The sequence below is a fragment of the Nonomuraea sp. NPDC050328 genome, assembly GCF_044459405.1.
Taxonomy (GTDB): domain Bacteria; phylum Actinomycetota; class Actinomycetes; order Streptosporangiales; family Streptosporangiaceae; genus Nonomuraea.
In genome coordinates this window covers 789,718-845,081 of record NZ_JBITIW010000001.1, presented here as the reverse complement: position 1 = coordinate 845,081, position 55,364 = coordinate 789,718, and the positions used below count along the sequence as shown (strand labels likewise).

General features: G+C 71.7%; 53 protein-coding genes (2 of these 53 only partly in view). 24 read left to right on the top strand and 29 right to left on the bottom strand.

Annotated elements, in window-relative coordinates; all coding sequences use genetic code 11:
- On the top strand, positions 1-306 hold the 3' end of the coding sequence (locus ACIBG7_RS03810; RefSeq protein WP_397335084.1) for a VanZ family protein. It extends 792 nt beyond the left edge of the window; 306 of the gene's 1,098 nt are visible here — the last part of the coding sequence; its start codon lies off the left edge, out of view; the stop codon is at positions 304-306.
- Positions 294-1,229, top strand: a complete 936-nt coding sequence (locus tag ACIBG7_RS03805) for a YihY/virulence factor BrkB family protein (RefSeq protein WP_397335082.1) — start codon at positions 294-296, stop codon at positions 1,227-1,229. Before ACIBG7_RS03810 ends, ACIBG7_RS03805 begins: the two co-directional genes overlap by 13 nt.
- A 20-nt stretch (positions 1,230-1,249) precedes the next feature.
- Here the strand turns inward: ACIBG7_RS03805 and ACIBG7_RS03800 are convergent, their stop codons facing one another.
- The gene (locus ACIBG7_RS03800) at positions 1,250-2,362 is read right to left on the bottom strand and encodes a D-alanyl-D-alanine carboxypeptidase (protein WP_357916254.1); all 1,113 of its coding nucleotides are present in this window, start codon (positions 2,360-2,362) and stop codon (positions 1,250-1,252) included.
- Positions 2,363-2,439: 77 nt separating this feature from the next.
- Here ACIBG7_RS03800 and ACIBG7_RS03795 point away from each other — a divergent pair, with 77 nt between their 5' ends.
- Positions 2,440-2,655 (top strand): SCO4848 family membrane protein, encoded by a 216-nt coding sequence (locus tag ACIBG7_RS03795; RefSeq protein WP_397335080.1) that lies wholly within the window; start codon positions 2,440-2,442, stop codon positions 2,653-2,655.
- Here the strand turns inward: ACIBG7_RS03795 and ACIBG7_RS03790 are convergent.
- Positions 2,609-4,009 carry a peptide ligase PGM1-related protein gene (locus tag ACIBG7_RS03790; protein WP_397335078.1) on the bottom strand — a complete coding sequence of 467 codons (1,401 nt, stop codon included), beginning with the start codon at positions 4,007-4,009 and terminating at the stop codon, positions 2,609-2,611. The genes ACIBG7_RS03795 and ACIBG7_RS03790 overlap by 47 nt on opposite strands.
- Before the next feature lie 392 nt (positions 4,010-4,401).
- Between ACIBG7_RS03790 and ACIBG7_RS03785 the strand changes: the two genes are divergently transcribed.
- The gene (locus ACIBG7_RS03785; protein ID WP_397335077.1) at positions 4,402-5,643 is read left to right on the top strand and encodes an amidohydrolase; all 1,242 of its coding nucleotides are present in this window, start codon (positions 4,402-4,404) and stop codon (positions 5,641-5,643) included.
- Positions 5,644-5,741: 98 nt separating this feature from the next.
- Here the strand turns inward: ACIBG7_RS03785 and ACIBG7_RS03780 are convergent, their stop codons facing one another.
- Entirely contained in the window at positions 5,742-7,613 is a 1,872-nt protein-coding gene (locus tag ACIBG7_RS03780; protein WP_397335076.1) for a Xaa-Pro dipeptidyl-peptidase, read from the bottom strand.
- A gap of 42 nt (positions 7,614-7,655) precedes the next feature.
- Positions 7,656-9,551: a Xaa-Pro dipeptidyl-peptidase gene (locus ACIBG7_RS03775; protein WP_397335075.1), complete on the bottom strand. Its 1,896-nt coding sequence runs from the start codon at positions 9,549-9,551 to the stop codon at positions 7,656-7,658.
- A 141-nt stretch (positions 9,552-9,692) separates the two neighbouring features.
- On the opposite strand from ACIBG7_RS03775, the gene ACIBG7_RS03770 reads away from it, so the two are divergent.
- From ACIBG7_RS03770 to ACIBG7_RS03735, 8 genes are all read left to right on the top strand, one after another.
- A complete protein-coding gene (locus ACIBG7_RS03770) occupies positions 9,693-10,760 on the top strand; it encodes a BMP family ABC transporter substrate-binding protein (protein ID WP_357916271.1) in 1,068 nt (355 codons plus the stop codon).
- A gap of 163 nt (positions 10,761-10,923) precedes the next feature.
- Entirely contained in the window at positions 10,924-11,988 is a 1,065-nt protein-coding gene (locus ACIBG7_RS03765; RefSeq protein ID WP_357916274.1) for a BMP family ABC transporter substrate-binding protein, read from the top strand.
- Between the two features lie 84 nt (positions 11,989-12,072).
- Positions 12,073-13,608: an ABC transporter ATP-binding protein gene (locus ACIBG7_RS03760; RefSeq protein ID WP_357916277.1), complete on the top strand. Its 1,536-nt coding sequence runs from the start codon at positions 12,073-12,075 to the stop codon at positions 13,606-13,608.
- Entirely contained in the window at positions 13,605-14,765 is a 1,161-nt protein-coding gene (locus ACIBG7_RS03755; protein WP_397335074.1) for an ABC transporter permease, read from the top strand. The genes ACIBG7_RS03760 and ACIBG7_RS03755 overlap by 4 nt, the downstream gene beginning before the upstream one ends.
- The gene (locus ACIBG7_RS03750; RefSeq protein WP_397335339.1) at positions 14,756-16,021 is read left to right on the top strand and encodes an ABC transporter permease; all 1,266 of its coding nucleotides are present in this window, start codon (positions 14,756-14,758) and stop codon (positions 16,019-16,021) included. Before ACIBG7_RS03755 ends, ACIBG7_RS03750 begins: the two co-directional genes overlap by 10 nt.
- Positions 16,021-16,434, top strand: coding sequence for a cytidine deaminase (locus ACIBG7_RS03745; RefSeq protein ID WP_397335073.1), 414 nt, complete (start codon positions 16,021-16,023; stop codon positions 16,432-16,434). The genes ACIBG7_RS03750 and ACIBG7_RS03745 overlap by 1 nt, the downstream gene beginning before the upstream one ends.
- Positions 16,434-17,705 carry a thymidine phosphorylase gene (locus ACIBG7_RS03740; protein ID WP_357916289.1) on the top strand — a complete coding sequence of 424 codons (1,272 nt, stop codon included), beginning with the start codon at positions 16,434-16,436 and terminating at the stop codon, positions 17,703-17,705. Before ACIBG7_RS03745 ends, ACIBG7_RS03740 begins: the two co-directional genes overlap by 1 nt.
- A 60-nt stretch (positions 17,706-17,765) precedes the next feature.
- Positions 17,766-19,022: a PucR family transcriptional regulator gene (locus ACIBG7_RS03735; RefSeq protein ID WP_397335072.1), complete on the top strand. Its 1,257-nt coding sequence runs from the start codon at positions 17,766-17,768 to the stop codon at positions 19,020-19,022.
- Here the strand turns inward: ACIBG7_RS03735 and ACIBG7_RS03730 are convergent.
- The 3 genes from ACIBG7_RS03730 to ACIBG7_RS03720 form a co-directional block, all read right to left on the bottom strand.
- Entirely contained in the window at positions 18,994-19,845 is an 852-nt protein-coding gene (locus ACIBG7_RS03730; protein WP_357916295.1) for an SGNH/GDSL hydrolase family protein, read from the bottom strand. The two genes, ACIBG7_RS03735 and ACIBG7_RS03730, sit on opposite strands and share 29 nt — an antisense overlap.
- Positions 19,846-19,886: 41 nt before the next feature.
- The gene (locus ACIBG7_RS03725; RefSeq protein ID WP_397335071.1) at positions 19,887-21,014 is read right to left on the bottom strand and encodes an alkaline phosphatase PhoX; all 1,128 of its coding nucleotides are present in this window, start codon (positions 21,012-21,014) and stop codon (positions 19,887-19,889) included.
- A gap of 136 nt (positions 21,015-21,150) precedes the next feature.
- Complete coding sequence (locus tag ACIBG7_RS03720) at positions 21,151-21,519, bottom strand: MarR family transcriptional regulator (protein WP_357916300.1); 369 nt, start codon at positions 21,517-21,519, stop codon at positions 21,151-21,153.
- A gap of 87 nt (positions 21,520-21,606) precedes the next feature.
- On the opposite strand from ACIBG7_RS03720, the gene ACIBG7_RS03715 reads away from it, so the two are divergent.
- The 6 genes from ACIBG7_RS03715 (at position 21,607) to ACIBG7_RS03690 (ending at position 26,723) form a co-directional block, all read left to right on the top strand.
- Positions 21,607-23,019: an MFS transporter gene (locus tag ACIBG7_RS03715; RefSeq protein ID WP_357916303.1), complete on the top strand. Its 1,413-nt coding sequence runs from the start codon at positions 21,607-21,609 to the stop codon at positions 23,017-23,019.
- Positions 23,020-23,129: 110 nt separating this feature from the next.
- On the top strand, positions 23,130-23,786 hold the full coding sequence (locus ACIBG7_RS03710) for a hypothetical protein (protein ID WP_357916306.1): 657 nt from the start codon (positions 23,130-23,132) through the stop codon (positions 23,784-23,786).
- 8 nt (positions 23,787-23,794) lie between these two features.
- Positions 23,795-24,142 carry a cupin domain-containing protein gene (locus tag ACIBG7_RS03705; RefSeq protein ID WP_397335070.1) on the top strand — a complete coding sequence of 116 codons (348 nt, stop codon included), beginning with the start codon at positions 23,795-23,797 and terminating at the stop codon, positions 24,140-24,142.
- A gap of 16 nt (positions 24,143-24,158) precedes the next feature.
- Positions 24,159-25,229 carry an adenosine deaminase gene (locus tag ACIBG7_RS03700; protein WP_357916312.1) on the top strand — a complete coding sequence of 357 codons (1,071 nt, stop codon included), beginning with the start codon at positions 24,159-24,161 and terminating at the stop codon, positions 25,227-25,229.
- Positions 25,226-25,852, top strand: a complete 627-nt coding sequence (locus ACIBG7_RS03695; RefSeq protein ID WP_357916315.1) for a PH domain-containing protein — start codon at positions 25,226-25,228, stop codon at positions 25,850-25,852. The genes ACIBG7_RS03700 and ACIBG7_RS03695 overlap by 4 nt, the downstream gene beginning before the upstream one ends.
- Positions 25,853-25,904: 52 nt before the next feature.
- On the top strand, positions 25,905-26,723 hold the full coding sequence (locus tag ACIBG7_RS03690) for a MerR family transcriptional regulator (RefSeq protein WP_397335069.1): 819 nt from the start codon (positions 25,905-25,907) through the stop codon (positions 26,721-26,723).
- A 3-nt stretch (positions 26,724-26,726) separates the two neighbouring features.
- On the opposite strand, the gene ACIBG7_RS03685 is transcribed toward ACIBG7_RS03690, so the two are convergent.
- The 11 genes from ACIBG7_RS03685 to ACIBG7_RS03635 form a co-directional block, all read right to left on the bottom strand.
- On the bottom strand, positions 26,727-27,638 hold the full coding sequence (locus tag ACIBG7_RS03685) for a TIGR04500 family putative peptide maturation system protein (protein WP_397335068.1): 912 nt from the start codon (positions 27,636-27,638) through the stop codon (positions 26,727-26,729).
- Positions 27,635-28,603 (bottom strand): MvdC/MvdD family ATP grasp protein, encoded by a 969-nt coding sequence (locus tag ACIBG7_RS03680; protein WP_397335067.1) that lies wholly within the window; start codon positions 28,601-28,603, stop codon positions 27,635-27,637. The genes ACIBG7_RS03685 and ACIBG7_RS03680 overlap by 4 nt, the downstream gene beginning before the upstream one ends.
- A gap of 76 nt (positions 28,604-28,679) precedes the next feature.
- Entirely contained in the window at positions 28,680-28,820 is a 141-nt protein-coding gene (locus ACIBG7_RS03675) for a hypothetical protein (RefSeq protein ID WP_357916326.1), read from the bottom strand.
- Between the two features lie 107 nt (positions 28,821-28,927).
- Positions 28,928-29,851, bottom strand: coding sequence for a hypothetical protein (locus ACIBG7_RS03670; RefSeq protein WP_397335066.1), 924 nt, complete (start codon positions 29,849-29,851; stop codon positions 28,928-28,930).
- Entirely contained in the window at positions 29,848-30,798 is a 951-nt protein-coding gene (locus ACIBG7_RS03665; RefSeq protein ID WP_397335065.1) for an ATP-dependent carboxylate-amine ligase, read from the bottom strand. Before ACIBG7_RS03665 ends, ACIBG7_RS03670 begins: the two co-directional genes overlap by 4 nt.
- Positions 30,798-30,932, bottom strand: a complete 135-nt coding sequence (locus tag ACIBG7_RS03660) for a hypothetical protein (protein WP_357916335.1) — start codon at positions 30,930-30,932, stop codon at positions 30,798-30,800. Before ACIBG7_RS03660 ends, ACIBG7_RS03665 begins: the two co-directional genes overlap by 1 nt.
- Positions 30,933-31,003: 71 nt before the next feature.
- Entirely contained in the window at positions 31,004-33,142 is a 2,139-nt protein-coding gene (locus tag ACIBG7_RS03655) for a peptidase domain-containing ABC transporter (RefSeq protein ID WP_397335064.1), read from the bottom strand.
- A gap of 42 nt (positions 33,143-33,184) precedes the next feature.
- Positions 33,185-33,577 (bottom strand): hypothetical protein, encoded by a 393-nt coding sequence (locus tag ACIBG7_RS03650; protein ID WP_397335063.1) that lies wholly within the window; start codon positions 33,575-33,577, stop codon positions 33,185-33,187.
- 283 nt (positions 33,578-33,860) lie between these two features.
- Positions 33,861-35,477, bottom strand: coding sequence for a phospho-sugar mutase (locus ACIBG7_RS03645; RefSeq protein WP_357916344.1), 1,617 nt, complete (start codon positions 35,475-35,477; stop codon positions 33,861-33,863).
- Positions 35,474-36,274: a purine-nucleoside phosphorylase gene (locus tag ACIBG7_RS03640; protein ID WP_357916347.1), complete on the bottom strand. Its 801-nt coding sequence runs from the start codon at positions 36,272-36,274 to the stop codon at positions 35,474-35,476. The genes ACIBG7_RS03645 and ACIBG7_RS03640 overlap by 4 nt, the downstream gene beginning before the upstream one ends.
- Before the next feature lie 31 nt (positions 36,275-36,305).
- A complete protein-coding gene (locus ACIBG7_RS03635; protein WP_357916350.1) occupies positions 36,306-36,746 on the bottom strand; it encodes a gamma-glutamylcyclotransferase in 441 nt (146 codons plus the stop codon).
- Positions 36,747-36,802: 56 nt separating this feature from the next.
- Between ACIBG7_RS03635 and ACIBG7_RS03630 the strand changes: the two genes are divergently transcribed.
- Complete coding sequence (locus ACIBG7_RS03630; protein WP_357916353.1) at positions 36,803-38,197, top strand: NAD(P)H-quinone dehydrogenase; 1,395 nt, start codon at positions 36,803-36,805, stop codon at positions 38,195-38,197.
- A gap of 7 nt (positions 38,198-38,204) precedes the next feature.
- Here ACIBG7_RS03630 and ACIBG7_RS03625 read toward each other — a convergent pair whose 3' ends face one another.
- On the bottom strand, positions 38,205-39,086 hold the full coding sequence (locus ACIBG7_RS03625) for an AEC family transporter (RefSeq protein ID WP_397335062.1): 882 nt from the start codon (positions 39,084-39,086) through the stop codon (positions 38,205-38,207).
- 86 nt (positions 39,087-39,172) lie between these two features.
- Here ACIBG7_RS03625 and ACIBG7_RS03620 point away from each other — a divergent pair, with 86 nt between their 5' ends.
- Complete coding sequence (locus ACIBG7_RS03620; protein WP_397335061.1) at positions 39,173-40,630, top strand: multicopper oxidase family protein; 1,458 nt, start codon at positions 39,173-39,175, stop codon at positions 40,628-40,630.
- A gap of 65 nt (positions 40,631-40,695) precedes the next feature.
- Here ACIBG7_RS03620 and ACIBG7_RS03615 read toward each other — a convergent pair whose 3' ends face one another.
- From ACIBG7_RS03615 to ACIBG7_RS03605, 3 genes are all read right to left on the bottom strand, one after another.
- A complete protein-coding gene (locus tag ACIBG7_RS03615) occupies positions 40,696-42,072 on the bottom strand; it encodes a hypothetical protein (RefSeq protein WP_397335060.1) in 1,377 nt (458 codons plus the stop codon).
- A gap of 73 nt (positions 42,073-42,145) precedes the next feature.
- Entirely contained in the window at positions 42,146-43,894 is a 1,749-nt protein-coding gene (locus ACIBG7_RS03610) for a biotin carboxylase N-terminal domain-containing protein (RefSeq protein WP_357916368.1), read from the bottom strand.
- 40 nt (positions 43,895-43,934) lie between these two features.
- Positions 43,935-44,678: an SDR family NAD(P)-dependent oxidoreductase gene (locus tag ACIBG7_RS03605; RefSeq protein WP_397335059.1), complete on the bottom strand. Its 744-nt coding sequence runs from the start codon at positions 44,676-44,678 to the stop codon at positions 43,935-43,937.
- 124 nt (positions 44,679-44,802) lie between these two features.
- Between ACIBG7_RS03605 and ACIBG7_RS03600 the strand changes: the two genes are divergently transcribed.
- Together ACIBG7_RS03600 and ACIBG7_RS03595 are read left to right on the top strand one after the other, a co-directional pair.
- Positions 44,803-45,075 (top strand): WXG100 family type VII secretion target, encoded by a 273-nt coding sequence (locus ACIBG7_RS03600; protein ID WP_357916374.1) that lies wholly within the window; start codon positions 44,803-44,805, stop codon positions 45,073-45,075.
- Between the two features lie 125 nt (positions 45,076-45,200).
- A complete protein-coding gene (locus ACIBG7_RS03595) occupies positions 45,201-45,476 on the top strand; it encodes a WXG100 family type VII secretion target (RefSeq protein ID WP_357916377.1) in 276 nt (91 codons plus the stop codon).
- Between the two features lie 4 nt (positions 45,477-45,480).
- Here ACIBG7_RS03595 and ACIBG7_RS03590 read toward each other — a convergent pair whose 3' ends face one another.
- Positions 45,481-46,695 carry an MFS transporter gene (locus tag ACIBG7_RS03590; RefSeq protein WP_397335057.1) on the bottom strand — a complete coding sequence of 405 codons (1,215 nt, stop codon included), beginning with the start codon at positions 46,693-46,695 and terminating at the stop codon, positions 45,481-45,483.
- Positions 46,696-46,756: 61 nt separating this feature from the next.
- On the opposite strand from ACIBG7_RS03590, the gene ACIBG7_RS03585 reads away from it, so the two are divergent.
- Complete coding sequence (locus ACIBG7_RS03585; RefSeq protein ID WP_357916383.1) at positions 46,757-47,335, top strand: winged helix-turn-helix domain-containing protein; 579 nt, start codon at positions 46,757-46,759, stop codon at positions 47,333-47,335.
- A gap of 4 nt (positions 47,336-47,339) precedes the next feature.
- Here the strand turns inward: ACIBG7_RS03585 and ACIBG7_RS03580 are convergent, their stop codons facing one another.
- From ACIBG7_RS03580 to ACIBG7_RS03565, 4 genes are read right to left on the bottom strand one after another with little or no spacing between them, the layout of a single operon-like run.
- Positions 47,340-51,758 (bottom strand): FtsK/SpoIIIE domain-containing protein, encoded by a 4,419-nt coding sequence (locus tag ACIBG7_RS03580; protein WP_397335056.1) that lies wholly within the window; start codon positions 51,756-51,758, stop codon positions 47,340-47,342.
- Between the two features lie 11 nt (positions 51,759-51,769).
- The gene (locus tag ACIBG7_RS03575; protein ID WP_357916389.1) at positions 51,770-52,291 is read right to left on the bottom strand and encodes a hypothetical protein; all 522 of its coding nucleotides are present in this window, start codon (positions 52,289-52,291) and stop codon (positions 51,770-51,772) included.
- A complete protein-coding gene (locus ACIBG7_RS03570; protein WP_397335055.1) occupies positions 52,288-53,121 on the bottom strand; it encodes a hypothetical protein in 834 nt (277 codons plus the stop codon). The genes ACIBG7_RS03575 and ACIBG7_RS03570 overlap by 4 nt, the downstream gene beginning before the upstream one ends.
- A 51-nt stretch (positions 53,122-53,172) precedes the next feature.
- Entirely contained in the window at positions 53,173-54,489 is a 1,317-nt protein-coding gene (locus ACIBG7_RS03565; protein WP_397335054.1) for a hypothetical protein, read from the bottom strand.
- A gap of 63 nt (positions 54,490-54,552) precedes the next feature.
- Here ACIBG7_RS03565 and ACIBG7_RS03560 point away from each other — a divergent pair, with 63 nt between their 5' ends.
- The gene (locus tag ACIBG7_RS03560) at positions 54,553-54,804 is read left to right on the top strand and encodes a hypothetical protein (protein WP_357916397.1); all 252 of its coding nucleotides are present in this window, start codon (positions 54,553-54,555) and stop codon (positions 54,802-54,804) included.
- On the opposite strand, the gene ACIBG7_RS03555 is transcribed toward ACIBG7_RS03560, so the two are convergent.
- Complete coding sequence (locus ACIBG7_RS03555; RefSeq protein WP_397335053.1) at positions 54,791-55,153, bottom strand: hypothetical protein; 363 nt, start codon at positions 55,151-55,153, stop codon at positions 54,791-54,793. The two genes, ACIBG7_RS03560 and ACIBG7_RS03555, sit on opposite strands and share 14 nt — an antisense overlap.
- Positions 55,150-55,364, bottom strand: partial view of a C2 family cysteine protease gene (locus ACIBG7_RS03550; protein WP_397335052.1) — the final stretch only. Its footprint extends 1,651 nt past the window's final position; 215 of the gene's 1,866 nt are visible here — the last part of the coding sequence; its start codon lies beyond the right edge, outside the window; its stop codon occupies positions 55,150-55,152. The genes ACIBG7_RS03555 and ACIBG7_RS03550 overlap by 4 nt, the downstream gene beginning before the upstream one ends.

Below are 55,364 nucleotides of genomic sequence, written 5' to 3'. Positions count from 1 at the left end.
GTCCGGCGCGACCGGTCGGGGCCGGGCCGGGCGGCGCTGCACCTGGCCGTGGTGGACGCGCGCACCGGACGGCCGGCGAGCCGCGGCGCGGTGCTCGGCCGCTTCCTGATCTTCCCGTTGCCCTTCGTGGTGCTGTCGGCCCTGGAGAGTCCGCTGTCGGTCCTGGGGCTGGCGGTGGCACACTTGGTCGTCGTCCTGGCCCGGCGCGACCGCAGGAGCATCGCCGGCCTCGCGACCGGTACGACCACGGCCACGAGGGCAGCAGTGCGAAGAGAAGAAGCCGGGAGAGAGCCATGCCACGCCTGATGGAGCGCCTGGACGCGGCCCGAGCGCGCGGGCGCGGGCTGGTCGATCACTGGCGGGTGCGGCTGAGCTGGGTGGACCACCTGATCAGGACCGTGCAGCGCTACCAGTTCCAGAGCGGCGACCGGCTGGCCGGCGCGGTGACCTACTTCGCGTTCCTGTCGTTCTTCCCGCTGATCGTGCTGGCCTACTCGATCTTCGGCTACGTGCTGGCCGACGACCAGGCGCTCGTCGACCAGCTCACCGACGAGATCAAGAAGCAGCTCCCCGGGGTGGCCGACCAGCTCGACCTGCAGACCATCGCCGCCTCCAAGGCCAGCGCCGGGATCATCGGCCTGCTCGGTCTGCTCTACGCCGGGCTCGGCGCGGTCGACGCCCTGCGGGGCGCGCTGCGCGAGATGTACATGACGACCACGCCGCCGCTCAACTTCTTCCTCGGCAAGCTGCGTGACCTGGCTTCGCTGATCATGGTTGGCGTCACGATCCTGGTCTCGGCCGTGGTCGCCGGGGCCGCCAGCCAGGCCACCGAGTTCGTGGCCGACCTGCTGGGGCTGGCCGACCACTCGCCGGGCGAGGAGCGGGCGATCTGGTTCACCGGCGTGCTGGCCTCGGGGGCGGCCGACTGGCTGATGTTCATGATCGTGCTGGGCTGGATCGCGCGGCCCGTGCAGCCGCTGCGCGTCATCGCGCGGGGCGCGCTGCTCGGGGCGATCGGGTTCGGGCTGCTCAAGCAGCTCGCGTCGCTGCTGCTCGGGCACACCCTGACCAACCCGCTCTACGGGGCGTTCACGGTGATGGTCGGGTTGCTGCTGTGGATCAACTTCTCGGCGCGGCTGACCCTGTACGTCGCCGCGTGGACGGCCACGGCGGGCCTGCCGCCGCCGCCCTCGCCGGCGCCCATGCCCGAGTCAGGACCGCGTCCGTGAGCCCGTCGCCCATGCTCGGGTCAGGACCGCGCCCGTGACCGCTTGCGGCGCAGGCCGTACACCAGCCAGACCGTGCCGAACAGCAGCCCGCCGCCGATGACGGCCAGGCCGGCGGTCCGGCTGCCGCCGTCCTGCATGCCCGCCGCCGCGTCCAGCAGCGGCGCCGCGACGGCGCTGGCCGACGGCGACGGAGCCGCCGCCGCAGGCGGTACGGCAGGCGTGTCCGGCAACGGCTCGACCAGCCGCCCCACCGGGACCACCTTGCCGCTGGCGGCGAACCCCCAGTCGAGCAGGTCGGCCACCTCGTTCCAGAAGTAGCCCTCGTGCCGCATGATGGCCACGATGATCGTCTTGCCGTTGCGGGTGGCGGCGCCGACGAAGGTGCCCTGGGCCTTGGACGTCCAGCCATTCTTGACGCCGACCATGCCCTTGTAGTTCCACAGCAGCTTGTTGTGGTTGGAGATCTCGTACCACTTCTTCGGCGCCGGGAAGCGGGAGACCTTGGTGCTGATGTAGCGGGCGAAGGCCGGGTTGCGCAGCCCGGCGCGGGCGATGAGCGCCAGGTCGTAGGCCGAGCTGCTCTGGCCGGGCTTGTCCAGCCCGCTGGGCGTCTTGGCGACGGTGTCGTTGGCCTGCAGGCGGTGTGCCACGGCGTTCATGTCCTGGAGCGTCTTGGCCAGCCCGCCGTTGACCTCGGCCAGCGCCATCGCGGCGTCGTTGCCGGAGGACATCATCAGCGCGCGGAACAGGTCGTCGACCTTGTAGAGCGGCTTGCTCACCAGGCCGACCGCGGATCCCTCCTGGTTGACCGCGGTGGCGCTGGGCTTGACCCGCAGGGCGGGGTCCAGCTTCGGGATCAGCGTGAGGGCGGTGAGCGCCTTCAGCGTGCTGGCCGGCAGGTAGCGGCCGTGCGCGTCCTTGGCGGCGAGCACGTCGCCGGAGCCGGCCTCGGCGATGACGTAGGAGGTGGCCTTCGTCTTCGGCGGCGCCTTGACGCCCTCCGGCCGGACCAGGCCCCTGCTCCCCAGCAGGTCGCCGCCGACCGGCGGGTTCTGCGCGTACGCCGGTACGGCGCACACGACACTTGTGGCCGCGGCGAGGAAGGCCGCGGTCGCCCCGATTCTCGTCCTCATAGCAGGCTCAGCGTAGCCTTCGCGAGTTTGACCATGTGCCGACACTTCCCCGTACGTCCACCGCCGATACTTGACGGATGTGGATGTCACGAAAGATCGCCGGATTCCTGATCGCCCTGGCGGCATTCATGATCTTCGAGTGGATCAGCCTTGGGTTTAACCTGGCCGACGGCCACGCGACCGGCTTCTACGTCGTGCACGGGATCCTGATCGGGGTGAACCTGGTGCTGGCGGTGGTGCTCGCGGTCATCGGCCTTCGGGGCGTCCGGTCCCGCAAAGGACCCGCCGGGTGAGGGCGTGCAGCTCGTCGGCCTCCTCCCTGGAGTCGCCGATGGAGGTGAAGCCCAGCTTGCCGTACTCGGGGATGGCGCCCATCAGGTGCAGCACGTTGCCGGTGCGCCGGACCGGGTCGAAGCCGAGCCCGGCGGCGTGCACGGCCTTGATGACCTCGGCGGGGGTCTGGCCGCCGCGGCAGCCGGTGTAGCAGTTGTCCGTGGCGGTGTAGTACTTCGGCTGGTCGCCGGCCATGAGCAGGCCGGTGCCGGCGTCGTAGCGGGCGCCGGTGGTGAGCAGCGTCGCGCCGAACGGGTGGGTCGTGCCGCCGATGCGCAGGTTGATCTCGCACAGCAGGGCCGCGTAGCCGGCGTCGGTCTTCATCGCGAAGAAGTCCATGCCGAACAGGCCCACCACGCCGCGCTCGGCGAGCACCCGGGAGATCTTGCGCGCCGAGCCGGCGACCTGCGCGCGGTACTCGGGGCGGGCCGGGAAGGTGCAGCCCTGGTAGACGTGGCCGTCGAGCACCTGGTCGTGCGTGGCCACGACGGTGTAGTCGCCGCCGGGCGTGATGCGCGCCAGCGCGCTGGGGTAGTAGAGCGGGCGGTGCTCGATGAACTCCTCGACGACGCCGCCGCGCTCGGCGAACTTGCCCATGAAGGAGTCCCAGGTCTCGCCCTCGGCGGAGAAGTCGATGGCCGACCAGTCGTCGCGGGGGAGGATGGCGTTGCCGAGGCCGGAGTAGCCGTCGTTGAGCTTGACGATCACACGCTCGCCGGGCAGGGAGTCCACCGCGTCCTGGATCTCGGCGACCGTGCGCAGGTCGCTGAACCCGCGGGCCATGGGCACCCCGGCCTGGCGGCCGATCTCGCGCGAGCCGCTCTTGGAGCCGTAGTAGGCCAGCTCGGTGGGCGGGCCGTACAGCGGCAGGCCCAGGTAGTCGGCCAGCCGGTCCTCCAGCTCGCTCATCACGAAGGGCACGAGCCAGGCGTCCTGGTCGAGCAGGCCGCGCACGCGCTCGATGACCTCGCGCCGGCGTAACACGGTGCGGGTGAGCGGCTGGGAGTCCGGCTCGTCCATGCTGATCATCGTCAGCCGGCGGCGGGCGTCCTCGGGGTCGGGCAGGAAGGACAGGTAGTAGTCCACGATCGCCGGATCGACGGGCCCGGATGAGAGATAGACCACTTTGACCCTGGGTTGCCGGAGCGTCAGCAAGAGGAACAGCAACCGTTCCTCGTAGCACCTCGCTCCCGTGATCCGGCGGAGTTCGTCCTGTGGCAGGGAGAGCGAGGGCACGACCACCAGGGTCCCCTCGCTCGGCTCGAAGATGCTCAGATGTGCATGCTTCTCCCCGAACGGGATATTAGTGATCATACAGCGAGTGAAACACGCATTCTTCTCAGATGCATGCATCGTGGCGGATTGATCGTCAGGACCGGAGGTGACAGGAATCGCGTGCGACCAGACGTTTGAGAATGGGCACTATGGGTCATGATCTAATGATCCCTTGTGACTATTTCCGGCGTCACATACAGTGACGACCTGCGGTTACGGTCAGCCCCGAGGTCAACTTTTGGTGTAGTTGTCCACGGGAAGCCTTGGCGGAGCGATAAAGTCGAAGGCATCGCCATCGGGGCTCCACAGTCAGCCTGCTGACGATCTTCATGCACCGAAACCTGTGGGTGCGGCATTCAATTCTTCGGGAAGTTGTCCAGACCGGGCGGCTGACGCGGTTAGGCGTATTCAGACAGCAGGGACGGTGACACATGCAGGGACGTGAGCTGCGGGGCGAACTCGACGCGTTCCTTGCGGAGACGGAGCAGGGGCTCAGGGCGTTCCGCCGGGACCTGCACAGGCATCCGGAGCTGGCGTTCGCGGAGTACCGCACGACCCGGCTCATCGCCGAGCGGCTCACCGCCGCCGGGCTCCACCCCTCCGTACTCCCGCGTGGCACCGGCCTGACCTGCGAGGTGGGCAGCGGCGACGGCCCCACCATCGCGCTGCGCGCCGACATCGACGCGCTGCCGCTGCAGGACGAGAAGGAAGTGGCCTACCGCTCCACCGTCCCCGGCGCCTGCCACGCCTGCGGGCACGACGTGCACACCGCCATCCTGCTCGGCACCACGCTCTTCCTGGCCCAGCAGGCCGACGCCGGCCTGCTGCCCGGCCGGGTGCGGCTGATCTTCCAGCCCGCCGAGGAACTGCCCGGCGGCGCGCTGGAGGTCATGGCCCACGGCGGCATCAGCGGCGTCGACCGCATCTTCGGCCTGCACTGCGACCCGCGCGTCGACGTCGGCCACGTCGGGCTCAAGACCGGGCCGATCACCTCCGCCTGCGACAAGCTGGCCATCCGGGTGAGCGGACCCGGCGGGCACACCGCCCGTCCCCACCTGACCGCCGACCTGGTCTTCGCGCTCGCCAAGATCCTCACCGAGCTGCCCGCCGCGCTGTCGCGCCGCATCGACCCGCGCTCCTCGCTCTCCCTGGTGTGGGGGCGCGTCGAGGCCGGCTCGGCGGCCAACGCCATCCCCGACGGCGGGCTGGCCGAGGGCACCGTGCGCTGCCTCGACGAGAACGCCTGGCACGCGGCGCCCGACCTGATCAAGGCGCTGCTGGAGTCGGTCGCCGGCGCCTACGGCGTCGAGGCGACGATGGAGTACAGCCGCGGCGTGCCGCCGGTCGTCAACGACGAGGTGAGCGTGCAGATGTTCGCCGAGGCGGCGGCCCGCGCGCTGGGCGACGGCTCGGTCGTGCCGACCCAGCAGTCGCTCGGCGGCGAGGACTTCGCCTGGTACCTCGAGTCGATCCCCGGCGCCTTCGCCCGGCTCGGCACCCGCTCGCCGGAGACGGACGTCACCTACGACATCCACCAGGGCACCTTCGACGTGGACGAGCGTTGCATCGGCGTCGGGGTCCGCCTCATGGCGCACACCGCGCTCACCGCCCTGTGGGAGGGCAAGCGGGTCAGCGAGGTCTCCGAGGAGCACCCGCTGGCCGAGCTGTTCTAGCCATTGGGAAAGGGCCCGGCCGCCGATGGCGACCGGGCCCTTTCGCGTGCCGTACCAGCCGGTGAGCTCTGCCGTACCGGCGGGCGGGCTTCGCCGGGCTAGCGGATGCGGCCGAAGACGACCGGCAGGCGGATCGAGGAGTGGCCGGGACTGACCTCGACCACGGTCCCCGGCGGGTAACGCAGGGTGAAGTCGCGGTCGGTGGACAGCAGCACGAGCCCGATCCGGTGCCCCTGCTTGAAGACGTAGTCGTTGGGCTGCAGGTCCCAGGTGAAGGAGTAGGTACGGCCCGGCCGGATCGGGTCGGTGCGCGCGGCGCTGTGCCGGTTGCGCACGTCGAGCCAGCCGCGGGTGACGACCTTGAACGGCGTCTCGGCCAGCGCGTGGTTGCGCAGGACCAGGCAGCCGGAGTCGCCCGGCACGCTCTCGCCGTAGCACCAGGTCTCGCCGGCGGGCACCGAGGCGCCGGTGGGCCGCGCGTCGGTGCCGTAGTCGACCAGCAGCGCCGTCAGGTACGGCGAGGCGCCGTCCCGCAGCGAGGCCCGGACGGTGACCGTCGGCGTGCCGGAGATGCGCACGTCGGCGGGCAGAGCCGAGGTGACCCAGGCCAGGCGGTTGGGATCGGGTCCCGGCGCGGCGGCGGCGAGCTGCTCGGCGGTGCGCTCCTTCTGGTCGGTGAACGACTCGCGGGCCAGCGCCGGCTTGGGCAGCAGGCCCAGCTTGCCGCCGGAGCCGGGCCACAGGTGCACCGGCACCGCGCCGGGCAGCGGCCAGGTGCGGTGCTGGCCCCAGACGCCGGGCGCGGTCTCGACGTCGGCGGCCGGCTCGCGCAGGATGCCGCTGTCGAGCCCGTACAGGAAGTGGTCGAACCAGCCGTGCAACTGCCGGAACCACTCGCGGGCGCGCAGGCTCCACGGGTCGCGGTGGCCGCTCATGTGCAGCCAGATCTTCTTGGGCGTGCGCACCCGGTCGAACCACTGCGCGAACTGCTTGGTCTTGACGTTCCAGTCGTTGAGCCCGTGCACGACGAAGACGCTCGCGCGCACCTTGTGCACGTCGTTGAGGTAGTTGCGGGCGTCCCAGAAGGCGCTGTAGTCGCCGGTGATCCGGTCCTGGGCCGCGGTGAGCGCGTCCATGACCGGGCGGCAGATCTCCTTGCCCTGCCTGGTCAGCACCGCCTTGGCCAGCACGTCGGCGTCCTCGCCCTGGTAGCCGCCGGGCGCGACGACGCCGCCGTTGGCGCGGTAGTAGTCGTACCAGGAGGAGATCGCGGCGATCGGCACGATGGTCTTGAGGCCCTCGACGCCGGTGGTGGCCACCGCGTTGGGCAGCGTGCCGTTGTAGGACGTGCCGATCATGCCGACGTTCCCGGTGGACCAGGTGGCGCTGACCGGGTTGCCGGCCTCGTCGAAGCCCTTGGCCCGGCCGTTGAGCCAGTCGATCGCGGCCTTCGGCCCGGCGGTCTCGTTGACGTCGCCGGTGGTCGGGCAGCCGGTGGCCCGGCCGCTGCCGAGGTTCTCGACCAGGGCGACGGCGTAGCCGAGCGGCAGGAAGTAGTTGTCGTAGTAGCCGTCGAAGACCAGCGGCTCCGGGCGGGCCTGCGAGCTGCGCAGGGTGGGCACCGGGTTGCCGTTCTCGTCCACGTCCACGACGTGGTTGGGGACGGTGAAGTCGATGCCGGCGTAGTACGGGCTGGCCTCCATGATGGTGGGCACCTTGAGCCCCTGCTCGGTCTCCTTGGGGCGCAGGATGTCGACGGCGACCCGGTCCGGCCGGCCGTCGTGGTCACTGTCGGTGCCGGCGACCTCGACGAAGACGGTCTGCTTGACGGCGTCGGCCCGCGAGAAGACGGGCTGCGTCGCGTTGTTCTGGACGACGATCGCGGGTGGTTCGGCGGCCGCCGCGGGTACCGCGGGGATCAGGGTGCTCACCAGGAGTACGGCGAGCACCTTCGGGCTGCTGCGTCGCATGGGGGGTGCTCCTCAGACGAAGAGAGTTGACTGCACTCTCCGTCAAGATCGGCCGTCAGGCAAGACCGGGAGCCGGAGCGAGGTCTGTCCGAGATCAACGGTGACGCGGGTGCCCGGCGGGTAGCGCAGCGTGTACTCCGGGTCGGTGGAGAGCAGGACGAGGGCGATGCGGTGGCCCTTGGCGAACACGTGGTCCTGCGGCTGGAGCGCCCAGCGGACCGTCCCGGAACGGGCGTCGGTCCAGCCCCGCGAGACGATCTTCCATGGCGTGTTCGCCGTCTCCCACCGGAACAGGTACTGGCAGACCTCGGGCTCGAAGCAGCGCTCCTTGCCGGTGGGCTCGAGCTCGCCGGTGGGGCGTCGGCCCGGGCCCAGGTCGACGAGCAGCGCGGTCAGCGTGGGGGAGGGCCCGGCCCGCTCGGCGCCGGTGGTGACCTCGGGGGCGCCGGCCAGGTGCACCGGCTCGGTCAGCGGCGGGGTGAGCCAGGCCAGCCGGTTGGGGTCGCGCCGGGTCAGCCGGGTGACGAGCTGCTCGGCGGTGCGGGCCTTCTGGTCGGTGAAGCGGGCCCGGCCGGGCCTTGCCGGTCCGGAGGTCAGCGTGTCGCCGGAAGGACGGAAGGTGAGCGTCCGCACGCCGGCGGGCGGCCAGGCGCCGTGCGTGTCCCAGCGGCCGGGCGCGGTCTCGACGTCCACCGGCGGCTCGGCGGTGATCCCGTTGTCCAGCCCGTACAGGAAGTGGTCGAACCAGGCGTGCAACTGGCGCACCCACTCGGCGGTCCTGAACGACATCGGATCGTGGTGGGCGCCCTGGTGCAGCCACAGCTTCCGCGGCGTACGGACCGCCTGCCACCACGACACGGCCTGATCGGGGCGGACGTTCCAGTCGTTGAGCCCCTGGACGGCGAAGACGCTCGCGGTGACCTTCCCGGCGTCCTTGAGGTAGTCGCGCTCGGCCCAGAAGCCGTTGTAGTCGCCGGTGCGGCGGTCCTGGTCGCGGGTCATGCGCTCGATCAGCCGGGTGCAGGCGGCCGGCGGGTTCTTGCGGGTGAGGGTGAAGGCGGCCATGACGTCGGCGTCCTCGCCCTGGTAGCCGCCCGGGGCGGTGACCGCGCCGTTGGCGCGGTAGTAGGCGTACCAGCTCGAGATGCCGGCGATCGGGACGATGGTCTTCAGGCCCTCGACGCCGGTGGCGGCGACGGCGTTGGGGATGGTGCCGTCCCAGGAGACGCCGATCATGCCGGCGTCGCCGCTGGCCCAGGTGGCGCGGGCGGGGGAGCCGTCCTCGCGGAAGGCGCGGGCACGGCCGTTCAGCCAGTCGATGACGGCCTTCGCGCCGGCGACCTCGGGGCGGCCGCCGGTGGTCGGGCAGCCGGTGCTGCCTGCCGTACCGAGGGGGCGGACGTGCAGGACGGCGTAGCCGCGGGGGACGAAGTAGTCGTCGAGGTAGGTGTCGGGCTCGGACGCGGTGAGCGGGGACTGCAGCGGGGCGCGCAGGCCCTTGAGCGGGCGGCCGGTGCGGTCGACGTCCACGACGTGGTTGCGGACGCGGTTGCCGCCGCCGAGGTAGGGGCTGGCGGTGATGATCGCGGCGGCCTCGAGGTCGCCGGCCGGGCGGACCAGGGTGACCTCGACCCGGTCAGGGCGGCCGTCGGCGTCGCTGTCGACGCCCGGGACCTCGACGTGCACGCGCTCGTGGCGGGCGGCGGCCAGGGTGGTGACGGGCTGGGTGGCGCCGTCCTCGACGCGCAGACCGGACGGGACCTGCCCGGCGGGCCGGCTCGGCGCCGGGGCGGGAGTGCCCGGCGGCACCCCGGTCCCCCCGGCCGGCGGGACGGCTCCGGTGGTGCCGGAGAGGGTGCGGGCGGCGGGCGCGGTGGCGGCGCAGGCGGTGGAGAAGGCCAGGACCCCGACCAGGGCTAACCGGGCGAAACATCGCAAAGCAAGCTCCCCGAGGCAGGCCGAAATATCCAGAAATGCTAGTAGAGATCTTTGCTTTGTGGACGTTTTGCCTGACCGCGCTGTTGTGCTGACCGGAAGCCGGTCACTCATCTGGGGTAACGGCTTATCGAAGGAGACAGCGTGCGTCCCATCACCGGCCTTCTGGCTGTCGCGGCCGTCCTGGCCATGTCCGCGTGCGGCGGCACATCCGACACCCCGGGCTCATCAGGTTCCAGCCCGACCGCCTCCGGGGCCGCGTCCGGCGGCGGGAAGGCGGGCTCCTCCCTCAAGGTCGGCCTGGCCTACGACATCGGCGGCCGCGGTGACCAGTCGTTCAACGACCAGGCGGCGGCGGGGCTGGACAAGGCCAAGCAGGACTTCGGCCTGGCCGAGACCAAGGAGCTGGAGGCGGCCGGTGGCGAGACGGACGCGCAGAAGGAGGAGCGGCTGCGGCTGCTCGCCTCCGGCGGGTACAACCCGATCATCGCGGTCGGCTTCGCCTACTCGGGGCCGCTGACCAAGGTGGCCAAGGAGTTCCCGGACACCAAGTTCGCCATCGTGGACGACGCCAACGCCGCCGCGACGAACATCTCCAACCTGGTCTTCGCCGACGAGCAGGGCTCCTTCCTGGTCGGCGCCGCGGCGGCGCTGAAGACCAAGAAGAACAACGTCGGCTTCGTCGGCGGCGTGCAGGTGCCGCTGATCAAGAAGTTCGAGACCGGCTACGCGCAGGGCGTCAAGCACGTCAAGGCCGACGCCCAGGTGCAGACCAAGTACCTGACCCAGCCGCCGGACTTCAGCGGCTTCGCCGACCCGGCCAAGGGCAAGACCGCGGCAGAGGGCATGTTCGACGGCGGCGCGGATATCGTCTACCAGGCGGCCGGCGGCTCGGGCGCGGGCGTCTTCGAGGCGGCCAAGGCGGCCAACGGCTGGGCCATCGGCGTCGACTCCGACCAGGCGCTCACCGCCTCGGAGGGGGTGCGCGACCGCATCCTGACCTCGATGATCAAGAAGGTGGACGTCGCGGTCTACGACTTCATCGACTCCACGATCAAGGGCACGGTGAAGTCCGGGCCGGTCATGTACGACCTGGCCAAGAACGGCGTCGACTACGCGACGACCGGCGGGCACGTGGACGACATCAAGGCTCAGCTCGACGATCTGAAGAAGCAGATCATCGACGGCAAGATCAAGGTCGCGACCGGATGATCTTCGCAGGAAATCACAGACCGGACTGAGGTGCATAACGGACCTATTGCGGACCTGTGCCTGGGTATGGAGTACTCCAGGTGAACGAATATCTTCCCAGTGTGAGAGTTGCCGTGCGTTCCGCGCGTGCGACGTGAAGTGCGCACGGAGGGGGAGTTCCCACTTGATCCGCAAACTGGCCGTCACCGGCGTGACCGGTGCTCTGCTTTTGGCCGCCGCCGCGTGCGGCGGCGGTTCCGGCACCACCACCGAGGCCTCGCAGGCCCCGGGTGCCGCCTCCTCTGCCCCGGCTCCCGACAAGAAGGGCGCCAAGGTCGGCCTGGCCTACGACATCGGCGGCCGCGGTGACCAGTCGTTCAACGACGCCGCCGCCGCCGGCCTCGACAAGGCCAAGGGCGAGTTCGGTCTCGAGACGAAGGAGCTCGAGGCGGCCGGTGGCGAGACGGACGCGCAGAAGGAGGAGCGGCTCCGCCTGCTCGCCTCCGGCGGGTTCAACCCGATCATCGCGGTCGGCTTCGCCTACTCCGGCCCGGTCAAGAAGGTCGCCGGCGAGTTCCCCGACGTCAAGTTCGCCATCGTGGACGACGCCGCCGAGGGCGCCAACATCTCCAACCTCCTCTTCGCCGAGGAGCAGGGCTCGTTCCTGGTCGGCGCCGCTGCCGCGCTCAAGTCGAAGACCGGCAACGTCGGCTTCGTCGGCGGCGTGGACGTTCCGCTGATCAAGAAGTTCCAGGCGGGCTTCGAGGCGGGCGCCAAGGCCGTCAAGGCCGACATCAAGATCCAGACCAAGTACCTCACCCAGCCGCCGGACTTCAGCGGCTTCGCCGACCCGGCCAAGGGCAAGACGGCGGCCGAGGGCATGTTCGACGGTGGCGCCGACATCGTCTACCAGGCCGCGGGCGGTTCCGGCGGCGGCGTGTTCGAGGCCGCCAAGGCCGCGGGCAAGTTCGCCATCGGCGTCGACTCCGACCAGGCCCTGACCGCCGACGCCGCGGTCAAGGACGTCATCATCACCTCGATGCTCAAGAAGGTCGACGTCGCGGTCTACGACTTCCTGAAGTCGTTCAACGGCGGCACGGTCAAGGCCGGCCCGACCGTCTACGACCTCAAGGCGGGCGGTGTCGACTACTCCGTCACCGGCGGCAAGATCGATGACATCAAGTCCAAGCTGGACGAGTACAAGCAGCAGATCATCGACGGGAAGATCACCGTTCCCAACGGTTCCTGATCCGTCCTGATCGCCAAGGGCCCGGTGTCCGACACACCGGGCCTTTTGGGTTACTGTCTGTAGTCAGAAAGCCGGGGCCATCCAGTGGGGGAGGCCGACATCAGCACCCAGCCAGCAGTCGAGCTCGTCGGGATCACCAAGAGGTTCCCCGGCGTGGTCGCCAACCGCGACATCCACCTCAGCGTGGAAAAAGGCGAGATCCACGCCATCGTCGGGGAGAACGGAGCGGGCAAGTCCACGCTCATGAAGATCCTTTACGGCATGCAACGGCCGGACGAGGGCACCATCAGCGTCAACGGCGAGAAGGTCGCCTTCCACTCGCCCGCCGACGCGATCAACGTCGGCATCGGCATGGTCCACCAGCACTTCATGCTGGCCGACAACCTGACCGTGCTGGAGAACGTGATCCTCGGCAGTGAGCCGCGCAAGGGCGGGGTCGGCATCGACTTCGCGGCGGCCCGCCGGAAGATCAAGGAGATCTCCGACGCCTACGGTCTGGGCATCGACCCCGACGTCCTGGTCGAGGAGATCGGCGTCGGCACCCGGCAGCGTGTGGAGATCCTCAAGGTCCTCTACCGCGGCGCCAAGATCCTCATTCTCGACGAGCCCACCGCGGTCCTCGTGCCGCACGAGGTGGACGAGCTGTTCGAGAACCTCAAGGAGCTGGTGCGCGAGGGCCTCACCATCATCTTCATCTCCCACCACCTCGACGAGGTGCTCAAGGTCGCCGACTCGATCACGGTCATCCGCCGGGGCACCACCGTCGCCAGCGTCAACCCGCGCGACGTCACGGCCCGCCAGCTCGCCGAGCTCATGGTCGGCAGCGAGCTGCCCAGCCCCGAGACGCGCGAGTCGACCGTCACCGACACGGTCGCCCTGTCGGCGCGCAACCTCACGGTACGCGCCGCCGACGGCCGCATCCTGGTCGACGACGTCACCTTCGAGGTGCGCAAGGGCGAGGTGCTCGGCATCGCCGGCGTCGAGGGCAACGGCCAGGCCGAACTGGTCGAGGCGATCATGGGCATGCGGGCCGCCACCGGCGCCATCACGCTGGACGGCACCGACGTCTCCGCCTGGTCCACGCTCAAGCGCCGCGAGGCGGGCATCGGCTTCATCCCCGAGGACCGCCACCGGCACGGCCTGCTCCTCGAATCGGCGCTCTGGGAGAACCGCATCCTCGGCCACCAGACCCAGAAGCCCAACGTCAAGGGCCCCTGGATCGACCGGGCCGGAGCGCGCCGCGACACCGAGCGCATCGTCGCGCAGTACGACGTCCGCACGCCCGGCATCGACGTCAAGGCGGCCGCTCTGTCCGGCGGCAACCAGCAGAAGCTGATCGTCGGCCGCGAGATGAGCGGCAAGCCGGTGTTCCTCATCGCCTCCCACCCCACCCGCGGCGTCGACGTCGGCGCGCAGGCGGCGATCTGGGACCACCTGCGCGAGGCGCGGGCGGCCGGCCTGGCCGTCCTGCTGATATCCGCCGACCTCGACGAGCTGATCGGCCTGTCCGACACGCTCAAGGTGATCCTGCGAGGCCGCCTGGTGGCCGACGTGGACCCGGCGACCGTTACCCCCGAGGAGCTGGGCTCGGCCATGACTGGAGCGGGAGAGGCGGCATGAGCGAGAAGACCTCGCCCGTGGTCAAGGACACCTTCGTCAACCGGCTGCTCGGCCGCGTCACGCTGTCCGGCTGGCTGGCGCTGGCCGCGCCGCTGCTGGCCATCGTCTTCGCCGCGCTGGTCACCGGGATCGTCCTGGCCGTCACCGGCAACCCGCCGCTGGAGACGCTCGAGCTCATGGTCGAGTACGGCACGCAGCCGCGCACGATGGTGCTCACGCTGAACAGCGCGACCCTGTACTACATCTCGGCCCTGGCGGTGGCGCTGGGCTTCCGGATGAACCTCTTCAACATCGGCGTGGACGGCCAGTACCGGGTGGCCGCGATCATCGCCGCGGCGGTCGGCGGCGCGGGCCTCCCGCTCCCCGGCTGGCTGCAGGCCCTGGTGATCCTGGCCGCGGCCATGGCGACCGGCGCGCTCTGGGCGGCCATCGCCGGCCTGCTCAAGGCCTACCGCGGCGTCAGTGAGGTCGTCTCGACGATCATGCTGAACTACATCGCCACCTCGCTCGTCGCCTACCTCCTGGTCAACGTCTTCGGCGTGGCCGTGGCCGGCAGCAACAACATCGGCACCAAGCCGATCCCCGAGGAGTCCCGCATCCCCGGCCTGGCGCTGATCCCCGGCACCGAGTCGAAGGTCTTCGGCCTGATCATCCTGGCCGCGCTGCTCGGCATCGCCTTCCACGTCCTGCTCAACCGCACGCGCTTCGGCTTCGACCTGCGGACCACCGGCCTCAACCAGGAGGCCGCGGTCGCCGGCGGCGTCAACGTCAAGCGCATGGTGGTCATCGCGATGGTCATCTCCGGCGGCATCGCCGGCCTGGCGGGCATGCCGCAGCTGATGGGCGCCTCCTACTCCTACAGCCTCGACTTCCCGGCCGGCCTGGGCTTCACCGGCATCGCCATCGCGCTGCTGGGCCGCAACAACCCGGTCGGCATCGCCTTCGCGGCCATCCTGTGGGGCTTCCTGTACAACTCCGCGCAGATCCTCGACCTGCACGACGTGCCCACCGAGATCGTCGAGATCATGCAGGGCATCACCGTGCTGTCCGTGGTGATCGCCTACGAGCTGGTGCACCGCTACCGCATCGCGGCGGAGCAGCGGAAGGTCAGTAAAGAGCTGGCTGCGGCTCCCGCGCCGGAAGGGGCATCGAAGTGAGCGTCACCTCCCAGGCTCTCGCCGCGGTCAAGAAGCCGCGCAAGTTCCGGCTGACCTGGCCGATCGTGCTGGGCGGCGTGGTCGCGCTGATCCTGCTGCTGTCGATCACCCGCGTGGTCAGCGGGGCCAACGACATCACCTCCGGCGGCACCATGGCCGCCATGCTGGCGGCGGCGGTGCCGATCGGGCTCGCCGGTCTGGGCGGCCTGTGGTCCGAGCGTTCCGGCGTGGTCAACATCGGCCTCGAGGGCATGATGATCCTCGGCACCTGGTTCGGCGCGTGGGGCGCGGTCACGTGGGGCCCGTGGATGGGCATCCTGCTGGGCGCGATCGGCGGCGCGATCGGCGCGGTGCTGCACGCCGTCGCCACCGTGACCTTCGGCGTCGACCACGTGGTCTCCGGCGTGGCGATCAACATCCTCGGCTTCGGCGCGGCCAAGTACCTCGCCGCGGCGGTCTTCGCCGACCTGCCCGGCGGTGGCGACACCCAGTCGCCACGGTTGCCCAGCCCGGGCACCTTCAGCATCCCGGGGATCGGCGAACCGCTGCGCTCGCTGGAGCAGACGCACATCTTCTTCCTGTCCGACCTGGCCGGGGTGCTGCGCGGGCTGACCCAGAACGTGTCGTGGTTCACCCTGCTGGCCGTGCTGATGGTGCCGCTGACCTGGTGGGTGCTGTGGCGCACCGCCTTCGGCCTGCGGCTGCGCTCGTGTGGTGAGAGCCCCACGGCGGCCGAGTCGCTCGGCGTGAACGTCTACTACTACAAGTACGTCGCCGTGATCGTCTCGGGCGTCATGGCCGGTCTGGGCGGCGCGTTCCTGTCGCTGGTCGCGGCGGGCATCTACCGCGAGGGCCAGACGGGCGGGCGCGGCTACATCGGTCTGGCCACGCTGATCTTCGGCAACTACCGGCCCGGCGGGCTGGCCGGCGGCGCGCTGCTGTTCGGCTACACCGACTCGCTGCAGTTGCGGCAGGGCGGCACCTCGGTGCACGCGCTGCTGTTCACGCTGTCGCTGCTGGTCGTGGGGGCGGCGGTCTACCTGCTGGTCAAGCGGCACCGCAACGTGCCGGCGCTGATCACCGCGGTGGCGGGCGTGCTGGTGTTCTGGCTCTACCAGGTCACCGACAGCGTGCCGGAGCAGTTCACCACGGCGACGCCGTACATCGTCACGCTGCTGGTCCTGGCGCTGGCCTCCCAGCGGCTCCGGCCGCCGGCGGCCGACGGCCTGCCGTACCGGCGCGGGCAGGGGCACTGATGAGCGAGCGGAACGACCCCCGGATCGACTGGGAGGCCCTGCGCGAGGCCGCGCGGGCGGCGATGGCGCTCGCCTACGCCCCCTACTCCGAGTTCCCGGTGGGGGCGGCGGCGCTGGTCGACAACGGGCGCATCGTCAGCGGCTGCAACGTGGAGAACGCCTCCTACGGGCTCGGCCTGTGCGCGGAGTGCTCGATGGTCTCTGCGCTGCGCATGTCGGGCGGCGGCCGGCTGGTGGCCTTCACCTGCTGCGACGGGGCGGGCAACCTGCTCATGCCGTGCGGGCGCTGCCGCCAGTTGTTGTTCGAGTTCGGGGGGCCCGAGTTGATCGTGGAGACCCCCGACGGGCCGAAGCGCATGGCGGAGGTCCTGCCGTACGCCTTCGGGCCCGACGATCTTTCCCGGGGGATTTGATGGACGTCATCGAGGTCATCCGCCGCAAGCGGGACCGCGGCGAGCTGTCGCCGGAGCAGATCTCGTGGGTGATCGACGCCTACACCCAGGGCGTGGTCGCCGACGAGCAGATGGCGGCGCTGGCCATGGCCATCCTGCTCAACGGCATGGACCGGCGGGAGATCGCCGACTGGACGCAGGCCATGATCGCCTCGGGCGAGCGGATGGACTGGTCGATGCTCGACCGGCCGACCGCCGACAAGCACTCGACCGGCGGCGTGGGCGACAAGATCACCCTGCCGCTGGCGCCCCTGGTGGCGGCCTGCGGCGCGTACGTGCCGCAGTTGTCGGGCCGCGGGCTCGGGCACACCGGCGGCACGCTCGACAAGCTGGAGTCGATCCCCGGCTGGCGGGCCTCGCTGTCCAACGAGGAGATGCTCGCCGTGCTGCGCTCGGCCGGCGCGGTCATCTGCGCGGCCGGCTCCGGCCTGGCCCCGGCCGACAAGAAGCTCTACGCGCTGCGTGACGTCACCGGCACCGTCGAGTCCATCCCGCTCATCGCCTCGTCGATCATGTCGAAGAAGATCGCCGAAGGCACGGGCGCGCTGGTCCTCGACGTCAAGGTGGGCAGCGGCGCGTTCATGAAGGACGTCGACAACGCCCGCGAGCTGGCCACCACCATGGTCTCGCTGGGCAAGGACGCGGGCGTGCGCACGGTCGCGCTGCTGACCGCGATGGACCGGCCGCTCGGCCTGGCGGTCGGCAACGCGCTGGAGGTCGAGGAGTCGGTGGAGGTGCTCGCCGGCGGCGGACCCGCCGACGTCGTCGAGCTCACCGTCCGGCTGGCCAGGGAGATGCTGGAGACCGCCGGGGTCTCCGGCAAGGACCCGGCCGAGGCGCTCAAGGACGGCTCGGCCATGGACGCCTGGCGTCGGATGATCAGCGCGCAGGGCGGCGACCCCGACGCGCTGCTGCCGCGCGCCGCCGAGACGCTGACCGTCGAGGCCCCGGCCTCCGGCGTGCTGACCCGGCTGGACGCCTACGCCGTGGGCCTGGCCGCCTGGCGGCTCGGCGCGGGCCGGGCGCGCAAGGAGGACCCGGTGTCCTTCGGCGCCGGCGTCATGCTCCACGCCAAGCCGGGCGACATCGTGCGGGCGGGCCAGCCGCTGCTGACCCTGCACGCCGACGAGACCGACCGCTTCGCCCGCGCTCTGGAGGCGCTGGAGGGCGGCTACGAGGTCGGTTCCCACTCGGTCGAGCAGCTCCCGCTGGTGATCGACCGCATCGCCTGACCGTCGCGGGCGGCGCCCGGGGCCCTTGCTGCCGGGTGCCGCCTTTGGCAGGGTTCGAGCATGGCCGAGCCGCTCACCCTGTCCGGGCGCCGCGTGCACGAGGTGCTGGAACGTCAGACGCGGGCGCTGGCCAGGCGGCTGGTGACGGCGTTCGCCGAGCAGATCCCCATCTACCGGCGGCTGCCGCGCGAGGAGCTCGACGGCGAGATCCTCGGCATCGTCGAGCACAACCTGCGGGTGATCGGCCGCATGTTCCGCGACCGCCGCCCGCCCACGCGCGCCGAGCTGGCCCCGCTGCGCACCTCCGCCGCCCGCCGGGCGCAGGAGGGCGTGCCGCTGGAGGCGCTGCTGGCCGCCTACCACCTGGGCGCCAGGACCATCTGGGAGCACCTGTTCGCCGAGGCCGAGCCGGACGACTTCGCCGACGTGCTGGCCGCCAACCGGCTGGTGCTGGTCTACGTCGAGGCGGTCACCGCCGCCGTCTGCACCGCCTACGTGCAGGAGCGCGAGGGCATGCTCAGCCAGGAGCAGCACGCGATGCACGCCACCGTCTCGGCGATGCTGGCCGGCGACCAGGAGGCGCTGACCGGGGTACGGCTGGCGCCGCGTTACCTGGTGCTGGCGCTGGCCATCGGCCCGCACCCGGACGAGCGTTCCTCCGAGCCGGGCGCGGCGGTCGCGGGCCGGCGCAAGCTCCACCGCGTACGGCACGCCCTCCAACGCCACGCGGCCGAGCAGGTGCTGTCGGTCCTCGACGGCACCGGCGGCCACGTGCTCGTCCCGCTCCCGGCGGCCCACGAGGGGGAAGAGGCCGGGCCGGTCCCCGGGGAGATCGTCGCGGCGGCGGCCAAGGCGGCCGGAGCACCGGTGTGGGCGGCGGCCGAGGTGGCCGCGGCGGCAGAGGTCGCCGGGGCGGCGCACCTGACCGGCGAGGTGCTGGAGGTGGTCCGGCTCTTCCACCTGCCGCCCGGCGCGTACCGGCTGGCGGACGTGTTGCTGGAGTACCAGCTCACCCGGCCGAGCGAGGCGACCGAGGCGCTGGCGGGGCTGCTGGACCCGCTGCTCGACTACCCCGACCTGCTGCGCACGCTGAAGGTCTACCTGGACAGCGGGCTCGATCGGCGGCGCACGGCCGAGCTGCTGCACGTGCACCCGAACACCGTGGACTACCGGCTGCGCCGGGCGGTGGTGCTGACCGGGCTGGACCCGGTCGATCCGGGGCACCTGCAGCGGATCGGCGCGGCGCTGGCGGCCCGGCGCCTGGCCGGGCCGCCAGCCGTACCGAAGATCAATGGGCACCCGAGACGGCGGCTGTGACGGCGGTGGCGAAGCCGCGCATGCCGTTGGCGTTGGGGTGGAACGGGGTGGCCGGGTTGGCGGGGATGTAGGGCTCGATCCAGCGGGTGTTCGGGCCGGTGCACGGGTCGTGGCCGACGCTGGGGGCCTGGAGGTCGATGAAGCCGACGCCGGCCGCGGCGGCCTGCTCGGCGAGCATCTGGTTGAAGTAGATGAGGGTGGCGCGGATGTAGTTGGCGTCGCGGCGCAGGATCGGCACGGTCGGGTAGCAGCCGTTCTCGCGGGCGTAGGTGGCGTAGCCGACGACGAAGATCCTGGCCTGCGGGGCGCGGGCGCGGATGTCGGCGGCGAGCTGCACCAGCACCGGGCGGAGCGCGTCGGTCTTGACCCGCCACTCGTCCTGGCCGCCGGACTGGTAGTCGTCGTAGCAGTAGTCGCCGACCGGCGGCGGCAGCAGGTTGAGGCAGTCCTCGATGAAGCCGGTCAGCCCCACGTCGTTGGCGCCGATCTGCACGGTGACCAGGGTGGTGTCGGCGCTGACCGCGTCGAGCTGGGCGGGCACCGCGCCGAGGTCGGTGTTCTGCGGCTGGTACATGTCCTCGGTCTCGGCGCCGGAGCAGGTGACGTCGCGGAGGACGGCGGCGCCGATGGCCCGGGCGGTGAGGTGGGCGTAGTTGCGGTCGGAGCGGAAGCAGCCGAGCTGGGGCAGGATCTGGTTGGGGATGAGCGGGCCGGAGGCGGCCGAGTCGCCGAGCGCGACGTAGACCTCTCCGGCGGTGGCGGCTCTGGCGGGCAGGGCCAGGGTGGCCAGCACCAGCACGGCGGCGAGCAGCGTACGGAACACGCGGGTGCTCCTTTCGGGGGGTGGGGGGTGACTCCGTGCGGCTAGTGGCGGAAGGGGCCGGTGACCTCGTAGGTGATGCCGCCGGTGCCGGCGCGCTCGCCGCTGGTCCCGCGCTGGGAGGAGAAGTACAGGCGGGTGCCGTCGGGGGAGAAGGCGGGGCCGGTGATCTCGGACTGGCTCTGGCCGTCGAGGCGTAAGACGGGGGCGACGACGCCGTCCGGCGTGATGATGTTGATCTCCATGTTGCCGCCGTCCTCGGCGACGTACAGGTCGCCCGAGGCGACGCCGGTGATGTTGTCCACGCCGTCGAGGCTGCCGCCGCCGTCGTAGACGTGGGAGAGCGTCATGCGGGCGGCGTCGAAGGCCCAGACCTTGCGGTCGCCCTTGGCGGTGAAGTAGCAGACGCCGCCGGAGTAGTGGCAGCCCTCGCCGCCGTCGAAGTGGCGCGCGGCGCTCACCTGGTGGCGCGTCTGCGTCTGGAAGACGCCGGGGGTGGCGTCGGGGACCGGCCGCCACTCCACGCCGCCGGAGGCGGTCGAGCAGAGCACGTCCAGGCGGCCGCTGGACAGGTCGCCCCAGACGGCCGGGACGAAGCGGTAGAAGCAGCCGTCGCTCTCGTCCTCGGTGAGGTAGACGACGCGGCGGTCGGGGTCGCAGGCGGCCGCCTCGTGCTTGAACTTGCCCATGGCCGGGCGCTGCTGCGGGCCGCGGTTGCCGTACGGGTCGGTCTCGTAGACCTTGCCGCGGAAGATCTCCTCGCACGACAGCCAGGTGTTCCAGGGGGTGCGCCCGCCGGCGCAGTTGAGGTTGGTGCCGGACAGGATGCGGTAGGCGCGCTCGATCGAGCCGTCGGCCCTGAACTTGATCGCCGAGGCGCCGCCGGCCAGCGGGATCTCGGAGTTGGAGACGTAGATCCAGCCGCTGCCGTCGGCGAAGCAGGCGCCGCCGTCGGGCGCGGGATGCCAGAGGGTGCCGCCGACGAGCCGGCCGGAGCGGGCGACGACGCGGCTGGAGAAGCCGGACGGCAGGGCGACGCCGTTGCCGTCCGGCGCGCCCAGCGGTCCGTACGGGCTGGCTCCCGCCCTGGTCGAGGCGAGGGCGGCCTCCTGCCACACGGCTCCGGAGAAGGCCACCGCCCCCAGTCCGGCGAGGAAGGTACGGCGCTGCACAGGGACTCCCTTGGTCGAGGTCGGGTGCAGCCTCACGATGAGCCATGGGGGTCCGGCTGTGAACTGGACCGGACGGTAAAGCTATCGGTCAAGCTTTGTGAGTCATCACAAAGGGGACCGTGGGGCCTGGGAGCGGTCAGACCGACTCGGACTCGAAGATCTCGGCGAGCACGGAGCGGTAGGTGGGCAGCGCCTCGGCGTAGCGGGCGCGGCCGGCCGGGGTGGCGCAGACGGAGACGCCGCGGCGGTCCTGGGGGCAGACGTCGCGGCTGACGAGGTCGGCCCGTTCGAGCCGGGCCACGACGCGCGACAGGGCGCTCTGGCTGAGGTGCACCTCGTGGCAGAGTTCTTGCACGCGGTAGGACTTGTCGTTCGAGACGATCCGGTCGAGGACCTCGAACTCGCTGGGGCCCAGATCGTGCTTGGCGCCCAGCTCGCGTTCGAGCGCGCACATGGTCTTGGCGTGCTTGGCGAGCACGTCGCGCCAGGCCTCAACCTCGTTCATGACGCGGAGGTTACCACGAGACCAATTCCCATGCAACGGAATTTAATGCTGTTGCATTAGATGCGAGTGCATGTAATCTTTTGACTCATGTCCTCTTCCTCTTCCTCCTTCCGTTGGGGCGCCTTGACCGTCCTCTGCGCTGTGATCTTCCTGGACGCGCTCGACGTCTCGATGGTCGGTGTGGCCCTACCTTCCATCCAGGCGGACCTTGGACTGTCGACCGCCTCGCTGCAGTGGGTGGTCAGTGGCTACGTGCTCGGCTACGGCGGTCTGCTGCTGCTCGGCGGCCGGACCGCCGACCTGCTCGGGCGACGCAGGGTGTTCCTGGTCGCGCTGGGCGTCTTCGCGGTGGCCTCGCTGCTGGGCGGCATCGTCGACGACGGCGCGCTGCTGATCGCGGCCCGGTTCGTGAAGGGCGTGAGCGCCGCGTTCACCGCCCCGGCCGCCTTGTCGATCATCACCACGACCTTCCCTGAAGGTCCGCTGCGCAACAGGGCGCTGAGCATCTTCACCGCCTCCGGCGCCAGCGGCTTCTCGCTGGGCCTGGTGCTCTCCGGTCTGCTGACCGAGCTGGGCTGGCGCTGGACCTTCCTGATGCCGGTCCCGGTGGCGCTGATCGCGCTGGTGGCGGCGATCAAGGTGCTGGAGCGCGGTCGCGAGGAGCGCGCCGAGGGCGGCTACGACCTGCTCGGCGCGGTCCTGATCACCGCTTCCATGCTGCTCCTGGTCTTCACCGTCGTGCAGGCGCCGGAGGCCGGCTGGAGCTCCTTCCGCACCCTCGGCTCGCTGGCGCTGGCCGTCGCCCTGCTCGGCCTCTTCGTGGTCGTCGAGCGGCGCGTCAAGCACCCCCTCGTCCGGCTCGGCCTGCTCCGGTCCGCGCCGATCGTCCGGGCCAACCTCGGACTGGTCATCCTGTTCGGCTCCTACGTGGGCTTCCAGTTCGTGATGATGCAGTACTTCCAGAACCTGCTGCACTGGTCGGCCCTCCAGACCGCCCTGGCCTTCCTGCCCGCCGGCCTGCTGGTCGCGATCACCTCCACCAAGATGGGCGACTTCGCCGACCGCTTCGGCACCGGCAAGCTGATCGTCATCGGCTCGGCCGCCCTGGCCGCCGGGTACGCGATCTTCCTCGGCATCTCGGCCACGCCCAGCATCGGCTTCATGGTCCTGCCCGGCATGATCCTGCTCGGCATCGCCTTCGCCCTGTCCTTCCCGGCCCTCAACATCCAGGCCACCAACGGCGTCCACGACGACGAGCAGGGCCTGGCCTCGGGCCTGCTCAACACCTCCGGCCAGGTGGGCGGCGCGGTCGTGCTGGCCATCGGCACCGCCGTCCTGACCTCCCAGTCCACCGGCGGCCTCACCATCGAGGCGCTGCGCGCGGCGATCGTCGTCTCGCTCGTGCTCGGCCTGGCCGGGCTGGCCATCTCGGCCTTCGGCATCAAGTCCCGCAAGGCCGTGCCGGCGGTCGAGGAGCCCAAGCTCTACGAGACCGTCTGAATCCCTCCGGCGCACGGGGGCGAGGGCCTTCCCTCCGGGGAAGGCCCTCTGCCATGCCGGTCCGTGATAGCGCGCCGCATGCGCGGGGGCGAGCTGGGAACCTAACAGTCATGCGCTCCTCACGCGTGGTCACAGCTTCCGCGGTCGCCCTGGTCCTGCTGGCCGGGTGCGGCGCGGGCACGACGACGGCCGGGTCCAGCTCGCCGGTGGGCGGGATGCCCGCGGGGTCGAGGTCGCCTGCCGTACCGGAAACGAGCGGCTCGCAGGCATCCCCGGCGGATCCCACGAAGCCGGTGGATCCCACGAAGCCCGCCGCTCCCAAGAGCCCGGCCGTGCCGGTGCCGACGGACACTCGCGAGCGGCAGGCCGAGGGCGAGGGGGAGGCGGCGCTGGTGACGCGGGTGCGCTTCGCCCGGCACGCCGGCTTCGACCGGGTGGTGATCGACCTGAAGGGCGACCTGCCCGGCTACGACGCGCGCTGGGAGAAGGGCCTGCACGAGGACGGCTCCGGCCGCAGGATCAACGTCAAGGGCGGCGCCTACCTGCACGTGCGGCTGCACCCCGCCAACGCGCACACCGACGACGGCCGGGCGACCTGGAAGGGCGGCCCGATCTTCCAGGCCGACCTGGGCAACGTGACCGACGTGGTGCGCACCGGCGACTTCGAGGGCTACGTGGGCGTCGGGCTGGTCCTGGCGCGCAAGGCCGGGTTCGAGATCCGCACGCAGACCAGCCCCAACCGCCTCGTGGTGGACGTGGCACACTGAGTCCTGTGGTGAGAAAGATCGAAGGGGCGACCCGGATCCCGGTGCCCGGCGGCAAGGTCATCGAAGAGCACATCGGCCGCGTGAACAGCGAGGACGAGTCCATCTCCATCGCGCACATGGTGGCGCCGGCCAACTGGGAGGAGCCCGCCCAGACGCCGTCGTTCACCGAGTACACCGTCGTCCTGCGGGGCACCGTCCTGGTGGAGCACGCCGGCGGCGTGACCGAGGTGTCGGCGGGGCAGTCCATCGTCACCTCGCCGGGAGAGAAGGTGCGCTACAGCACCGGCGCGGAAGGCGCGGAGTACGTGGCGGTCTGCCTGCCCGCCTTCGCTCCTGACACGGCCAACCGGGACTAGCGCCTAAGATGACGAGATGAGCCAGCGACCCACTCTCGAGGAGATCCGCCGCGCGCCCAAGGTGCTGCTCCACGACCACCTTGACGGCGGGCTGCGCGCGGAGACCATCGTCGACCTGGCCCGCGAGACGGGCTACGACCGGCTGCCGACCACCGACCCCGACCAGCTGCGCACCTGGTTCGAGGAGGCGGCCGACTCCGGCTCGCTGGTGCGCTACCTGGAGACCTTCGACCACACCGTCGGCGTCATGCAGACGCGGGAGTCGCTGGTCCGCGTCGCCGCCGAGTGCGCGGAGGACCTCGCCGCCGACGGCGTCGTCTACGCCGAGGTGCGGTACGCGCCCGAGCAGCACACCTCCGCCGGTCTCAGCCTCGACCAGGTCGTCGAGGCGGTCCTGGAGGGCTTCCGGCTCGGCTCCGAGGGCCGCGGCATCCGCGTCGGCACGCTGCTGACCGCGATGCGGCACCAGGCCCGCTCGATGGAGATCGCCGAGCTGGCGGTCCGCTACCGCGACGTCGGCGTGGTCGGCTTCGACATCGCCGGCGCCGAGGCCGGCTACCCGCCCACCCGCCACCTCGACGCCTTCGAGTACCTCCAGCGGGAGAACGCGCACTTCACCATCCACGCCGGCGAGGCCTTCGGCCTGCCGTCCATCTGGCAGGCGATCCAGTGGTGCGGCGCCGACCGGCTCGGCCACGGCGTGCGCATCATCGACGACATCACCGAGGACGGCGCCAAGCTCGGCCGCCTGGCCGCCTACGTGCGCGACAAGCGCATCCCGCTGGAGATGTGCCCGACCTCCAACCTGCAGACCGGGGCCGCCGACTCCATCGCCCAGCACCCGATCGGGCTGCTGCGCCGGCTCAACTTCCGCGTCACGGTCAACACCGACAACCGGCTGATGAGCTCCACCAGCGTCTCGGAGGAGTTCCACAAGCTGGTCGAGGCGTTCGACTACGGCTGGGACGACCTGCAGTGGTTCACCGTCAACGCCATGAAGTCGGCCTTCATCCCCTTCGACGAGCGGCTCTCGCTCATCAACGGCGTGATCAAGCCGGGCTTCGCGCAGCTCAAGTGGCGAGCATGAAACAGACGTTCCGCTCCACCACCGCGTTCGTCTTCGGATGGGTGTGGCTGGCCTTCGTGGCGTTCAACGCCTACGACCTGACGGCCAACTACACCGGCAAGGGCACGCTGGTCGCGGCCGCGGTGCTGGGCGGGCTCACCGCGCTGGTCTACCTGACCGGCCTGCGGCCCGCCACCACGCTCACCGACGAGGCGCTGGTGGTGCGCAACCCGTTCCGCAGCGTCACGCTGCCCTGGTCCACCGTCGGCGACGTGCAGGTGGGCCACTCGATCTCGGTCGAGTACGGCGAGCCGGACGCCCAGGGCAAGCCGCGCGTGCTGCGCCTGTGGACCCCGATGGCCTCCGCCCGCGAGCGGGCCAAGGCCCAGCAGCGCGCCCTGCCCAAGCCCCAGCGCGGCAAGCTCCGCACCGAACCCGCCCGCACCAAGGCCGAGCAGGCCATGGCCGAGGCGATGGCCGGCAAGACGCACGCCGACTGGGTCGGCGAGCAGGTGACCCAGCGGGCCGAGGCCGCCCGGATGAGCCAGGCGGCCCCCGGCGAGGTCCGGATGGCGTGGGCCTACGACTCCTTCGCCGTGGTCCTGGCCGCGCTCGCGCTGGTGGTCGTGGCCGTCCTGGCCTGAGCGCCCGCCGGTTGACCCTGACACCGTGTGAGGTCGTAGACCTGGAGGAGTCATGTTCAGCATCGGAGACTTCGCCAGGCTCGGCCTCGTGTCGGTGCGCATGTTGCGGCACTACGACGCGATCGGCCTGCTGCGCCCCGCCCGGGTCGACCCCGTCTCGGGGTACCGGTCCTACCAGGCCGCCCAGCTCGCGCGGCTCAACCGCATCGTCGCGCTGAAGGACCTCGGGTTCACGCTCGACCAGGTGAGCCGGATCCTCGACGACAAGGTCAGCGCCGAGGAACTGCACGGCATGGTACGGCTGCGCAGAGCCCAGCTCGAAGCGCAGATCAGCGCCGACCTGCAACGGCTGCAGGGCGTCGAGGCGCGGCTCCGGATGATCGAGGAAGAGGGAGCCATGCAGCCTCTGGAAGTGATCGTGAAGCGGGTCGAGCGGGTGCGGGTGGTGGAGCTGAGCGGCCAGGCGGCCGGCTACGAGCCGGCGGACATCACGCCGGTGATCCAGCCGCTGTTCGAGCAGCTCTGGGAGCGGGCGCAGGCGACCGGTCTGACGCCCGTGGGCGCGTGCCTGGCGTACTACCTGGACGCCGCCGACGGGGCGGTGTCGGTGCACGCGGCGATGCCCATCGCAGGTGACGGCGAAGGCGCCGGCGGGCTGGACGTGGTGGACCTGCCCGAGCTGAAGCAGGCGGCCACGTTGATCCACCGCGGTCCGATGGACGGGGTCGGCGCCTCCTTCCAGGCGCTGGCCACCTGGGTGGAGGACAACGGCTTCCGTGCGCTGGGGCTGGCCCGGGAGGTCTACCTCGACTGCCCGGACGAGGTGGCGGACTGGGTGACCGAGCTCCAGATGGAGATCGCTCCCGCCTGAGTCTCACCACCAGTGCCAGCGCACGTCCGCGCGGGTGCGGCGCTCGGCGAGCCAGGCCGCGTAGGCGAGCTGCCCGGCCTGCCGGAGCGCCCGCTCGTCGCCGTCGGGGGCGGGACGACGGGTTCGCACCTCGCCGGTGAGCCAGCCGTCGCCGTACCGGACCGGACCGACCCGGTCGCCCGAGCGCAACGGCTCCGGCAGTTCCCAGACCGGCTGCTCGGCCGGCTCGGGCAGGGCCACCGGGGTGGGGGAGTGCGTGATCACCCAGGTCGCCAGGGCCAGCTCGACGGTCGCCGGGTTCTGGGCCAGCCAGCCCGGCGCGAGCTCCGCCTCCTTGCGGCGGCGGAAGCGGCGGCGCTTGCCGTACTCCTCGATGTAGTCCTGGAAGCTCTCCGGCGTCAGTCCCATGGCCTCCAGCCAGGCGAGCATGGCGGCCCGGTCGTGCAGGCCGCGGGCCCGCCGGAAGTCGTCGGCGGCCTCCTGGAGCTCGGCGTCGGAGAGCGGCTCCGGGTCGGCCGCCACGGCGGCGCGCACCAGGCACAGCTCGACGATCTCGTCGTGCCGGCCGAGCGAGCGCACCAGCACCATCGCCTCCGGCAGCGACAGGTGGCCGCCGTCGACGCTGACGAGCTGGTTGGCCGCCCAGTGCGTGGAGTGGTCGATCAGCCAGGGCACGCCGTCGTCGGGCGGGCTGGTCAGCGCCACCGTGCCGCCGTCGGGGTGGTCGAGCAGCAGGTCGTAGTCGACGACGGGGGAGCCCGGGCGCAGGTCGGTGACCAGCTCGGCGTTGAGCTCGGGATGCGCGGCGCTCCAGCCGGCGACCAGCTCGCGTGCCTGCCGTACCCCGGCCCGGCTGCGGTCGAGCCGGCGCAGCAGCGCGACCGCCGACTCCAGGGCGGCGCCGAAAGCGGTCATCGGGTCCCTCCGGTCAGCCAGCGGGCGACGGCGTCGCCGATCGGCAGGCCCGAGGCCTCCTCGACGCCGCCCCACTCGCCGTTCGGGTTGATCTCCAGGAAGACGTAGTCGCCCTCGGGGGTCAGGATGAGGTCGATCGCGCCGAAGGTGAGCCCCAGGCCGGCGACCAGGTCCACGCAGCGCCGCTCCAGCTCGCGGGGGAGCGCGTGCGGCCGGCAGAGCACCCGGCCGGTGTCGTAGTGCCGCCAGTCGTCCCTGGTGGTCCGGTGCGACTGGGAGTCGATCTCGGCGGCGAAGACGCGCTCGCCCACCACCGTCACGCGCAGCTCGACGTGCTTGGCGACGTACGGCTGCAGGATGACCGGCTCGTGCCGGATGGCGTGCCGCGCGGTGAGCATCCGCCGCGTCGTCACCGTGGTGAAGACCGTGTGCGTCTCGCCGCGCAGGGTGAAGGGCGGGTCGTCGATGAGCTTGGCGACCATGCGGCCCTCGCTGCGCTCGTACATCCGCCTGGCGGCGGCCGGATCGTTGGTCACCAGCGTGGGCGGGGCGGTGAAGCCCAGCTCGACCGCCCGGGCCAGATGGATGATCTTGTTGTGCGCGCGCCGCACCGCCGAGGGCGGCCCCGGCAGCCACGGCACGGCCAGCGTCTCCCAGATGCCGTCCAGCAGCCGCCGGGCCTGCCCCGCCGCGTGCGCGCGGTGGGACGGCTCGGCGACCGCCGTCGCGGCCTCGGGCACGGTCGCGAGCCGGTTCCAGACAGCTCGCACCCGGCCCAGGTCGACCTCGTCCGCACCGGTGCGCAGGGTGAACCGTGGCCTGCCACCGGTGAAGTCGGCGGTCACCGTGCCCGAGGCCGGGTAGGTGGCGGGATCGAACGCCAGGCACTCGACCCCCTGCCGCTCGATCTTGGGAACGACCGTCCCGACAGTGGTGTCGGTCCTGGCGGCCAGGACGAGCAGCACGTCGCCTCCATGAGTAGGTGGCCGCGGGGCGTTCGCGCCGGTCCCCGCGGCCGGTCTAGCTAGCGGTCAGCCCGGATCAGTGGCCGTAGCCCATGATGTAGGCGCCGTTGGCGGCCACGACCTCCTTGGTCCACTGGGCGCGGCGTGCACCGCTGAGCAGCGCGAGGTCCTCCTCGCGGATCTCTGCCGCCTCGAGGTCGTCAAGGTTGAGTCGCATGACGTCCTCCTCTCTGCCGCGTGCTGCGGCGATCACGGCCCCGCGCGCCGCCCTTGTGCGGCGCGCGCGGGCCCTTCCCCGGTGCTCGGGAGGAGCGACCGGAAGTCTCAGTGCCAGCGGACGCGGGCCGTGGTGCGCCGGCCGGCGAGCCACTGGCGGAAGGCGGCCCGCCCGGCGGCGGGCAGGGCCTGCTCGGGGTCGGCCGGCAGCCGCGAGCGCACCAGCCCGGTCAGGTACCCCTCCCCGTACGGCAGCGGTCCCACGGCCAGCCCGGTTACGGCGGCGCGCAACGGCTCGGGCAGCTCTCCGGCCGGCCGGGCCGGCGCGGGCGCCTCGGGCAGCGCCTCGGGCGGCAGCGGCAGCGTGGAGGTGACCCAGACCGCCTCGACCTCGTCGAAGTCGTGCCGGTGCACCGCCAGATGGACCGGGGCCAGCTCGGCCTCCTTGCGCCGCCGGAAGCGCAGCACCCGGGCGGCCTGCTCGGCCTCCTGCTGGAAGTCGTAGGTGCTCAGCCCGGTCGCGGCCAGCCAGGCGGTGAACTGCGCGGCGGTGAGCAGCCCGCGCGAGCGCCGGATGGCGTCGGCCGCCTCCTGCGCCTCGGCCTGCGTGATCTGCTCGCCGGCCGCCGCTTCGAGCAGCAGGCAGTGCTCGACGAGCGCGTCGGTGACGGTGGCCGCCCGTCCGGTGTAGGTGCGCAGCGCGCGCAACGCCTGGCGCAGGCTCAGGTCCTGGCCGTTCACGGTCAGGGCCAGGCAGGAGGCCCAGTGGCTGGAATAGGCCACCGCCCAGGGCAGGCCGTCCTCCGGCTCGACGGTGAGGGCCAGCGTGCCGCCGCCGGGATGGTCGAGAAGCAGGTCGTAGCCGACCAGAGGGCTGTCCGGGCGCTCGTCCACCACGAGCTGCGGCGCGTGCGCGGCGTTGCGGGCGGCCCAGGCGGCCACCGCTGCCCGCGCCTCCCCCAGGCCCTCGCGGCGCCTGGGCAGGCCGTGCAGCAGGGTTGCGGCCGAGGCCAGCGTCTCACCCAGGCTCATGCCGCCAGCCACTCGGCGACGGCCGCGGAGATCGGCAGGCCGGTCAGGTCCTCGATCCAGGCCCACTGGCCGTTCGGGTTGAGGTCGACGAACACGTGCTCCCCTTCAGGTGTGACGATCAGGTCGAGGGCGCCGAAGCTCAGCCCGAAGGATCGGACCAGCTCCACGCAGCGGGCCTCGACCTCGCCGGGCAGTTTCCCGGCGCGGTAGCGCTCGGCGGAGTCCTCGTAGTGCCGCCAGTCCTGCCGGGTCGAGGCGCCCGCCTGGGAGTCGATCTCGGCGGTGAAGACCCGCTCGCCGACCACCGTGACGCGCAGCTCGACGGCCTTCGGCACGTTCGGCTGCAGGATGGCCGGGGCATGCCGCAGCCGGTGGCGGGCGCGCAGGTGCCGCCGGTCGGCCGCGCTGGTGTAGGCGTGGTGCCGCTCGCCGTACAGGGTGAGGTCGGCCGGGTAGGTGGTCTTGGTGACCAGCTCGCCGCCGGTGCGCTCCCAGAACGGCGCCAGCTCGGCCGGGTCGTTGGTCATGACCGTCTCCGGCACGCTGAAGCCGAGCTCGGCCGCCCTGGCCAGGTGCACCAGCTTGTTCTGCGCCAGGCGGACGTCCTCCCGGCGGCCGGGCAGCCGCCGCGCCGGCAGGCTCGCCCACACCCCCTCCAGCAGCTCGGCCGCGGTGCTCGCGGCCCACTCCCGGTGCGCCGGGTCGGTGACCACGACCGGGATGCGCGGCTGTCCCGGCCGCCGGTCCCAGATCGCGCTCACCTGACCCAGGTCGTACGGCACGCCGCCGGTGGTGAGGACGATCCGGCGCTCCCCGCCGGCGAGCGAGGCGGTGATCCTCGACTCGCCGGGGAAGGAGGCCGGATCCCACCACAGGCAGGGCCCGGTCAGCCGGGGCACGACCAGTCCCGCGGTCGTGTCGCCCGGCTCGCTCAGGATGAGGATCATCAAAGGGGGTTGGGGATACAGCCGTCGCGGAAGGTCAGGGTCGGCTGCGTGATGACCGGACGCCCGCCGGTCACGAACTCGAGCGCCTCCTCGGGGAGCTCGGCCGGGGCCAGGTCGTTGAAGGACAGCGCCATGAAGGGCTCCTTGGTTTCTCGGGAACGGATGGGTCCACTGTCGACCGAGCGGCTTGTGATCCCCTTGGAGATCACTGCAAGGCCGGTGCCTGGCCGTTGACCAGCGCCGCGTAGTGCCCGCCCAGGGCCACGAGCTGCCGGTGCGTGCCGCGCTCGACGATCCGTCCCTTGTCGATGACCACGATCAGGTCGGCGTCGCGCACGGTGCTGAGCCGGTGGGCGATGACGATGCGGGTCTGGGTGAGCCACGACAGGTTGCTCTCGATCTCCGCCTCGGTGACGGTGTCGAGGTGGCTGGTGGCCTCGTCCAGGAGCAGCACGCGCGGCTTGGCCAGCAGCGCGCGGGCCAGCGCCAGGCGTTGCCGCTGGCCGCCGGACAGGCCCGTGCCCTCCGACAACATCGTGTCGTAGCCCATCGGCATCGCCGCGATGTCCTCGTGCACGCAGGCCAGCCGGGCGGCCTCGGTGATCTCCTCCAGGCCGGCGTCGGGCCGGCCCAGGCAGATGTTCTCCCGCACCGAGCCGGTGAACAGGTCGGGGTCCTGGGTCACCACGCCGAAGTGGCGGCGCAGCGAGGCGCGCTCCAGCTCGGGCATGGGGAAGCCGTCGTAGCTGACCGTGCCCTCGGTCGGCTCGTAGAGGCCCAGCAGGATGCGGGCCAGCGTGCTCTTGCCCGAGCCCGACCGGCCGACCAGCGCGATCTTCTGGCCGACGCCGATCTTGAGGGAGATGTCGCGCAACGTCCACGGCGCGCGCGGGTCGTAGCGGAAGGAGACCCGGTCGAGCTCCACCTGGCCGCCCAGGTGGGTGACCTCGATCTCGCCGTGCGGCTCGCGCTCGGACTCCATGATGTCGGCCAGCCGGTCCACGTGCACGACCGCCTCCTGCAGCGTCTGCAGGCTGGACAGCAACGTGCCGATCGGGCCCAGTGCCGCCACCGCCAGGCCGGTCAGGGCCAGCGTGGAGCCCAGGCCGGCTCCGCCGTACAGGACCTGCCAGCTTCCCGCCCACAACAGCGCGGCGGGGGCCAGGAAGCGGACGCTGTCCAGCATGGTGGTGACCACGTTCTCCGTCATGCTCACCCGCGAGTCGGCGTTGAGCTGCGCGGTGAACAGCCGCACCCAGCGCCTCGCGGCGGCGCGTTCGGTGCCGGAGACCTTGAGCGTCTCCATGCCGCCGATCGCCTCGATCAGCGAGCCCTGGGCCTCGATCTGCGCGCTCAGCTCGCGCTGGCTCAGCTCCATCATCCGCCGTCTGGTGGCCAGCAGCAGGCCCGCCTGGAGCAGCGCGAAGCCGATCAGACAGGCGCCCAGCAGCGGCGCCTGCACGGTCACGATCAGCACGTAGCCGAGTGCCAGCGGCCCGTCCAGCAGCGCGGTGGTCACCTGGCCGGTCAGCATCTGTCTCAGCAGGCTGACGCTCGTGCTGCGCTGCACGAGGTCGCTGGCTCCCCGGAAGACGAAGAAGCGGTACGGCAACGCGAACAGATGGTCGACCACGCGCGCGGTCAGCAGCCCGTCGATCCGCACCCGCAGATTCAGCATCGCCAGCGAGCGCAGGTAACCCAGCACGAGATGAATGAGCGCGACGATGCCCAGCGCGGCCCCGAGCACCGCCAGCAGCCGGTCGGCGCGGACCGGCAACACCGTGTCCACCAGCACCTGCGCGAAGCCCTGCACGCCGAGCCCCGCCAGTTGCAGCAGCAGGGACACCAGCAGGATCTGCATGATCAGCGCCCGTTGCCCGGCCAGCGCCTCGCGCAGAAAGGCGGTCAGCCAGGGACGCCCGGCGCCCCGGCCCGGCTGGAACCCGTCATCGGGCGCGAAGGCCAGCACGACGCCGGTGAAGCCGACGTCGAACTCGGCATGGGACAGATGCCGCCGCCCGCGCGCCGGATCGACCACCCGCACGCCGCGCGGGCCGAAACTCTCCACGACCACGAAGTGGTTGAACTCCCAGTGCACGATCGCCGGGAGCGGCACCTTGCGCAGTTGCTCGGGCTCGACGGAGAACGCCTTGGACTCCAGCCCGAACTCGCGGGCGGTGTGCACCAGGGCCAGCGCGGACAGCCCGTCGCGGCCCACGGCCGCCCGGTCGCTCACCTCGCGTACGGTGGTGCGCCGGCCGTGCCAGCTCAACACCATCGCCAGGCACGCCGCCCCGCACTCGGCCAGCCCGCTCTGCATCCGGATGGGGACTCGCCTGCTCATTCGCGAGATGCTGGCAGGCCGGTCTTGTCGGCGGCTTGTGGATCACTTGGGCGACAGCAGGCGGCTCAGCACGCTCTGGTGGCCGCGCTCCACCGTGACCACGCCCCGCGCGCCCTCCGGCAGTGGGACCGGGCACTCCAGCGCGCGCCCGGCGGCCACCGTGCAGGCGGCTTCCAGGCCCGGCAGCCGTACCACCGCCGTGGCGCCCGCCCGCTGGCCGCTCACCTGGATCTGACCGGCCTTGACCACGGCCGGCACCTGCACGTGGGCCGGCACCCGGACCAGGGCCAGCCCGCCGAGCACCAGCAGCAGCACCACCGCCGCCACCCAGAACGCGGCGAACTCCCTTCCGGCGGGCAACCACAAGCGTTCGCGCTCGTCGCGGCGCTCCGACACCCGTCGCAGCGCCGCCGCCCGGAACATCCCCTCAGCCATGCCCGGCATCCTGACGCGCCCGCCTTGGAAACCACTTGTCCCCCACTGCCCCCTGACCAGAATCCCGGCCCCCGTGCCCCGGCGCCCGGGATTGCAGGGAGAGGGGTGCCCGGTGCGCGGGAGTACGGGAGGAGGGAGTGCCCGGAACCCGGGGTCCCGGGGGAGGGAGTGCCCGGAGCCCGGGGTTTCGGGTGGCCTCCCGCCCCCAGCCCGGGCCCTCTTCCCCCCTTGGACGGCCAGCCCGAGAGGTGGGGAGCCGGGCACGGGTGGGACGGGGCTACGGTCAGAGCCCGAGAGCCCCAGCCAGATCCACCTTGAGCGCACCCAGATCCGCCTCAGCCTGAACCCGAGCCTCCCGAGGATCCCCAGCCACGACCACCTCCAGGTAACACTTGAGCTTCGGCTCGGTCCCCGAGGGCCGCACCACCACCCGAGCCCCGCCGGCCAGCCGATACCGCAACCCGTCGGTAGGCGGCAACCCAGCAGACCCAAGGCTGAGGTCGTCCACCGATTCCACAACCCGCCCCCCGAGCGCCCCAGGCGGCTCAGCCCGCAACCGCGCCATCGCCCCGGCGATCAGCGAGAGGTCCGCCACCCGGAACGACAACTGCGCCGTAGCATGCAGCCCGAACCGCCGAGCCTGATCGTCCAGCAGATCGAGCAACGTCCGCCCGTCCCGCTTGGCCGCCGCCGCGATGCTCGCCACGCTGAGCGCGGCCGAGATGCCGTCCTTGTCGTGCACCGGCAGCCCCGCATCCGAGCCGACGCTGTAACCCAGCGCCTCCTCGTAGGCGTAGACCAGCCCGTCCCCGGCCTTCATCAGCCACTTGAACCCGGTCAACGTCTCGGCGTGCCGTACGCCGTACTCCGCCGCGATCTTTCCCAGCAGCGTCGAGGAGACGATCGTGGAGGCCACCAGGCAGTCGCCGGAGGTGTTGCCCAGCACGTGCTCGGCCAGCAGCCCGCCGACCTCGTCGCCGGTGAGCATGCGGAAGCCGCCGTCGGCCAGGGGCACGCCCACCGCGCACCGGTCGGCGTCGGGGTCGTTGGCCAGCACCAGGTCGGCGCCGATCTTCCCGGCCAGGTCGAAGGCGAGGTCCATCGCCCCTGGCTCCTCCGGGTTGGGGAAGGCCACGGTCGGGAAGTCGGGGTCGGGCTCGCGCTGCGCCTCGACGATCTCGGGCGCGTCGAAGCCCGCGGTCATGAACGCCCGTTCCAGCACGCTGGCCCCGACGCCGTGCAGCGGCGTGTAGGCCACCTTGAGCAGCCGGGCGTCGCCCAGCGGCAGCGTGGTGACCGCCTGCAGGTAGGCGTCCACGATGGACTCGCCCAGCGTCTCGTAGGACTCGCCGCGCGGCAGCTCGTCCACCCGGCCCACCGCGTCGATCGCGGCCGAGATCTGCGAGTCGACCGGCGGAACGATCTGCGAGCCGTCGTTCCAGTACACCTTGTAGCCGTTGTCGCGCGGCGGGTTGTGGCTCGCCGTCACCGTGACGCCGGCGTCGGCGCCCAGCTTGCGTACGGCGAAGGCCAGCACCGGCGTCGGCAGCGGCCTGGGCAGCACCGAGGCGCTCAGCCCGGCCCCGGTCAGCACCTCGGCGGTGTCGCGGGCGAAGACGTCGGAGTTGTGCCGCGCGTCGTAGCCGATCACCACGTGCTTGCCCGGCCCCAGCACCCGGGCCAGCCCGGCCGCCGCCCGTTGGACGGTCACCCGGTTCATCCGGTTGGGGCCCGCGCCGAGCTCGCCGCGCAGGCCTGCCGTACCGAACTCCAGCTTGGCGCCGAACCGCGCCTCCAGCGCGGCCGGGTCGTCGAGCAACGCCTCCAGCTCGGCCCTGGTCTCCGGGTCGGGGTCCTGGGCCAGCCACTGCTCGGCCAGCTCGCGGCTGCTCGGGCTCACAGGCGATCGACCACCTTCGCCAGCAGGACGCCCATCCGGGCGGCGGTGGCGCGGCCCACCTCGAGGACCTCCTCGTGGTTGAGCGGCTCGCCGACCAGGCCCGCGCCGGGGTTGGTCACCAGGGACAGGCCCAGCACCTCCAGGCCGGCCTCGCGGGCGGCGACCGCCTCCAGCACGGTGGACATGCCGATCATGTCGCCGCCGAGGGTGCGCAGCATGCGGATCTCGGCGGGCGTCTCGTAGGTCGGGCCGCGGAAGGCGACGTAGACGCCCTCGGCGAGGGACGGGTCGATCTCGCGCACCAGCGCGCGCAGCCGCTTGGAGTAGACCTCGGTGAGGTCGAGGAAGGCGGTGCCGGTGATCGGGTTGGCGCCGGTCAGATTGATGTGGTCGCTGATCAGGACCGGGTCGCCGACGTTCTGGGTCTCGGGGCGCAGGCCGCCCGCGGCGTTGGTCAGCACCAGCGTGCTCACCCCGGCCGCGGCCGCGGTGCGCACGCCGTGGACGACGGGCTCGACGCCGCGGCCCTCGTACAGGTGGGTGCGGCCGAGGAAGACGAGCGCCAGGCGGTCGCCCGCGGTACGGACGACGCGGATCTTGCCGCCGTGTCCCGCCACGGCGGGCGCCGAGAAGCCGGGCAGCTCGACGAAGGCGACCTCGGCGACGGTCTCGCCGAGCGCGTCGGCGGCGGGCACCCACCCGGAGCCCATGACAAGCGCGACGTCGAAGGAGTCGAGCCCGGTCGCCCGCTTCAGCGCGGCGGCGGCTTCCTGGGCAAGGTCATATGGGTTGCTCACCTTCAGTAGTTTATGAGCACCGCGTCGGGTTTCACGTGCAAGGGCGGGCCCGCAGGTCCTTCACGTAGTCGTCGGGCGCGCCCGCCTGCTCGGCGGCGTCGGCCAGGATGCCCAAGTAGCGTGCCGAAGGCAGGCCGCCCTCGTAGGCGTCGAGCACGTAGAACCAGGCCAGCACGTCGCCGTCGAGCGTGTGCACCCGGAGCCGGATCTTGTGATAGAGCCCCCGGCTCGCGCCTTCCCATTGGTCGAGCTCGGCCTCGTCCCACTCGGGCACGTCGTAGAGCACCACGAAGACCTGCTCGTACTCGTCTTCGACGATGGTCGCGAGCGCGCCCTCCCAGCCCAGATCGGCCCCGCCGAACGTGAGCCGCCACCCGGACACCCAGCCAGCTCCCCTGATCGGAGAGTGCGGAGCGCGGATGGCCATCTGCTTGGGATCCATGTTGGAGCCGTAAGCGGCGTAGACCGGCATAGCCACCTAGGGTACCGCTTCACCTCCTGGTTGGCGGATGCGGGACAATGGGACACGTGACGAGGATCGTGATCATCGGTGGCGGACCAGGCGGCTACGAGGCGGCGCTGGTGGCCGCGCAACTAGGCGCGCAAGTCACGATGGTGGAGCAGGACGGTCTGGGCGGCGCGTGCGTCCTGACCGACTGCGTGCCGTCCAAGACGCTGATCGCGACCTCGGTCCGCAAGCAGGCGCTGCTCGACGCGCCGTCGCTGGGCGTCCACTACTCCGGCGGGGCCGACGGCGACGTCGGCACGCCCGAGATCGACGTGCCGCTGGTCAACCAGCGGGTGAAGGAGCTGGCCCAGGCGCAGTCGAGCGACATCGCCGCGCGGGTCGCCGCCGAGGGCGTCGAGATCATCAAGGCCACCGGGCGGCTGGTCGACCCGCAGGTCGTGCGGGCGGGTGACCGTACCATCCGGGCGGACGTGGTGCTGGTCGCGACCGGCGCGACGCCGCGCATCCTCAAGGGCGCCGAGCCCGACGGCGAGCGCATCCTCACCTGGCGGCAGCTCTACGACCTCAAGGAACTGCCCGAGCACCTCATCGTCGTCGGCTCCGGCGTCACCGGCGCCGAGTTCGCCGGCGCCTACCGGTCGCTGGGCTCGGAGGTCACGCTGGTCTCCAGCCGTGACCGGATGATGCCCAACGAGGACGCCGACGCCTCCGAGGTCCTCGAAGAGGTCTACCGCCGCCGTGGGATGAACGTCATGGGCCGCTCGCGCGCCACCTCCGTGCAGCGCACCACCGACGGCGTCGTGGTCACCCTGGAGGACGGCCGCACCGCCGAGGGCTCCCACGCCCTCATGACCGTCGGCATGGTGCCCAACACCGCCGGCATGGGCCTGGAGGAGGTCGGCGTCCAGCTCGACGCCGGCGGCTTCGTCAAGGTCGACAAGGTCTCCCGCACCTCGGCGCCCGGCGTCTACGCGGCCGGCGACTGCACCGGCGTGCTCATGCTCGCCTCCGTCGCCGCCATGCAGGGCCGCATCGCCGTCTGGCACGCGCTGGGCGAGGCCGTCCAGCCGCTCCGCCTGGCCACCGTCGCGGCCAACATCTTCACCGACCCCGAGATCGCCAGCGTCGGCGTGTCGCAGAAGCAGATCGAGGCCGGCGAGATCGAGGCGAACGTCGTCAAGCTCCCGCTCGCCACCAACGCCCGGGCCAAGATGCAGGGCTTCCACGACGGCTTCGTCAAGCTCTTCTGCCGCCCGCACACCGGGATCATCCTCGGCGGCGTCGTCGTCGCCCCGCGCGCCTCCGAGCTCATCCTCGCCGTCTCCGTCGCCGTGCAGCAGCGCCTCACCGTCGACCAGCTCGCCCACACCTTCGCCGTCTACCCGTCCCTGTCCGGCTCCATCACCGAAGCCGCCCGCCGCCTCATGCAGCCCATGGCCGCCATCGGCATCTAGGCCGGGATCACTGCAGGAGCAGGGCCAGGAGGGGGACGGTGGCGAGGGAGAGCAGGCTGGTGACGAGGATGGCGTCGCGGGCCAGGCCGGCGGGGCGGCCGTAGGCGCTGGCGTAGACGAAGGTGTTCTGGGCCGAGGGCAGGGCGGCGAAGACGACCGCGGAGAAGAGCGCGGGCTGGTCCAGGCGCAGCAGGAAGTGGCCGACGAGGAAGGCGATGGCCGGGTGGGCCACGAGTTTGACCGCGACGACCAGGCTGAGCAGGCCGGGGCGGCTGAGTTCGGCACGGGGGACGTGCAGGGACATGCCCAGCGCGAAGACGGCCAGGGGTACGGCGGCGCCGCCCAGTGACTCCAGGGTGCCGGTGACCACGGCGGGGAGGTCGAGGCCGGTCGCGGCGAAGGCCAGGCCGAGGCCGCTGGCGATCAGGTTCGGGGTGCGCAGCGGAGCCAGGGTGAACCGCTTCTCCGCGCCGAGCGCCATGAAGATCGGCGGGGACATGATCAGGATCTGGAAGAGGATGACCGAGATCGCGAAGGTCACGTCGTTGAGCAGGTAGAGCGCGATCGGGATGCCCAGGTTGCCGGCGTTGACGTAGCAGGAGGCCATCACCGTGACGATGCGCTCGTGCAGCTTGCCACGCAGCAGCAGCACCATGGCCCCGCCGATCACCACGGTGCTGATCGCGAAGGCGGCCAGCGGCCCGAACCTGATGGTGGCCAGGTCGGTCCGGCTCAGGATGAGGAAGAGCACCGCGGGCATCGCCAGGTTGAAGGTGAACCAGGTGAAGACGCCCTGCGCCTGCGGCGGCACCCGGCCGCTGCGGCTCGCCGCCCAGCCGAGGAAACCTAAGCACCAGATGGGGACGAAGGCCGCAAGGATTGCCGACACCCGACGAACCTATCAAGGCTCGCATATCGCCCCCCGTGGGCGGTCCCGACGGCGGGGTGGCCAGGGGGCCTTCCGATACTTGGATCATGCTCTCCCGACGCCAGTTCCTGACGCTGGCCGCGATCGCCACCGCGACGGCGGCCTGCGGTCAGGGTCCGACCTCCAGCACCCCCTCGCCGGGTCCGGCCAACCCCCTGCGCATCCCGCCCCTGCTCCAGGCCGGCGCCGACGGCCGGTTCACCCTGACCATGAAGGCCGGCACCACCGAGTTCGTCGCCGGCAAACCCGCGCCGACCTGGGGGTTCAACGGCTCCTACCTGGGCCCGACGATCCGGGCCAGGCGCGGCGACCGGATCAGGATGCGGGTGGTCAACGAGCTCGACGAGCCGACCACCGTGCACTGGCACGGCATGCGGCTGCCCGCCAAGATGGACGGCGGGCCGCACCAGATGATCCCGGCGGGCGGCGAGTGGACCCCCGAGTGGACGATCGACCAGCCGGCGGCCACCTCCTGGTACCACCCGCACCCGCACGGCGAGACGGCCAGGCACGTCTACCGGGGGCTGGCCGGGATGTTCCTCCTCGACGACGACGATGACAAGGACGAGGCGGCCGGCGCGGGGTTGCCGGGCGAGTACGGGGTGGACGACATCCCGCTGGTCATCCAGGACCGGGTCATCGGCGACGACGGCACGCTGGTCGAGGACCCCGTGGCCACCTGGGGCCTGATGGGCGACCGCATCCTCGTCAACGGCACCCTCGACGCCGCCTTCCAGGTGACCCGTCCGGCGATCCGCTTCCGGCTGCTCAACGGCTCCAATGCGCGCAAGTACAACATCGGCTTCGCCGACGGCCGCGCCTTCCACGTCGTCGGCGGCGACGCGGGCCTGCTGCGCGCCCCGGTGCAGGTCACCCGGGTCTCGCTCACGCCGGGCGAGCGGGTCGAGATCGTGGCCACGTTCAAGGCCGGGGAGCAGGCCCTGCTGCGCAGCTTCGCCGGCGACCTGGACCTCGACGACCGCGAGTTCGACCTGCTGCGCCTCGACGCCGCGCCCGGGCTCAAGCCCGCCGCCGCCCTGCCCGCCACGCTGAGCGACCGCCCGGCGATCGAGGTGCCCGCGGACGCCAAGGTGCGCCGCTTCACGCTCAACGGCTCCGACGCCATCAACGGCCAGGAGATGGACATGACCCGCATCGACGAGGTCGTCCCGGCGGGCGCGGTGGAGATCTGGGAGATCGTCAACACCGTCTACGCGCACAACTTCCACATCCACGAGGTGGAGTTCGCCGTGCTCGACGTGGACGGGGCCAAGCCCGAGCCCTACCTGGCCGGGCCCAAGGACACCGTCTACGTGCCGCCCAAGGCCACGGTACGGCTGGCCGTACGGTTCGGGGAGTTCGTCGACCCGGCCACGCCGTACATGTACCACTGCCACATCCTGCGCCACGAGGACGAGGGCATGATGGGCCAGTTCGTGATCGTGACGCCCGGCACCGAGGCGCAGGTGAACCGCACCCTCCCGGCCACGCACCAGCACGCCTGAACAAACGCCGGAGGGCGCGCCCCCGATGCGGGGAGCGCGCCCTCCTTGGTCGTGCCGGGTGGTGGTTACCAGTCGCCGCCGCCGAAATCGCCGCCGCCGAAGTCACCGCCGCCGAAGTCGCCCCAGCCACCGGCGTCACCGCCGCCGCCGAAGTCGCCGCCACCGGCGTCGGAGTAGCCCTCCGAGTAGCCGGCGCCGTAACCGCCCATGCCCATGCCGAAGCCGCCGCCGAGCATGCTGCCCATCATGGTGCCGATGAACATGCCGGTCATGATGTCGCCGAAGCCGCCGTAGTAGCCGTAGGCGTACGGCTGGTAGGCGGGACCGGCGTTGTAGTACGGCACGCGCTGGCCGTGGATCATGACCTCACGCGGGTGCGGGTCGTAACCCTGCTCCACCGCCTGGGCGTCCATGGCGCAGGCCGGGACCTCGCGCACCGCGCCACCGGGCGGAGCCCAGCGCACGTCGCGCACGCTCGGGCCGTGCTGCGGGTTGAAGAAGCAGGGAGCGCGCCGCTCGGGGATCGGCAGGTTGTTGACCTTGGCCTTCACCACGGCCAGCGCGTACCGGCCGTCCTCGAGGGTCTGGGTGACCTCGCGGATCTGGTCGGCCTTGGTGATCGTGGCGAGCTGGGTCTTGGACCGCTCGTAGGCGTCGAGCGCGGTCTGCCACTCCCCGATGTGCTGGCCGCTGGCGCCCTGCAGGCTGACGTCGGCGTCGAGATCGGTGATCTCCTCGCCGAACTTGGTGACGTCCTCCTCCACGGTGGTCTTGACCGCGGCGAGGTCGCGGGCCTCCTGCTCCAGGCGCTTCTTCTTGGCGTTCCTGGAGTAGAGGAAGTAGCCGCCGCCGCCCACGAGGGCGAGGCCGCCCAGCGCGAGCAGGACGCCGGTGCCGCCGCCGGAGCCGCTGACCGAGCCGGAGCTCAGCGCGGACCGGGTCTTGCCGGCCGCGGCGAGGTCGACCCGCTCGACGAACTCGGCCATGCCCTTGGTCACGTCGCCGCCGGCGTTGTTGGCCGACAGCCCGATGATCCGGTTGAGCGTCTGCTGGCCGATCTGGCTGGAGTCGGCGTAGACCTGGGTGCCGATCATGACGGCGACCGTGGCCTGGGTACGGCCGGCCTGGTCGAGCGCGCCGCCGAGCTGGCGGAAGTAGGCCCCGAGGTCGGCCTCGGTCGCGGCGCCCTTGGGCATCGCGACGGCGTAGACCTTGGACTTGGCCCCCTTGAGCTCGTCACGGATGGCCGACTGCTGGTCGCTGGTGAGCGGCGAGCCCGACTCCACGAAGAGCGGGTCGCCGGACTTCCAGGTGTTGAGAACCGTCGCGGCATCAGGCGGAGCGGCCGCAGCCTGCGCCGCGGAGGTGAATGAAAGCACAACGAGTAGCCCGGCGAGCAGCGCAACGAGCGCGGCCCCTGCCCGGCGCAGCGAATGGGTCATCGGCAACAAGCCTCCTTCGCCCTTCTGGACGAACGGGCGGTCGAAGAAGTTCCTCTATCGACGAACCTACCCGCTATGCGTCCTTGATCTCGCAGATGGCCGCCCCGGCGGTGACGGTCTGCCCGACGGAGGCGCTGAGGCCGGTGACCGTACCCGACTTGTGGGCGGTCAACGGCTGCTCCATCTTCATCGCTTCGAGCACGACGACCGTGTCGCCTTCGGCCACGGTGTCGCCGTCGGCGGCCACGACCTTGACGATGGTGCCCTGCATCGGGCTGACCAGCGAGTCTCCGCCGGCGGCCGAGGCCTTGCCGGCTCCGGCGCCGCCGCGCCTGGGGGGCTTGTTCGCTCTCGGCGTAGCGGTGGTGCTGCCGAGACCGGCCGGAAGGACGACCTCCAGCCGCTTGCCGCCCACCTCGACGGTGATCGTCTCGCGCGGGGCGGCCTCGGCGCTCTCGACGGCTCCGCCGTACGGCTGGACGGTGTTGTCGAACTCGGTCTCGATCCAGCGGGTGTGCACCTGGAAAGGCTCGCCGGTGAAGGCCGGGTCGGAGACGACCGCGCGGTGGAAGGGCAGGACCGTCGGCATGCCGTCGATCTCGAACTCGGCCAGCGCGCGGCGCGAGCGCTCCAGGGCCTCGCGGCGGGTGCGGCCGGTGACGACGAGCTTGGCGATCAGCGAGTCGAACGTCTGCGGGACGGTCATGCCGGCCTCGTAGCCGGAGTCGAGCCGGACGCCGGGCCCGCTGGGCGCGCGCATCGTGGTGAGCGTGCCGGGGGCGGGCAGGAAGTTGCGGCCGGCGTCCTCGGCGTTGATCCGGAACTCGATGGAGTGCCCGCGCAGCTCCGGGTCGCCGTAGCCCAGCTCCTCGCCCTCGGCGATGCGGAACATCTCGCGGACCAGGTCGATCCCGGCGACCTCCTCGGTCACCGGGTGCTCGACCTGGAGGCGGGTGTTGACCTCCAGGAAGGAGATGGTGCCGTCCTGGCCGACGAGGAACTCGCAGGTGCCCGCGCCGACGTAGCCGGCCTCCTTGAGGATCGCCTTGGAGCTGGAGTAGAGCAGGTCGAGCTGCGCCTGGCTGAGGAAGGGCGCGGGGGCCTCCTCGACGAGCTTCTGGTGGCGGCGCTGCAGCGAGCAGTCGCGGGTGGAGACGACCACGACGGTGCCGTGCCGGTCGGCCAGGCACTGGGTCTCGACGTGGCGGGGGCGGTCGAGGTAACGCTCGACGAAGCACTCGCCGCGGCCGAACGCGGTGACCGCCTCGCGCACCGCGCTGTCGAACAGGTCGGGGATCTCCTCCAGGGTGCGGGCGACCTTGAGGCCGCGGCCGCCGCCGCCGTAGGCGGCCTTGATCGCGATCGGCAGGCCGTGCTCCTCGGCGAAGGCGACCACCTCGGCGGCGCCTGAGACCGGGTCCTTGGTGCCGGCGACCAGGGGCGCGCCCACCTTCTGGGCGATGTGCCTGGCCTGGACCTTGTCGCCGAGCGCGGCGATGGCCGAGGGCGGCGGGCCGATCCAGGTCAGGCCGGCGTCGAGCACCGCCTGGGCGAAGTCCGCGTTCTCGGCGAGGAAGCCGTAGCCGGGGTGGACGGCGTCGGCGCCGGTCTGCGCGGCCACGCGCAGGAGCTTGGCGATGTCGAGGTAGGTCTCGGCGGGCGACTCGCCGCCCAGCGCGTAGGCCTCGTCGGCGACCCGCACGTGGAGGGCGTCGAGGTCCTGGTCGGCGTAGACGGCCACGCAGGCGATCCCCGCGTCCTGGCAGGCTCGCGCGATCCGGACGGCGATCTCGCCCCGGTTGGCGATCAGAACCTTCTGCACGTCTCTCCCTTTCCGCTGACCCCGAGAGTCCTGGCGCAGTTTATCGACCGAGGTAGGCGCCGCCGTTGACGTGGATCACCTGGCCGGTGAGGTGCCGGGCGCCCGGTGAGGCCAGGAATAGCACGGTCTCGGCGACGTCGTCAGGGGTGCCCGCCCGGCCGTTGCGGGTGCTCTCGACGCGGCGCTTGACGCCCTCGTCGGTGAGGCGGCCGCGGAAGAACTCGGTCTCCACGATCAGGCCGGGGGAGACCACGTTCGCGGTGACGCCTCGCGGGCCGAGATCGGAGGCCAGGTCCGCGGTCCAAGACTCCAGGGCGGCCTTGGCGGCGCCGTACGAGCCGGACCGGGTGCCGCGGGCGGCGATGGAGCCGATGGAGATCACCCGGCCGTGGTCGGCGAGCCGGGGGAGCAGGGCCTGGGTGACCAGGACGGCGGAGAGCACGTTGGCCGCGAAGTTGGCCTGCCAGCCCTGGGCCAGCCGGGCCAGTTCGGCGGCGGGGGCCGGGTCCGGGCTCTCGTCGGCCGGGCGGTCCAGGTTGGTGTTGCCGCCCGCGTTGTTGACCAGGACGTCGACCCGGGCGGGGAGCCGGTCGAGCGCGGCGGCGACGGCGGCCGGGTCGGAGGCGTCGAAGGCGGCGTGGCTCGCGCCCAGCTTGGCGGCGGCTTCGGCCAGGACGTGCTCGCGGCGTCCGGTGATGGTCACCCGGTCGCCGAGGGCGGTGAAGGCGGCCGCGATGGCGTACCCGATGCCGGTGCCGCCTCCGGTCACAACGATCTCGCGCAAGGATGCTCCATATAGGTCCGAATAATCCTCTGGACGACCATAGCCGCTCGGCATAACGCGGGGCGACGGCGGGGCCCGCTGCCTAAGGTGAGGGCGCTCCATCCGTCTATCCAGGAGGTACGGCATGAGCCAGAGCCTGCTCGGTGGCAATCCCGGTGAAATGCAGGCCATGTCCACGCAGTTCACCCAGCAGTCGGAGGCGGTGCGCGCGACGATGTCCGCGCTCGACCGCGAGGCGGCGAAGGTGGGCAGCGCCTGGACCGGCCCCGGCGCCGATCGGTTCGCGAGCGCCTGGCAGAACTACCGCGCCGCCTTCCAGCGGATGTCCGAGGAGCTCTCCGAGGCCGCCCGCGTGATCAACACCTACCGGGGGAACATCGAGTCCGCGACCCGCTAACGAGCTGTTCGAGCCCCGGCCATGCGTGGTCGGGGCTTTCTTCTGCCTGGATAACTGCGTCATGTCGGGATTTGTGACTATTGTGATGGCTGTTATCTCTGAGACTGACGGTAAAGGGGAGAACCATGGGCGACCCAAAGGTCGGTGGAGTCATCGCGGACATGGAGAAGATGTCCCAGACCTTCAAGACCCAGGCGGGCGCAGTCCTGGACGCCAAGAAGGCGCTCGACGGCGAGGCCGGCAAGATTCCGGCGTCGTGGTCCGGCCCGAACGCGGAGAAGTTCAAGTCCGCGTGGGAGGCGTACAAGTCCTCCTTCGACAAGGTGTCCCAGGCTCTTGAGGAGGCCCAGGACGGCATCCGCAAGAACAAGGAAGCCATCCAGGCCGCGACCGGCGCCTGATCTCTCACGAAACGGGGGTCTCCCGCACCGGGAGACCCCCTTTCGCGCGCAGGGACCGGGAGAAACTCGCCGTCACCGTGCAGGCCACCAGGCCGACGCACAGCACGAGGATGGCAGGCGCCGCGCCGGCGTGCTGGCTGAGCAGGCCGCCGAGCAGGGGCGCGAGCGGGGTGAGCCCGGAGAACATGACGTTGAGCGCGCCGTGCACCCGGCCCTGCATGTGGTCGGGCACCGAGCGGGCGATCTCGACCTCCAGCGCGATGTTGAGCGCCGGGACCACCAGCATCGCGACGAACAGCACCCCGGCCGTCCAGTAGGCGCCCAACGGCAGCACGAGCAGCGGCAGCACGAGCGCGAACAGCCACGAGCCCGCGAGCATGAGCCGCCCGGTGGGCAGCAGGCGCATCAGCCGGGCCGACAGCGCCGCGCCGGCCAGCCCGCCGAGGCCCAGCGCGGCCATCACCACCCCGACGTCCACTGGGTCGCCGACCAGCACGATGATCGGGATCGTCATCGCGTTGACCACCAGGTTGCAGCCGAGGACCAGCCCGCAGACCGCCCGGAGCAGGGGCTGGTCCCACATCCAGCGCACCGCCTCGGCGATGTCCGCCCGCATGCTCTGCGCGGGGGCGGGCGGCGTCTCGGGACGGCGGGGCACCCGCGCGAACGCCACGCAGACGAAGGAGACCAGGTAGGTCGCCGCGTCCACCAGGAAGGGCACGGCCCGGCCGAGGGCGAACAGCGCGCCGCCCAGCGCCGGCCCGGCCAGGCCCGCGGCGTGCTGGCGGGTCTGCTCCTGGGCGTAGGCGGTCGGCAACTGCTCGGGCGGCACCAGCGCGCGCAGCGAGGCGCCGTGCGCGGGCCGGAACAGCGCGCTCGCGACCCCGTTGACGACGGCGACCGCCAGCAGGTGCGGCATGGTCAGCGCGCCGGCCAGCAGGGCGCCGCCCACGCCGGCCATGGTGACGATCCGGACCAGGTCGGCGCCGAGCAGGATGCGCCTGCGGTCCCAGCGGTCCACCAGGGCGCCGGCCGGCAGGCCGACGAGGATCTCGGTGCCCATGGCCACCGCGCCGACCAGGCCGGCCTGCGTGGGGGAGCCGGTCATGGCCAGCACCAGCAGCGGGAAGGCGAGCCCGGACAGCGTCGAGCCCAGCTCCGAGGCGGCGGAGCCGACCCAGAACACCTGGAAGCGGAGGTTCCTGCGTAACGGCTGCATGGTTCAACAAGATAAATTGTACAAGAACTCTTGTACAACCCTCGTGGATAGGATTCCCCGCGTGGAGGAGACTCGGCGGCAACTCGGCCCGGACGACGTGGGCACGCTCAAGGCCATGGCCCACCCCACCCGGGTCCGGCTGCTCATGGCCATCGCCGAGATCGGCCCGGCCACCGTGGGCATGCTGGCCGAGCGCCTCGACGAGGCGGTCGGCGCGGTCAGCTACCACCTGCGGCAGCTCGGCGAGCACGGGCTGGTGGCCGAGGCCCCCGAACTGGCACGGGACCGGCGGGAACGATGGTGGCGCTTCGTGCCCACCGAGAGCCTGTCGATCACGCCCTCCGACTTCGCCGACGACCCGGTGGGCCAGATCGCCCAGCGGGCCGCGCTACGGGCCTGGCTGGAGGCCAGCACCGAACGGCTGCGGCTGGCGGTGGAGGCCATGCCCGGCCTGCCGCAGGAGTGGCAGGACGTGACGATGCCCAGCATGAACGGGCCGCTGCGGCTGACCGCCGAGGAACTGGCCCAGCTCTACGACGAGCTGGGCGCGCTCATGGAGCGCTGGAAGCGGCACGGCGAGACCGCCGCCGACCAAGAAGACCGGCGGCGGGTCCACCTCTACTTCCAGCCCCTGACCTAGCGGGTCAGCCGCCGGCCACCTGGACGAGCTCCCACATGCCGCCCAGCACCAGCAGGCCGCGCCCGGCCGGGCCTGCGCCGGTGGCCAGGCTGCGCGGCAGCCGTACCCCCAGCAGGTCGCCCTGACTGGTGGTGGTCGGGCGCAGCAGCAGGCCGTTGCGCGCCTTCTTCATCGCCACGACCGGGCCCCGGTACATCGAGTCCAGGTCCTCGACGCTGCCCGCGCCGATCACCAGGTTGCCGGTGTCGCGCACCTCGCCGATGTAGTCGGTGAGCCACTCGGCCAGCTCGCTGTCGTTGCCCAGCAGCTCCAGGTCGTCCACGAGCAGCGCGTGCCGCCCGGTCAGCGCCTCCTTGACCTCCGAAGGCGAGGCCTCCCCGGTGAAGGAGGCCCCGGGCAGGTCACGCACCGGCGAGCGCCGCGGCGTGATGGTGACCAGCGAGAACCCCCGCTGGGCCAGCCACGTGCCCATGGTGATGAGCGCGGTGGAGCGCCCGCTCTTGGGCGGCCCGGCGACCACCAGCGCGGGCCCGTGCTCCTCGGCGCGGAAGAAGCGCACCCCGAGCGAGTCGCCGCCCACGCCGAACACCACGGCGTCCGCCGGCAGCGGCTCCTCGGCCATCGCCATGGCCTCGGCCAGCGTGACGCCGGTCGGCAGCGCGTCGACCCGGAAGGGCCGCAGGTGCCGCGGCAGCTCCCCGGCGCGCAGCCGGGCCTCGCGGCCGAGCTGGTGCAGCGCGGCCACCTGCGCGGTACCGGCCACGTCCTCGGCCAGCAGGCCGACCTGCACCTCCCGGATGGTGGCGGTGGCGCGGAAGGCGCGGCCGGGCGGCATGTGGTCCGGCACGTCCTTGGCCCGCAGCCCGATGTAGCTGTAGTCCATCGGGTCGGCCAGCTTGAGCATGAGCCGGTCGTCGAAGAGCGTGGAGATCCGCCCGACCAGGGTGCTGCGGTCGCCGGTCATCACCACCTTGACGCCCACGCCCGAGCCCTCCTGGAGGATCTGCAGCCACTGGTCGACCAGCTTGCCGCCGTCGTAGGACTCGAACGCCGCGTAGAAGCCCTCCCACCGGTCGAAGAGCACCAGCAGGTACGGCAGGCGCTCGTGCTCGGCCACGGCCGCCCGCTGCTCGCTCAGGTCGGCGAAGCCCTGCCCGGCCAGCACCTGCTGGCGCCGCGCGATCTCGCCGAGCAGCCGGTCGGTGAGCCGGGTGAGCCGGTCGGGCGAGTCACGCCCGACGACCGCGCCGGTGTGCGGCAGGCCGACCAGCGGCAGCAGGGCGTTGTTGCCGCAGTCGACCGCGTACAGGTGGACGTCGCGCGGCGAGGCCTGGGTCGCGACCGAGGCGGCCAGCGCCCGCAGCACCGTCGAGCGCCCGGAGCGGGCCGAGCCGCAGACCAGCAGGTGGCCGGAGGCGGCCAGGTCGTAGACCTCGGTCGCGCGCATCTGGAGCGAGGGGATGTCGGCCAGACCCATCGGCAGCTTCGTCCAGGTGTCGGCCGGCTCGACCTCGCTCAGCGTGAGCGTGTCGGCCAGCGGCTCCAGCCACGGGCTGCGCTGCTCGGCCACGCCCATCGCGCTTGCCGTACGCCCGATGACCTCGACCAGCACCGACAGGTCGGTCTCCATCAGCGACTCGTCGTCGGCCTGGGCCCGGGAGCCGAGCGGGGCGCCCAGCCGCTGCCAGGTGATCGGGTTGATCTCGATGTACTCGGTCTTGGCCCGCCCCTGGCCGGGCCGGCGCCCTCCGATGCGAGCCGACTGTACGGCATGCAGCGAGGAGGCCCCCGAGCGCACGTAACAGCGGCCGGGCGTGGTCTTCGAGATCTGCGCCGCGGTCGGCGCGTTGATCACGTCGTTGGACTCCTCCGAGCTGGTCACCCGGAGCGCGATGCGCAGGTTGGTGTTGGCGGCGATGTCGGGGGTGACCACGCCGCCGGGCCGCTGGGTGGCCAGGATCAGGTGCACGCCGAGCGAGCGGCCCCGCCGGGCGATGTCGACCAGGCCGACGATGAAGTCGGGCAGTTCCTGCACCATCGCGGCGAACTCGTCGATGATCAGGATCAGCCGGGGCATCGGCTCCAGCCGCATGCCCTGGTCGCGGTAGTCGTTGTAGTCCTCGACGTCCTTGGCGTCGGCCTTGAGCAGCATGTGCTCGCGCCGCTTCAGCTCGGCGGCCAGCGACTCCAGCGCCCGCTCGGTGAGGTGGCCGTCCAGGTCGCTGACCATGCCGACGGTGTGCGGCAGCTTGGCGCAGTCCTTGAAGGCCGAGCCGCCCTTGTAGTCGATGAGCACGAAGTTCATCTCGTCCGGCCGGTTGTGCACGGCCAGCGAGGCGATGAACGACTGCAGCAGCTCCGACTTGCCGGCGCCGGTCGTGCCCGCGACGAGGCCGTGCGGGCCGTCCAGCCGCAGGTCGAGGGTGTAGGGGCCGTCGGCGCCGATGCCGATCGGCACCCGGGTGGTGCGCCCGCGCGACCAGTAGTGGGCGATCTGCTCGGGCGCCGGGTCGGGCATGCCGAGCAGGTCGAGCAGCCGGGCCGAGCCGGGGATGGCCGAGTCGGCGTCCTCGCGGCTGACGTCGCGGATGGGCGCGAGCGCCCGGCCGAACCGGTCGCACCAGCCCGAGTTGACCTGGTCGGCGATGGCGTCCGGGCTCTGCATCGCCCCGCTGAGCCGGACGAAGGCCGGCCGGTCGAGGTCGCAGACCGCGACCGTCGTGCACTCCTCGGGCAGCAGGCGCTGGTCGTCGTCGATGCAGATGCTGTAGACGCCCACGGTCGGGCCGAACTGCAGGATCTGCGGCATGCCGGGCAGGCTGCGCAGCGCCCGCGCGCCGTCCAGGACGACCAGGATGTCGTACGGCTTCTCCGCGGCGTACCCGGCGAAGACCCGCTTGTCCTCGTTGAACGAGCCGAAGTCCAGGCTGGACTTCTTGGCGTTGCGCCGAGCCTGGATCTTGTTGACCAGCTCGCTCGCGCGCCGGGCCGCCGACTCGGGGTCGGCGCCGACCAGGGACAGGCACTCCTCGCCCTCGTGCGGGGCGGCGTGCGGCAGCCAGCGCACCCAGTTCCAGCTCGCCTCGCCCTCGTGGTCGGCGCTCAGCACCACGATGGCCAGGTCGCGCGGGCTGTGCAGCGCGGCGGCCTGGGCGACCAGCCAGCGGCCCAGCGCCCGGGAGGTCTGCCGGGCGCCGGTCAGGCCCAGCACGCCCACCTGCGGCATCGGCACGGCCACCGGGACGGCGTGCGAGAGCGGCACCTCGGGCAGGTCGCGCTCTGAGGCGTTGCTGCCGTGCTCGACGATCAGCTCGATCAGCGAGCGCTGGTCGGCCACGCCGATCCGCAGGTGCAGCGAGTCGGCGTCGTGGCTGCGCCGCTCCCACAGCCGGCGGCGCGGGCCGGTGGCGGTCAGCAGGGTCTCGGCCGGGTCGGGCAGCTCGGCCCGGCGGTCGGTCTGGTCGTCCAGCCGCAGGTGTTCCAGGGCCTGGGCGAAGGTGTCGCGCTTGGCGCGGTACTCCTTCAGCGACTCCTTGTAGCTGCGCTTGCCGTGCCGGCGGTCGCTGTACCACTGGCCCATCATGGTCAGCGGGGTCAGCAGCGCCATGAGCAGGAAGAGCGGCTGGCCGAAGGCGATGGCCATGACCACGCCGCCGACGCCGAACAGCACGCTGGTCAGCAGTTGCAGCCGCTGGTACTGCGGGCGTTGCGGCTCGATCGGCACCTCGATCGGCTTCATCCGCGGCGGCTGGCCGAGGCGCGGCGGCCGGTTGTAGGCCAGGCCGCCCTCGACCGGCGTCAGGTGCGCGTCCGGGTTCTCCGGCAGCCTCAGCGTCATCACGCTGGCGCCGGTGATGAGCACCTGCCCCGGCGTCCAGCGCTCGGGCCCGGTCAGTTGCCGGCCCTCCAGCAGCACGTAGGCGCCCGGCGCCGGCTCGACCAGCGCCTCGTTGACGGTCACGTGCACCGACAGGGCGTGCGGCGAGGTGGTGGGGTCGGGCACCTGCATGGAGCAGCCGGGCGAGTTGCCCAGCGTGTAGGTGCCGAAGCCGAGCCGGTGCACCGCGCCGGCCGCGGGGCCGCCGGACAGGCGGATCTCGACCGCGCCGGTCGGCTCGCCCCGGTGGGTGGCCGCGGCCGCCGCCGCGTCGAAGGCCACGATGTCGCCGTCGCGCAGCACCCGCCCGGCGGGCATCGCCGGGTCCACCATCCGCCCGTTGACCCACAGGCCGCCCAGGTGGCCGGCCCGCTGGTGCACGGCGCCGCTGGCCCAGTTGGGGTGGGCGACGACCTGGGCGCGGGGCTCGCCGAGCGACTCGCCGAGCACCTCGGCGACCCGGGCCGCGGTGACCGTGTCGTCGGCCTGCGCGATCACATCGCGCGGGCCGTGACGCGTGAGCGCGGTGAGGGAGATGCGCATCATGGGACCAAAGCTTATGCTTCGCCCTGGCCTGGCTGCAGAAAACCGACTACGCCGGAAATGGCGCTTCTTGTCAGTGTTAGCGGGTTGGTGTCCGCTCCGAGGAGGATGAGGGCCAGCGCCAGTTCCTCCGGCCGGGGCTCGGCCAGCAGCGTCACCGTGGTCGTGCTGCCCAGCGGGGCGTGCGCGCGCACCAGACCGCTCAGCTCCTCGGTGTTGGCCGCCGTCGCCCGGTAGGTGTAGTCGCGGCCGGCCAGCGAGATGCGCAGCGCCCGGTCCTTCTTGGCCAGCCCGCGGCCCGGCCGGACGCTCGCCTCGACGCCGCCCACGCTCAGCCGGGTCCGCTCGTCCAGCGGCACCCGGCCCTCGCGGGTCGTGTCGGGGTGGCTGAGCTCCGTCGCGGGCAGGCCCTCGCAGGTGAGCGTGGCCAGGCGGGGGCGCTTGTGCACCTTCACCGTGATCGTTCCGTACGGCTCCGCCGTACCGGACAGGACGATGACCGCGTCCGGCGGGACGCTGCGGTGCAGGACGATCACGACCGCGCGTCCGGACCGGCGGCGACGATCTCGTCCGGGATGAGGTTGACGATCCGGTCCCACAGCTCGCGGGCGTCGGCGAAGACCAGGCGCAGCTCGCTGTCCGGGGTCACCTGGCCGGGCAGGATCGGCTCGGCGGGCCGCTCGCGCACCCAGTAGCCCAGCGGGCCGCAGTCGAGCACCGCCATGCCGCGCAGGTCGGTGGTCCTGCCGTCGGCGCCGGGCCAGGCCACGGTGACGCGCCAGTTGCCGGTGAGCTGGAGCAGCAGGTGGGTCAGGATGGTCAGCTCGGGGTCGGCCAGGCCGCTGGCACGGGCGATGGCCGCCTGCACGGGCTCGGCGGCCTCGCTGGTGCTGTCGGTGTCGAGCCGGCCCAGCTCGGCGAAGCCGGCGTCCATCGCGGCCATGGTGGTCTGGATGACCGGCGCCTGCGGCGGCTTGGCGTCGCGCTCGCGCAGGCCGACCACGCGGGCCAGCGACCACACCAGCGTCGAGGGGTCGGTCGGCACGTACTCCGACTCGATCTCCCCGGGCCAGGTCTCGTACACGAAGCAGGAGTCGTTGCCGATGATCGCGCCGTTGCCCGTGGTGCCCTCCGGGCCGGTGACCTCGATGTTGACCACCATGATCGGCTCGGCGAGCGCGCGTACCAAGGGCGCGAGCTCCGGCATGGCGCTGTCGTCCTCGGCCAGGAAACCGGCCTGGCGCAGCTCCAGATGAGCCTCGCGCAGCTCGGCGGGGAGGTCGTCGCCCGAGTACAGGCAGCCGAGCACGCCGAGATGCGCCTGAGCCAGGCGGAAACGGTCACGGGCACTGTCATGCGAGGGCATCTGCGACATCCTTCGTCGAACGATTCTGGCGGACCTCGGTCGGACGGGACCTCAGTCGAACGGATTGAGGGACTTGATGAAGTTCTTGGTCTTCTCCACCGCCTTGCCGGCGCCCTCCTTGATGTCATCCCAGTGTTCCACCACCTTCGCGCCGACGTAGACCGCGCCGAAGACCACCGTGGCGCCGATGGTGATCGGGTTGGGCGCGATCATCGCGGCGGTGAGCGAGGCGTTGAAGCCCAGCTCGGCGACGTCGGCGACGTACCCCGCGCCCTTGCGCTTGAAGGCGTCGACCGGGTTGCCCTGGGAGATGACGTTCGCGCCGGAGTACAACGTCGAGGCCACGCCGCCCGCGACGCCCAGCAGGCGCAGGCCGCCCGCGCTCTTGGCGAGCACGCCCATCCGGGTCAGCTTCGACGGGTCGGTCTTGAGGATGACCGCCGCCGCCTGCAGCTTCTTGGGGTCGGCGGTGGCGGCCCAGACCTTGAACAGGTTGGCCTGGCCGGCCAGGGTCGCGGTCTGGCCCGAGTGGGTGCCGATCTCCAGCGCCTTGACCAGGTTGTTGTTGCCGAAGGTCAGGTTGATGAAGTTGTTGACCCGCGCGCCGAGCAGCGCCCGCCCGGCGTTGGTGGCCTGGCCCACGCGGTCCATCTCGGCGTACTCGGGCAGCAGCGAGACGTAGTCGCGGTAGAGCTGGCTCTTCATGAACAGCTTGCGGGTCAGCGTGCTCAGATACGTGCCGGGCGCGGTCGCCGACCGGGTCTGGATGGTCCACCGGCCGCCGGTCAGCTTGTTGATCAGCGGCTGCCAGGCCTTGTTGTTGGCCATCAGGCGCAGCAGCGCGGCGCTCTGCGCGGTGACGATCGGCGCCGCCGTGGCGACGTTCCGGACGTCGCCGAAGACCTTGAGCACCTTGGCCACGGTCTGCTGGTGCGGCTCCAGCGCCGGGATGACCTTGGCGATCGCCGCCGCCTCCAGGCGCTTGAGGTAGTCGTCGATGCCCTCGCCGTGCCGCCGGCTCAGGTCGGACCTGCCGTTCTCGGCGGCCCACGCGGCCACGGTGTTGACGTAGACCAGCGTCGTCGGGTCCAGCTTGTCGCCGTTGGCGGAGATCTCCAGCGGGGAGAAACCCGCCCAGGCCAGCCCGGCGAACGGGTCGCCGGTCTGCAGGCGCAGCAGTGCGGCGCGCTTGCGCAGGTCGGGATCCTGCTTCTTGGCCCAGCCCGGCAACTCGCGCAACGCCGACATCTGGGGGGTCACGCCCAGCGAGCTCGCCCGCTTGAAGGCCTCGTCGGCTGAGGTGCTCAGCCGGCCCATCATGCCCGCCAGTCGCTCCAGTTGGTCTGGTTTGAAGCCGCGGTCTCCCATGACGGGCCACTGTATATGTCACTGTATATGTCAGTAAAAGTCAGAATGAAGGGTGATTCATCTATGCCGCCTCCTGAAGTCGAGGAGATGCAGGGCCAGGCCAAGAAGCTGCGCGACTTCGCCGACCACGTCGAGAAGCTCGCCGACGAGGTGCGCGACTACGCGGGCAAGATGGAGTGGTCCGGCCCGCTGACCGACCGGGTGCGCGGCGAGATCGGCACCTGGCGCACCCGCTGCACGGAGACGGCGGGGAAGATTCGGGACGAGGCGGAGAAGCTGGACAAGGCGGCCACAGACCTGCTCAACCGGAAGTGACGATCCTGACGTCCACGGCGGCGTTCGTGCGTTGCCACATGTTCCAGATCTCGACCAGGGTGAGGCTCCCGCCCGGGATCTCGATCGTCTGGCCCTTGCGCACCCGCAGCTCCCGGCCCGGGTTGGGCAGGCCGATGAAGACCTCGTCGTCGCTGAGCACCGCGTTGAGCGAGACGGCGCCGCCCGGGTACGGGTGCTGGATGGGCGGGATGCCGGAGTAGCGCGACAGCGTGAGCCGTACCAGCCCCGGAGCCAGGGCGGGCGGCTCGGCCAGGTAGGCGCGGACGCCCAGCGCGGCGGCCAGCGCCACGACCAGGACCCCGGCCAGACCGATCAGCCGCCACTTCATCGCTCCTCCCCGCTGACCTCGACGCGCTCCAGCAGGGGGATGGTGCCCCTGACCCGGAGCTGGATCCACCGCAACGGGATCTCCACCTTCTGCGGCGCGCTGCCGTTCGGGCCCCACGGATTGGACACCAAGACCATCTCCTTGCCGCTGGGATCCTTGAAGACCTTCTCGATGACGTAGACGTGGTCGGCGACCAACTGGTCGCCCGGGC

Coding starts and splice junctions, on each gene's coding strand:
- ACIBG7_RS03805 (WP_397335082.1), top strand. CDS start 294: ATGCCACGCCTGATGGAGCGCCTGGACGCGGCCCGAGCGCGCGGGCGC.
- ACIBG7_RS03800 (WP_357916254.1), bottom strand. CDS start 2,362: ATGAGGACGAGAATCGGGGCGACCGCGGCCTTCCTCGCCGCGGCCACA.
- ACIBG7_RS03795 (WP_397335080.1), top strand. CDS start 2,440: ATGTGGATGTCACGAAAGATCGCCGGATTCCTGATCGCCCTGGCGGCA.
- ACIBG7_RS03790 (WP_397335078.1), bottom strand. CDS start 4,009: ATGATCACTAATATCCCGTTCGGGGAGAAGCATGCACATCTGAGCATC.
- ACIBG7_RS03785 (WP_397335077.1), top strand. CDS start 4,402: ATGCAGGGACGTGAGCTGCGGGGCGAACTCGACGCGTTCCTTGCGGAG.
- ACIBG7_RS03780 (WP_397335076.1), bottom strand. CDS start 7,613: ATGCGACGCAGCAGCCCGAAGGTGCTCGCCGTACTCCTGGTGAGCACC.
- ACIBG7_RS03755 (WP_397335074.1), top strand. CDS start 13,605: ATGAGCGAGAAGACCTCGCCCGTGGTCAAGGACACCTTCGTCAACCGG.
- ACIBG7_RS03745 (WP_397335073.1), top strand. CDS start 16,021: ATGAGCGAGCGGAACGACCCCCGGATCGACTGGGAGGCCCTGCGCGAG.
- ACIBG7_RS03740 (WP_357916289.1), top strand. CDS start 16,434: ATGGACGTCATCGAGGTCATCCGCCGCAAGCGGGACCGCGGCGAGCTG.
- ACIBG7_RS03735 (WP_397335072.1), top strand. CDS start 17,766: ATGGCCGAGCCGCTCACCCTGTCCGGGCGCCGCGTGCACGAGGTGCTG.
- ACIBG7_RS03720 (WP_357916300.1), bottom strand. CDS start 21,519: ATGAACGAGGTTGAGGCCTGGCGCGACGTGCTCGCCAAGCACGCCAAG.
- ACIBG7_RS03715 (WP_357916303.1), top strand. CDS start 21,607: ATGTCCTCTTCCTCTTCCTCCTTCCGTTGGGGCGCCTTGACCGTCCTC.
- ACIBG7_RS03710 (WP_357916306.1), top strand. CDS start 23,130: ATGCGCTCCTCACGCGTGGTCACAGCTTCCGCGGTCGCCCTGGTCCTG.
- ACIBG7_RS03700 (WP_357916312.1), top strand. CDS start 24,159: ATGAGCCAGCGACCCACTCTCGAGGAGATCCGCCGCGCGCCCAAGGTG.
- ACIBG7_RS03695 (WP_357916315.1), top strand. CDS start 25,226: ATGAAACAGACGTTCCGCTCCACCACCGCGTTCGTCTTCGGATGGGTG.
- ACIBG7_RS03690 (WP_397335069.1), top strand. CDS start 25,905: ATGTTCAGCATCGGAGACTTCGCCAGGCTCGGCCTCGTGTCGGTGCGC.
- ACIBG7_RS03685 (WP_397335068.1), bottom strand. CDS start 27,638: ATGACCGCTTTCGGCGCCGCCCTGGAGTCGGCGGTCGCGCTGCTGCGC.
- ACIBG7_RS03675 (WP_357916326.1), bottom strand. CDS start 28,820: ATGCGACTCAACCTTGACGACCTCGAGGCGGCAGAGATCCGCGAGGAG.
- ACIBG7_RS03670 (WP_397335066.1), bottom strand. CDS start 29,851: ATGAGCCTGGGTGAGACGCTGGCCTCGGCCGCAACCCTGCTGCACGGC.
- ACIBG7_RS03665 (WP_397335065.1), bottom strand. CDS start 30,798: ATGATCCTCATCCTGAGCGAGCCGGGCGACACGACCGCGGGACTGGTC.
- ACIBG7_RS03660 (WP_357916335.1), bottom strand. CDS start 30,932: ATGGCGCTGTCCTTCAACGACCTGGCCCCGGCCGAGCTCCCCGAGGAG.
- ACIBG7_RS03655 (WP_397335064.1), bottom strand. CDS start 33,142: ATGAGCAGGCGAGTCCCCATCCGGATGCAGAGCGGGCTGGCCGAGTGC.
- ACIBG7_RS03650 (WP_397335063.1), bottom strand. CDS start 33,577: ATGGCTGAGGGGATGTTCCGGGCGGCGGCGCTGCGACGGGTGTCGGAG.
- ACIBG7_RS03635 (WP_357916350.1), bottom strand. CDS start 36,746: ATGCCGGTCTACGCCGCTTACGGCTCCAACATGGATCCCAAGCAGATG.
- ACIBG7_RS03620 (WP_397335061.1), top strand. CDS start 39,173: ATGCTCTCCCGACGCCAGTTCCTGACGCTGGCCGCGATCGCCACCGCG.
- ACIBG7_RS03615 (WP_397335060.1), bottom strand. CDS start 42,072: ATGACCCATTCGCTGCGCCGGGCAGGGGCCGCGCTCGTTGCGCTGCTC.
- ACIBG7_RS03600 (WP_357916374.1), top strand. CDS start 44,803: ATGAGCCAGAGCCTGCTCGGTGGCAATCCCGGTGAAATGCAGGCCATG.
- ACIBG7_RS03595 (WP_357916377.1), top strand. CDS start 45,201: ATGGGCGACCCAAAGGTCGGTGGAGTCATCGCGGACATGGAGAAGATG.
- ACIBG7_RS03590 (WP_397335057.1), bottom strand. CDS start 46,695: ATGCAGCCGTTACGCAGGAACCTCCGCTTCCAGGTGTTCTGGGTCGGC.
- ACIBG7_RS03580 (WP_397335056.1), bottom strand. CDS start 51,758: ATGATGCGCATCTCCCTCACCGCGCTCACGCGTCACGGCCCGCGCGAT.
- ACIBG7_RS03570 (WP_397335055.1), bottom strand. CDS start 53,121: ATGCCCTCGCATGACAGTGCCCGTGACCGTTTCCGCCTGGCTCAGGCG.
- ACIBG7_RS03565 (WP_397335054.1), bottom strand. CDS start 54,489: ATGGGAGACCGCGGCTTCAAACCAGACCAACTGGAGCGACTGGCGGGC.
- ACIBG7_RS03560 (WP_357916397.1), top strand. CDS start 54,553: ATGCCGCCTCCTGAAGTCGAGGAGATGCAGGGCCAGGCCAAGAAGCTG.
- ACIBG7_RS03555 (WP_397335053.1), bottom strand. CDS start 55,153: ATGAAGTGGCGGCTGATCGGTCTGGCCGGGGTCCTGGTCGTGGCGCTG.